The 55,825-nt window shown below is 74.1% G+C and carries 50 protein-coding genes and 2 pseudogenes (1 of these 52 only partly in view); 30 read left to right on the top strand and 22 right to left on the bottom strand.

Annotated features, from left to right (window positions below; translation table 11 throughout):
- A protein-coding gene (locus ACIBTV_RS12045) for a tetratricopeptide repeat protein (RefSeq protein WP_396704007.1) crosses the window boundary here: on the bottom strand, positions 1-1,748 show its 5' portion. The gene continues 97 nt to the left of window position 1, outside the view; 1,748 of the gene's 1,845 nt are visible here — the first part of the coding sequence; the start codon lies at positions 1,746-1,748; the stop codon falls past the left edge of the window.
- A 187-nt stretch (positions 1,749-1,935) separates the two neighbouring features.
- On the opposite strand from ACIBTV_RS12045, the gene ACIBTV_RS12040 reads away from it, so the two are divergent.
- Both ACIBTV_RS12040 and ACIBTV_RS12035 read left to right on the top strand, forming a co-directional pair.
- A complete protein-coding gene (locus ACIBTV_RS12040; protein ID WP_396704033.1) occupies positions 1,936-2,967 on the top strand; it encodes an SIS domain-containing protein in 1,032 nt (343 codons plus the stop codon).
- 25 nt (positions 2,968-2,992) lie between these two features.
- Positions 2,993-4,612: a histidine kinase N-terminal domain-containing protein gene (locus ACIBTV_RS12035; protein WP_396704006.1), complete on the top strand. Its 1,620-nt coding sequence runs from the start codon at positions 2,993-2,995 to the stop codon at positions 4,610-4,612.
- A 53-nt stretch (positions 4,613-4,665) separates the two neighbouring features.
- Here the strand turns inward: ACIBTV_RS12035 and ACIBTV_RS12030 are convergent, their stop codons facing one another.
- On the bottom strand, positions 4,666-6,084 hold the full coding sequence (locus ACIBTV_RS12030; protein WP_396704032.1) for a glycosyltransferase family 39 protein: 1,419 nt from the start codon (positions 6,082-6,084) through the stop codon (positions 4,666-4,668).
- A gap of 400 nt (positions 6,085-6,484) precedes the next feature.
- Here ACIBTV_RS12030 and ACIBTV_RS12025 point away from each other — a divergent pair, with 400 nt between their 5' ends.
- From ACIBTV_RS12025 to ACIBTV_RS12010, 4 genes are read left to right on the top strand one after another with little or no spacing between them, the layout of a single operon-like run.
- Positions 6,485-8,197, top strand: a complete 1,713-nt coding sequence (locus ACIBTV_RS12025; RefSeq protein ID WP_396704005.1) for a nitrite/sulfite reductase — start codon at positions 6,485-6,487, stop codon at positions 8,195-8,197.
- Complete coding sequence (locus ACIBTV_RS12020) at positions 8,194-8,355, top strand: hypothetical protein (protein ID WP_396704004.1); 162 nt, start codon at positions 8,194-8,196, stop codon at positions 8,353-8,355. The genes ACIBTV_RS12025 and ACIBTV_RS12020 overlap by 4 nt, the downstream gene beginning before the upstream one ends.
- A complete protein-coding gene (locus ACIBTV_RS12015) occupies positions 8,352-9,113 on the top strand; it encodes a phosphoadenylyl-sulfate reductase (RefSeq protein ID WP_396704003.1) in 762 nt (253 codons plus the stop codon). The genes ACIBTV_RS12020 and ACIBTV_RS12015 overlap by 4 nt, the downstream gene beginning before the upstream one ends.
- Positions 9,114-9,133: 20 nt before the next feature.
- Positions 9,134-9,964, top strand: a complete 831-nt coding sequence (locus ACIBTV_RS12010) for a sirohydrochlorin chelatase (protein WP_396704031.1) — start codon at positions 9,134-9,136, stop codon at positions 9,962-9,964.
- A 31-nt stretch (positions 9,965-9,995) separates the two neighbouring features.
- Here ACIBTV_RS12010 and ACIBTV_RS12005 read toward each other — a convergent pair whose 3' ends face one another.
- Together ACIBTV_RS12005 and ACIBTV_RS12000 are read right to left on the bottom strand one after the other, a co-directional pair.
- On the bottom strand, positions 9,996-10,253 hold the full coding sequence (locus ACIBTV_RS12005; RefSeq protein WP_007072794.1) for a WhiB family transcriptional regulator: 258 nt from the start codon (positions 10,251-10,253) through the stop codon (positions 9,996-9,998).
- Positions 10,254-10,698: 445 nt separating this feature from the next.
- The gene (locus tag ACIBTV_RS12000) at positions 10,699-11,649 is read right to left on the bottom strand and encodes a diacylglycerol/lipid kinase family protein (protein WP_396704002.1); all 951 of its coding nucleotides are present in this window, start codon (positions 11,647-11,649) and stop codon (positions 10,699-10,701) included.
- On the opposite strand from ACIBTV_RS12000, the gene ACIBTV_RS11995 reads away from it, so the two are divergent.
- The gene (locus ACIBTV_RS11995; RefSeq protein WP_396704001.1) at positions 11,648-12,085 is read left to right on the top strand and encodes a hypothetical protein; all 438 of its coding nucleotides are present in this window, start codon (positions 11,648-11,650) and stop codon (positions 12,083-12,085) included. The genes ACIBTV_RS12000 and ACIBTV_RS11995 overlap by 2 nt on opposite strands.
- Before the next feature lie 6 nt (positions 12,086-12,091).
- Here the strand turns inward: ACIBTV_RS11995 and ACIBTV_RS11990 are convergent, their stop codons facing one another.
- The 3 genes from ACIBTV_RS11990 to sodN all read right to left on the bottom strand — a co-directional run bounded on the left by ACIBTV_RS11990 (position 12,092) and on the right by sodN (position 13,463).
- The gene (locus ACIBTV_RS11990; RefSeq protein WP_396704000.1) at positions 12,092-12,505 is read right to left on the bottom strand and encodes an anti-sigma regulatory factor; all 414 of its coding nucleotides are present in this window, start codon (positions 12,503-12,505) and stop codon (positions 12,092-12,094) included.
- Between the two features lie 32 nt (positions 12,506-12,537).
- A complete protein-coding gene (locus ACIBTV_RS11985) occupies positions 12,538-12,993 on the bottom strand; it encodes a GNAT family N-acetyltransferase (protein ID WP_396704030.1) in 456 nt (151 codons plus the stop codon).
- Between the two features lie 65 nt (positions 12,994-13,058).
- Entirely contained in the window at positions 13,059-13,463 is a 405-nt protein-coding gene (gene sodN, locus ACIBTV_RS11980; protein ID WP_396703999.1) for a superoxide dismutase, Ni, read from the bottom strand.
- Between the two features lie 82 nt (positions 13,464-13,545).
- Between sodN and ACIBTV_RS11975 the strand changes: the two genes are divergently transcribed.
- The 3 genes from ACIBTV_RS11975 (at position 13,546) to ACIBTV_RS11965 (ending at position 16,252) form a co-directional block, all read left to right on the top strand.
- Complete coding sequence (locus ACIBTV_RS11975) at positions 13,546-13,896, top strand: S24/S26 family peptidase (protein ID WP_396703998.1); 351 nt, start codon at positions 13,546-13,548, stop codon at positions 13,894-13,896.
- A gap of 143 nt (positions 13,897-14,039) precedes the next feature.
- Entirely contained in the window at positions 14,040-15,218 is a 1,179-nt protein-coding gene (locus ACIBTV_RS11970) for an NADP-dependent malic enzyme (RefSeq protein WP_396703997.1), read from the top strand.
- An 80-nt stretch (positions 15,219-15,298) separates the two neighbouring features.
- Positions 15,299-16,252: a zinc-binding dehydrogenase gene (locus ACIBTV_RS11965; protein WP_396703996.1), complete on the top strand. Its 954-nt coding sequence runs from the start codon at positions 15,299-15,301 to the stop codon at positions 16,250-16,252.
- Positions 16,253-16,334: 82 nt separating this feature from the next.
- Here ACIBTV_RS11965 and ACIBTV_RS11960 read toward each other — a convergent pair whose 3' ends face one another.
- The 3 genes from ACIBTV_RS11960 to ACIBTV_RS11950 form a co-directional block, all read right to left on the bottom strand.
- Positions 16,335-17,297, bottom strand: coding sequence for an alpha/beta hydrolase family protein (locus tag ACIBTV_RS11960; RefSeq protein ID WP_396703995.1), 963 nt, complete (start codon positions 17,295-17,297; stop codon positions 16,335-16,337).
- A 199-nt stretch (positions 17,298-17,496) separates the two neighbouring features.
- Positions 17,497-18,123 (bottom strand): nucleotidyltransferase domain-containing protein, encoded by a 627-nt coding sequence (locus tag ACIBTV_RS11955; protein ID WP_396703994.1) that lies wholly within the window; start codon positions 18,121-18,123, stop codon positions 17,497-17,499.
- A 166-nt stretch (positions 18,124-18,289) separates the two neighbouring features.
- A complete protein-coding gene (locus ACIBTV_RS11950; RefSeq protein ID WP_396703993.1) occupies positions 18,290-19,183 on the bottom strand; it encodes an alpha/beta hydrolase family protein in 894 nt (297 codons plus the stop codon).
- A 156-nt stretch (positions 19,184-19,339) separates the two neighbouring features.
- On the opposite strand from ACIBTV_RS11950, the gene ACIBTV_RS11945 reads away from it, so the two are divergent.
- The gene (locus tag ACIBTV_RS11945) at positions 19,340-19,516 is read left to right on the top strand and encodes a hypothetical protein (protein ID WP_396703992.1); all 177 of its coding nucleotides are present in this window, start codon (positions 19,340-19,342) and stop codon (positions 19,514-19,516) included.
- The gene (locus tag ACIBTV_RS11940) at positions 19,509-20,099 is read left to right on the top strand and encodes a hypothetical protein (RefSeq protein WP_396703991.1); all 591 of its coding nucleotides are present in this window, start codon (positions 19,509-19,511) and stop codon (positions 20,097-20,099) included. The genes ACIBTV_RS11945 and ACIBTV_RS11940 overlap by 8 nt, the downstream gene beginning before the upstream one ends.
- Before the next feature lie 51 nt (positions 20,100-20,150).
- On the opposite strand, the gene ACIBTV_RS11935 is transcribed toward ACIBTV_RS11940, so the two are convergent.
- The 7 genes from ACIBTV_RS11935 to ACIBTV_RS11905 all read right to left on the bottom strand — a co-directional run bounded on the left by ACIBTV_RS11935 (position 20,151) and on the right by ACIBTV_RS11905 (position 30,375).
- Positions 20,151-21,269 carry an acetate/propionate family kinase gene (locus ACIBTV_RS11935; RefSeq protein WP_396703990.1) on the bottom strand — a complete coding sequence of 373 codons (1,119 nt, stop codon included), beginning with the start codon at positions 21,267-21,269 and terminating at the stop codon, positions 20,151-20,153.
- Positions 21,266-23,335: a phosphate acetyltransferase gene (pta, locus tag ACIBTV_RS11930; RefSeq protein ID WP_396703989.1), complete on the bottom strand. Its 2,070-nt coding sequence runs from the start codon at positions 23,333-23,335 to the stop codon at positions 21,266-21,268. The genes ACIBTV_RS11935 and pta overlap by 4 nt, the downstream gene beginning before the upstream one ends.
- A gap of 144 nt (positions 23,336-23,479) precedes the next feature.
- Positions 23,480-23,659, bottom strand: coding sequence for a DUF6104 family protein (locus ACIBTV_RS11925; protein ID WP_396703988.1), 180 nt, complete (start codon positions 23,657-23,659; stop codon positions 23,480-23,482).
- Positions 23,660-23,768: 109 nt separating this feature from the next.
- Positions 23,769-27,512 carry a multifunctional oxoglutarate decarboxylase/oxoglutarate dehydrogenase thiamine pyrophosphate-binding subunit/dihydrolipoyllysine-residue succinyltransferase subunit gene (locus tag ACIBTV_RS11920; RefSeq protein ID WP_396703987.1) on the bottom strand — a complete coding sequence of 1,248 codons (3,744 nt, stop codon included), beginning with the start codon at positions 27,510-27,512 and terminating at the stop codon, positions 23,769-23,771.
- 300 nt (positions 27,513-27,812) lie between these two features.
- The gene (locus tag ACIBTV_RS11915; RefSeq protein ID WP_396703986.1) at positions 27,813-28,637 is read right to left on the bottom strand and encodes an ABC transporter permease; all 825 of its coding nucleotides are present in this window, start codon (positions 28,635-28,637) and stop codon (positions 27,813-27,815) included.
- The gene (locus tag ACIBTV_RS11910; RefSeq protein WP_396703985.1) at positions 28,634-29,569 is read right to left on the bottom strand and encodes an ABC transporter ATP-binding protein; all 936 of its coding nucleotides are present in this window, start codon (positions 29,567-29,569) and stop codon (positions 28,634-28,636) included. The genes ACIBTV_RS11915 and ACIBTV_RS11910 overlap by 4 nt, the downstream gene beginning before the upstream one ends.
- 143 nt (positions 29,570-29,712) lie before the next feature.
- The gene (locus ACIBTV_RS11905) at positions 29,713-30,375 is read right to left on the bottom strand and encodes a hypothetical protein (protein ID WP_396703984.1); all 663 of its coding nucleotides are present in this window, start codon (positions 30,373-30,375) and stop codon (positions 29,713-29,715) included.
- 162 nt (positions 30,376-30,537) lie between these two features.
- Between ACIBTV_RS11905 and ACIBTV_RS11900 the strand changes: the two genes are divergently transcribed.
- The 10 genes and pseudogenes from ACIBTV_RS11900 (at position 30,538) to ACIBTV_RS11855 (ending at position 40,177) form a co-directional block, all read left to right on the top strand.
- Positions 30,538-31,314 (top strand): GNAT family N-acetyltransferase, encoded by a 777-nt coding sequence (locus tag ACIBTV_RS11900; RefSeq protein WP_396703983.1) that lies wholly within the window; start codon positions 30,538-30,540, stop codon positions 31,312-31,314.
- Entirely contained in the window at positions 31,311-32,312 is a 1,002-nt protein-coding gene (locus ACIBTV_RS11895; RefSeq protein WP_396703982.1) for a lysophospholipid acyltransferase family protein, read from the top strand. Before ACIBTV_RS11900 ends, ACIBTV_RS11895 begins: the two co-directional genes overlap by 4 nt.
- 93 nt (positions 32,313-32,405) lie before the next feature.
- Positions 32,406-33,230, top strand: a complete 825-nt coding sequence (locus ACIBTV_RS11890) for a DUF4097 family beta strand repeat-containing protein (RefSeq protein ID WP_396703981.1) — start codon at positions 32,406-32,408, stop codon at positions 33,228-33,230.
- A complete protein-coding gene (locus ACIBTV_RS11885) occupies positions 33,227-33,838 on the top strand; it encodes a PadR family transcriptional regulator (protein ID WP_396703980.1) in 612 nt (203 codons plus the stop codon). The genes ACIBTV_RS11890 and ACIBTV_RS11885 overlap by 4 nt, the downstream gene beginning before the upstream one ends.
- A 144-nt stretch (positions 33,839-33,982) precedes the next feature.
- Positions 33,983-34,684 (top strand): response regulator transcription factor, encoded by a 702-nt coding sequence (locus ACIBTV_RS11880; RefSeq protein ID WP_396703979.1) that lies wholly within the window; start codon positions 33,983-33,985, stop codon positions 34,682-34,684.
- A pseudogene (locus ACIBTV_RS11875) lies at positions 34,681-34,840 on the top strand (two-component sensor histidine kinase); the annotation flags it as partial. The gene ACIBTV_RS11880 and the pseudogene ACIBTV_RS11875, both read left to right, overlap by 4 nt.
- Before the next feature lie 158 nt (positions 34,841-34,998).
- A pseudogene (locus ACIBTV_RS11870) lies at positions 34,999-36,237 on the top strand (sensor histidine kinase); the annotation flags it as partial.
- 62 nt (positions 36,238-36,299) lie between these two features.
- Positions 36,300-37,970 carry a trypsin-like peptidase domain-containing protein gene (locus ACIBTV_RS11865; protein WP_396703978.1) on the top strand — a complete coding sequence of 557 codons (1,671 nt, stop codon included), beginning with the start codon at positions 36,300-36,302 and terminating at the stop codon, positions 37,968-37,970.
- Between the two features lie 308 nt (positions 37,971-38,278).
- Complete coding sequence (locus tag ACIBTV_RS11860; protein ID WP_396703977.1) at positions 38,279-38,950, top strand: BON domain-containing protein; 672 nt, start codon at positions 38,279-38,281, stop codon at positions 38,948-38,950.
- 165 nt (positions 38,951-39,115) lie between these two features.
- Positions 39,116-40,177 carry a glycosyltransferase family 4 protein gene (locus ACIBTV_RS11855; RefSeq protein WP_396704029.1) on the top strand — a complete coding sequence of 354 codons (1,062 nt, stop codon included), beginning with the start codon at positions 39,116-39,118 and terminating at the stop codon, positions 40,175-40,177.
- Positions 40,178-40,192: 15 nt separating this feature from the next.
- Here the strand turns inward: ACIBTV_RS11855 and ACIBTV_RS11850 are convergent, their stop codons facing one another.
- Entirely contained in the window at positions 40,193-41,716 is a 1,524-nt protein-coding gene (locus ACIBTV_RS11850; protein WP_396703976.1) for a protein kinase, read from the bottom strand.
- 212 nt (positions 41,717-41,928) lie between these two features.
- Here ACIBTV_RS11850 and ACIBTV_RS11845 point away from each other — a divergent pair, with 212 nt between their 5' ends.
- The 5 genes from ACIBTV_RS11845 to ACIBTV_RS11825 all read left to right on the top strand — a co-directional run bounded on the left by ACIBTV_RS11845 (position 41,929) and on the right by ACIBTV_RS11825 (position 48,810).
- Complete coding sequence (locus ACIBTV_RS11845; protein WP_396703975.1) at positions 41,929-42,759, top strand: patatin-like phospholipase family protein; 831 nt, start codon at positions 41,929-41,931, stop codon at positions 42,757-42,759.
- Positions 42,759-43,781: a 1-acyl-sn-glycerol-3-phosphate acyltransferase gene (locus tag ACIBTV_RS11840; RefSeq protein WP_396703974.1), complete on the top strand. Its 1,023-nt coding sequence runs from the start codon at positions 42,759-42,761 to the stop codon at positions 43,779-43,781. The genes ACIBTV_RS11845 and ACIBTV_RS11840 overlap by 1 nt, the downstream gene beginning before the upstream one ends.
- Positions 43,782-43,790: 9 nt before the next feature.
- Positions 43,791-44,111 (top strand): divalent-cation tolerance protein CutA, encoded by a 321-nt coding sequence (cutA, locus tag ACIBTV_RS11835; protein ID WP_396703973.1) that lies wholly within the window; start codon positions 43,791-43,793, stop codon positions 44,109-44,111.
- 47 nt (positions 44,112-44,158) lie between these two features.
- Entirely contained in the window at positions 44,159-47,632 is a 3,474-nt protein-coding gene (locus ACIBTV_RS11830; protein ID WP_396703972.1) for an SCO7613 C-terminal domain-containing membrane protein, read from the top strand.
- A 128-nt stretch (positions 47,633-47,760) separates the two neighbouring features.
- On the top strand, positions 47,761-48,810 hold the full coding sequence (locus ACIBTV_RS11825; RefSeq protein WP_396703971.1) for a fatty acid desaturase family protein: 1,050 nt from the start codon (positions 47,761-47,763) through the stop codon (positions 48,808-48,810).
- 57 nt (positions 48,811-48,867) lie between these two features.
- On the opposite strand, the gene ACIBTV_RS11820 is transcribed toward ACIBTV_RS11825, so the two are convergent.
- Positions 48,868-49,635: a hypothetical protein gene (locus tag ACIBTV_RS11820; protein WP_396703970.1), complete on the bottom strand. Its 768-nt coding sequence runs from the start codon at positions 49,633-49,635 to the stop codon at positions 48,868-48,870.
- Positions 49,636-49,791: 156 nt separating this feature from the next.
- On the opposite strand from ACIBTV_RS11820, the gene ACIBTV_RS11815 reads away from it, so the two are divergent.
- Positions 49,792-50,085 (top strand): 4a-hydroxytetrahydrobiopterin dehydratase, encoded by a 294-nt coding sequence (locus tag ACIBTV_RS11815; RefSeq protein WP_396703969.1) that lies wholly within the window; start codon positions 49,792-49,794, stop codon positions 50,083-50,085.
- Positions 50,082-51,233 (top strand): FHA domain-containing protein, encoded by a 1,152-nt coding sequence (locus tag ACIBTV_RS11810; RefSeq protein WP_396703968.1) that lies wholly within the window; start codon positions 50,082-50,084, stop codon positions 51,231-51,233. Before ACIBTV_RS11815 ends, ACIBTV_RS11810 begins: the two co-directional genes overlap by 4 nt.
- 23 nt (positions 51,234-51,256) lie before the next feature.
- Here ACIBTV_RS11810 and rocD read toward each other — a convergent pair whose 3' ends face one another.
- The 3 genes from rocD to ACIBTV_RS11795 form a co-directional block, all read right to left on the bottom strand.
- Positions 51,257-52,471 (bottom strand): ornithine--oxo-acid transaminase, encoded by a 1,215-nt coding sequence (rocD, locus tag ACIBTV_RS11805; RefSeq protein ID WP_396704028.1) that lies wholly within the window; start codon positions 52,469-52,471, stop codon positions 51,257-51,259.
- Entirely contained in the window at positions 52,471-53,286 is an 816-nt protein-coding gene (gene ddaH / locus ACIBTV_RS11800) for a dimethylargininase (protein ID WP_396704027.1), read from the bottom strand. Before ddaH ends, rocD begins: the two co-directional genes overlap by 1 nt.
- A gap of 385 nt (positions 53,287-53,671) precedes the next feature.
- A complete protein-coding gene (locus tag ACIBTV_RS11795) occupies positions 53,672-54,433 on the bottom strand; it encodes a thrombospondin (RefSeq protein ID WP_396703967.1) in 762 nt (253 codons plus the stop codon).
- A 223-nt stretch (positions 54,434-54,656) separates the two neighbouring features.
- On the opposite strand from ACIBTV_RS11795, the gene ACIBTV_RS11790 reads away from it, so the two are divergent.
- Positions 54,657-55,466, top strand: a complete 810-nt coding sequence (locus ACIBTV_RS11790; protein WP_396703966.1) for an Fpg/Nei family DNA glycosylase — start codon at positions 54,657-54,659, stop codon at positions 55,464-55,466.
- The last annotated feature ends 359 nt before the right edge of the window (positions 55,467-55,825 follow it).

Below are 55,825 nucleotides of genomic sequence, written 5' to 3'. Positions count from 1 at the left end.
GTGGGGCCGCCGATGAGGTCCCTGGCCAACGTCGCCGTCCGGTGATCCAGATCCGGGGTGGCCAGGGCCAGGTGGGCCAGCGAGGCGGCGATCGGCACCGGCCGGTCCCGCGCCGTCGTCCCGGCGTCCGCGAGCCGCTCGGCCACCACGGCGGCCACATCGGGGCGTACGGCCGGGTCGACCCACGCGGCGGTGACCAGCGCGAAGAGCGCGGCCTCGGTGATCCAGTCCTCCACGCCCCAGACCAGGTCCAGCAGGACCGTGCGCCGGGTCGAGGTGTCCCACGGCTCGTCGGTGCGGTGGTGCAGCAGGCCGAGGCAGGCCCAGACCTGCACGCAGCGCACCCAGAGGGTCGGGTCGTGACCGCCGAGCACCCGGCCGACCGCGGTGGCCGGCGGTTCGGGCGGGTGCACGAGCAGGCCGAGCAGGTCGGCCAGGTCGAGGGTGGCCAGCCCGACCGCCGCGTCGTAGGCGGCCGGCGGGTGGGGCCAAGCCGGGTGCGCGAGCTGGCGAACCCGGTCGGCGGCCGCCGGTGACGGCGCCGGGACCGCCGGTGCCACGCTCGCGCCCTCGTAGTGCCAGAGCGCGCTGGCTCCGGTCCGTCGCGGCTCGCGGGGATCCGGTCCGACGAGCTCCGCCACCTCGAACCGCAGACCCGGTGCGGCGGCCGCGACCACCCGCAGGGCGCTCGGTGGCGTCGGCGTCGTCAGGCGTACGGCTGCGCCGGGCCCCTCGGTGACCGCCCGGCGCAACGCGTCGACGATCGGCCCGGTGGCGGGTGTGACCTGCCCGAGCCAGGGTCGGCCCCGGCAGCTCTCGGCGAGGTCGCCGTGTTCGTGCGAGTCGTCCGGGTGGTCGCGGACGAAGTCGGCGAGCGCGACCAGGTGGGCGGCGTCGCCGTCGCGCTGGTAGCGCAGCCGGTGCCCGGTGTGCACGGCGCAGTCGAAGGTCGGGTCCCGGGCCAGCGCGCGGTCGATCCAGTCCAGCGCCTCGTCGAGCCGGCCGGTGTCGGCCAGGGTGCCGGCGATGTCGGCGTACACGGCGAGGTCGTCGGGGTCGTGCCCGACAGCACGACCGAGGGCCGCGAGCGCCTCCCGGGTCCGGCCGGCGCTGCGGTACGCGTACCCGAGCCAGACCTCGCCCATCTTCGACGGTTCGGCGCGTACGCCCCGAGCGGCCCAGCGGACGGCGAGCGTGACCTCGCCGACGCGTCGGGCCAGCGCGGACGCCGCGCCCAGCAGCAGGCCGTGCTCGGGGTGGACGGTGATCGTGTTGCGGGCGAGGGTGAGGTACGCGGCCAGCGCCGGCCGGCCGGCGCGCGGCACCGGGTCGGGCACCGCCGCGCAGACCTGCATGAGCAGGCGCGCGGCGTGCTCCGGGGTGAGCCGTTCGGCCAGTTCGGGTGCGGTGACCCAGGGCACCCCGGCCCAGTCGGTCTGCGGCGCGTGACCGGTCGCCGCGACGAGCAGGTCCAGGCCTTCGGCCGGGCGGCCGGCGGCGGCGAGCAGGTGGGCGCGGGCGACCACGGCACCGACGAAGGCGTGGTGGTGCAGCGGGAACAGGTCGACGCCGCCTCCGCCGGCCGCGGCGAGGCGGGCCAGCGTCTCGTGCACCTCGGGCAGGGTGGGTGCCTGGGCCAGCGCGCCCGCGACGTGACCGGCGGCGTGGTCCAGGTCGCCCTCGTCGAGCGCCAGCCGGGCCAGGGCCAGCTGCTCCGCCGCGGAGAGCGCGCGATCGTCCTCGGGCACGTCGTCCTCTCGGGTCCGGTGGCGGGTCGAGCGGGGCCAGACTAGGGGATGGAGGGCCGCTATGGTGATCAACTGCGCACTACTGTTCGTTCGATTGCTCTAGACAGATCAAAAGTGCAAGACTGAGCAGCAAACGCGCGGCAATCGCGCAGTGGGAGGAGCTTCCGTGACGCGTGCAGGGGCGGGGATGGCCGCTGACATCGACGAGCAGCCGGCCGGCTACGAGCGGTTGCTCTCCACCGAGCACGCCGACGCGATCGCCCGGGTGGCGGCCGCCATCGCCGAGCGTCGGCCCCGCCACGTCGTTTTCACGGCCCGGGGCACCTCGGACCACGCGGCGCTCTACGGGGCGTACCTCACCGAGATCCGGCTCGGGCTGCCCGCCGGGCTCGCCTCACCGAGCGTGGTCACCCTCTACGACGCCCGGCCTGACCTCTCCGACGCGCTGGTCGTGGGGGTCAGCCAGAGCGGCGGCTCGCCCGACCTCACGGAGGTCCTGAAGAGCGCTCGGGCCTCCGGCGCGCTGACCGTCGCGGTCACCAACGCGCCGGACTCGCCGCTGACCGGCGTGGCCGAGCTGAGCGTCGACATCGCCGCCGGCCACGAGCGGGCCGTCGCGGCCACCAAGACGTACACGGCGGAGCTGCTGGCGCTGCTCATGCTCGTCGAGGGCGTACGGGCCGGCGACGGGGTGCTGCCGGCCGAGGAGCGCGCGGCGCTCGCCGCGCTGCCCGAGTTGGCCGCGCAGACCCTCGCCGACCCCACCCCGGCCCAGCTCGCGCCGCGCTACCGCTTCGCCGCCCAACTGGTCACCACCGGCCGGGGGTACGCCTACCCGACCGCCCGGGAGGCCGCGCTGAAGCTCATGGAGACCTCCTACCTGCCGGCGCTCGCCTTCTCCGGCGCGGACCTGCTGCACGGTCCGCTCGCCATGACCGACCCGGACGTGCCGGTGCTCGCGGTCGTCGGCTCCGGGCCGGGTGGCCGCTCGATGGGTGAGGTGCTGCCCCGGCTCGGTGAGCGCCGCGCCGACGTGGTGGTGGTCGGCTCGGCCGACGTCGAGGGGGCGACCCGGATCGCGGTCCCCGAGGTCGACGAGCGGTACGCCCCGCTGCTGGACATCCTTCCGCTCCAGCGGCTCGCGCTGGCGCTGGCGCTGGCCCGGGGCGAGGACCCGGACGCCCCGCGCGGGCTCAAGAAGGTCACCGCGACGAGGTGAGGCGCGGCGTGGCACGCTGGTCAGCGTGTCCACGCTGCGCGACCTCGCCGAGGAGCACACCCATCTCCGTCCGGGCGACATCGATCACCTGCACCGGATCGCCGGAGACTGGCAGTTGCTCTCCGATCTGTCCTTCGCCGACCTGCTGCTGTGGGTGCCGGTCGACGCTGAGGGCACGTTCCTCTGCGTGGCCCAGGTGCGCCCCACGACCGCCCCGACCGCCTACCAGGACGACCAGGTGGGTCGGATCGTCGGCGGGCCGGAGGTGGCGCACCTGGAGGTGGCGTACCGGCAGGGACGGATCTGGCGGGAGGGCGACCCCGTCTGGTACGGCGACGTGCCCGCCCGGCACGAGGCGATCCCGGTGCGGCTGCGCACCGCCGACGGGGAGGCCGGTGAGGTGGTGGCCGTGGTCGGCCGCGACACCAACCTCTCCACCGCCCGTACGCCCAGCCAGCTCGAACTCAACTATCTGACCACGGCCGACGACCTGGCCCAGATGATCGCCGACGGCACCTTCCCGCCGCCTCGGCACCCGGGCGAGACGACCACCGCGCCCCGGGTCGGTGACGGTCTGGTCCGGCTGGACGCCAACGGCAAGGTCACCTACGCCAGCCCGAACGCGCAGTCGGCGTACCGGCGGCTGGGCTACGCCTCCCACCTGGTGGGCGAGGATCTGGCGGCCCTGCACCGCCGGCTCGCCGGCGACCCACTGGAGGGCACCGACGCGGCGAACGCGATCCTGGCCGCGCTGCGCGGCGACGCGCCACCGCGCCGCGAGATCGACGCCCGCGGAGCGACCATGCTCACCCGCGCGTTGCCGCTGATGCCCGCCGGGGTGCCGATCGGCGCGCTGGTCCTGGTCCGCGACGTCACCGAGGTGCGCCGCCGCGACCGCGCCCTGATCACCAAGGACGCGACCATCCGGGAGATCCACCACCGGGTGAAGAACAACCTCCAGACCGTCGCCGCCCTGCTGCGGTTGCAGGCCCGTCGGGTCTCGATGCCGGAGGCCCGGGTCGCCTTGGAGGAGTCGGTACGCCGCGTCGCCTCGATCGCACTGGTCCACGAGACGCTCTCGATGTCCAGCGACGAGGCGGTTGAGTTCGACGGGATCGTCGACCGGGTGGCCAGTGCGGCGACCGAGGTGGCCGCGACCGAGGTGAGCGTCGGCATGCGTCGGACGGGCAGCTTCGGCGTGCTGCCGGCGGAGATCGCCACCTCGCTGGTGATGGTCCTCAACGAGTTGCTGCTCAACGCCGTCGAGCACGGCTTCCCTCCGGCCGACGCCGACGACGGCGGTCCCGGCGCCACGACGGTCGCGGTGGGCTCGGCGGACACGGCTGGCTCGGGCGCTTCGGCGGGCGGGCCGGGCGGCGGCCCGGCGACGCTGGTGGCCGCGCCGGAGGTGGTCGTCTCGGCGCACCGGTTCCGCAAGCAGTTGCACGTCACGGTCACCGACAACGGCCGCGGGCTGCCCCCGGACTTCGACGCCGAGCGGGGCGGCAATCTGGGGCTCCAGATCGTCCGGGCACTGGTCACCGGGGAGTTGCGCGGCACGATCGATCTGCGTCACGGCACCGGCGGCGGCACCGAGGCCGTGCTGGTCGTGCCCCTGAACCGGGGCGGCCCCGAGGGCCGCTGACCGGGCGGCGGTCGGTCGGGTCAGCACACCCGTGGTGCGGGAGCGGCAGTCGTTCAGCGGCTGAGCAGCGCGACGGTCAGGCCGGGCCGCTGCCACACCCGCTGGACCGTGAAGCCGTCGCGCAGCGCCGCGCCCTTGGCGCCGGGCACCGCGGCCACCGGGTCGACGTGCCGGCCGGTGACGACGAGCCAGACCCGGGGTACGCCGGCGAGGCACTCGGCGGGCCGGTCGCACTCGGCGGCCCAGAGGTCGCCGCGCCGGGCCTGGCCCTCGACCTCCAGCGCGTCCCGGGGGCGCTCGCCGCGCAGGTGGTATTCGAGGCCCAGGTCGAGGAAGAGCCAGCTGTGTCGGGGTGAGTACACGACCGCGTCGCCGGGTTGCTGCCCGGCCGCGACGATCCGCGCCACGCCCTGGTAGTCGATCGGTGCGCTGCGCGGCCACTCGTGGGTGCGCCGCAGCGCCGCCTGGTCGGGCAGGCCGAGCAGGCCGGCGACCGCCACCAGGGCCAGTGCGCCCGGCAGCGGCGCCGTCGCCAGTGCCGCGCCGGCCAGCAGGCAGGCGAACGGCACCACGAAGAGCAGGTAACGCGGCACCCAGAGCGGCACGACCGCGCCGGCGGCGAAGAGCAGCAGCACCGGCAGCAGCACCGCGCCACCGGGCAGCAGGGCGCGCCAGCCGAGCCGGGCGGCCCCCAACAGGGCCACCCCGACCAGCACCCCGCCCACCACGCTGCTCTGGGTCAGCCCGCCGGGCAACGCGGTCAGGTCGTCCGGGCGGACGAGGTGCACCCAGTTCAGCTGCCGGCCCCGCTGGCTCCGGCCGATCACCACGAGCGGCGCCACCAGGATCAGCGCCGGCAGCACGGCCGGCACCCACCGCCAGCGCCGCCGGTCCGGGCCGTCCGTCGTCGGGGTGAGGCCGAGGCGGTGGGCGGCGAGCACCGCCAGCGCGTGCGGGGCCAGCAGGGTCAACGCGATGAGGTGGGTCAGGCCGAGCGCGGCGAGGACGGCGGCGTACCACGCCCAACGGCCCCAGCCGGGCCGGCGCAGCGCCTCGGCCAGCAGCAGCGTGGCGAGCACGGCCAGCAGCGTGGCCAGCGCGTACGGGCGGGCCTCCTGGGCGTACCGGGAGGTGCCGGGGAGCACGGCGAAGAGCAGGCCGGCGAGCAGGCCGGCCCGGGCGTCGACGAGCCGCCGTGCGAGCACCGCGGTCAGCGCCGCCGCCCCCGTCATGGCCAGCACCGACGGCAGCCGCAGCGCGATCACCGAGTCGCCGGCCAGCGCCAGCCAGCCGTGCATGAGCAGGTAGTACGGCCCGGTGGCCGCGTCGATCGTGCCGGCCAGCCGCACCAGGTCGCCCACCGAGCGGGTGGACGCGCTCCACGTGGCCAACTCGTCCCGCCAGGGCTGGGCCCGGTCCAGCCCGACCGTCGTGATGACGAGGGTCAGCAGCGCCGGCGCCACCCAGGTCACGGCCGAGGCGAGGGCCCGTCCGGCCCGTGCGTCGGCCCGTCCGGCCCGTGCGCCGGCGGGCCCGGAGGCGGGAGAAACCGTCACATATCGCAGCGTCACACAGCGGAACCCCGCCCGGCCCGTCATGTGGGATCCGGCACGCTCTGGTTGGCCGGTCGGTACGGGCTGTGGCAGCATGACGACATGACCGCCGCCGTCGTGCGCCGCTTCGTGGCCCGCCGCCACGTCGATTACGGCCGCGTGCGCAGCGCCATCTGTCCGGCCTCCTGACGACGCCCGACCACTCTGCCTCGGGCGCGTTCCGCGCCGGCCCTCCTGACACCGTTGTCCTGCCCGCCTCGACGGGCAGCCGCCGCGTACGCGCTCTCCACCGGCTCACCAGACAACGGAGGACGCCGCGATGGCGCTTACCAGCACCCCGGCCCGTTCCGACGATTCCACGGCCCGCCCCGCCCGGGCGCCGCGTCGCCCCCGTGGCGAGGGGCAGTGGGCGCTCGGCCACCGTGAGCCGCTCAACCCGAACGAGCGGACCAAGAAGGACGACAACCCGCTGAACGTGCGGGCCCGGATCGAGAACATCTACGCCCATCAGGGCTTCGCCTCCATCGACCCGGCCGACCTGCGCGGCCGGTTCCGCTGGTGGGGCCTCTACACCCAGCGCAAGGCGGGCATCGACGGCGGGCGTACGGCCGTGCTGGAGCCGCACGAGCTGGAGGACGAGTACTTCATGCTGCGGGTCCGGGTGGACGGCGGCCAGCTCTCCCTGGCCCAGCTGCGGACCATCGCCGACATCTCCCGCGAGTTCGCCCGGGACAGCGCCGACATCACCGACCGGCAGAACATCCAGCTCCACTGGGTCCGCGTCGAGGACGTGCCGGAGATCTGGCGTCGGCTGGAGGCGGTGGGGCTGCAGACCACCGAGGCGTGCGGTGACTGCCCCCGGATCGTGCTGGGCAGCCCGGTCGCCGGGGTGGCCGAGGCGGAGGTGATCGACCCGACGCCGGCGATCGACGAGATCGTCCGCCGGTACGTGGGCGACCCCGAGTACGCGAACCTGCCGCGCAAGTTCAAGTCGTCGATCTCCTGGTTGGTCGACACCCCGTACGAGGCGAACGACATCGCCTTCCTCGGCGTCGACCACCCCGAGCACGGTCCCGGCTTCGACGTCTGGGTCGGCGGTGGACTGTCCACCAACCCGATGCTGGCGCAGCGGCTGGGCGTCTGGGTGCCGCTGGCCGAGGTGCCGGACGTCTGGGCGGGCGTCGTCGGTGTCTTCCGCGACTACGGCTACCGCCGGCTGCGCCACCGCGCCCGGCTGAAGTTCCTCGTCGCCGACTGGGGCGTGGAGCGTTTCCGCGAGGTGCTGGAGAAGGAGTACCTGGGTCGGACCCTGCTCGACGGTCCCGCCCCGGAGCTGCCCGACAAGGCGATCGACCACATCGGCGTGCACCGGCAGCGCGACGGGCGACACTACGTGGGCGCCGCCCCGGTCGTCGGCCGGATCTCCGGTGGGCAACTCGCCCAGCTGGCCGACGTGGTCGAGGCGCACGGCAGCGAGCGGGTGCGGCTCACCCCGTACCAGAAGCTGCTGGTGCTGGACGTGGCGCCGGAGCGGACCGAGTCGCTGGTCGGCGCGCTGCGCGAGATCGGGCTGGAGGCCCGGCCGTCGGCCTGGCGGCGCGGCACGATGGCCTGCACCGGCATCGAGTTCTGCAAGCTCGCCATCGTCGAGACGAAGGCCCGCGGTGAGGAGCTGGTGGCCCGGCTGGAGCAGCGGCTGCGCGACTTCGACGCGGACATCTCCATCCACATCAACGGCTGCCCGAACGCGTGCGCCCGCACGCAGGTCGCCGACATCGGCCTCAAGGGCCAGCTGGTGGTGGGCCCGGACGGCCGCCAGGTGGAGGGCTTCCAGGTGCACCTCGGCGGCGGCCTGGGCATGGCCGCCGGGCAGACCGCCGGGTTCGGCCGCAAGCTGCGTGGTCTGAAGACCACCGCGGAGGAGCTTCCGGCGTACGTGGAACGGCTGGCCCGTCGCTACCTGGCCGGCCGGCACGAGGGCGAGGCGTTCGCCCAGTGGGTGATCAGAGTCGACGAGGAGGAACTGCGATGAGCAGCGAGAACCGTGCGGCACCTCTGTACTGCCCGTACTGCGGTGAGGAGGACCTGCGGCCGAGCGAGGCGGGCCACGGCGCCTGGGAATGCCACGCCTGCGCCCGTGTCTTCACGGTGAAGTTCACCGGGCTGCTGAGTCGGGCGGTCACCCGATGAGCCTGATCTCGGCGGCAGACCTGGGCCTGGTCGGAGTGGGCGGGCCGCGACCGGCGGACGCGTCGGGTCGGAGCCCGCAGGAGCTGCGCGCGCTGGCCGAGGAGGCCGGCCGTGAGCTGGAGGGCGCACCGGCGTTGGAGATCGCCCGTTGGGCGGCGGAGACCTTCGGTGACCGGTTCTGCGTGACCAGTTCGATGGCGGACGCCGTCCTGGCCCACCTGGTGTCCCGGGTGGCGCCCGGCGTGGACGTGGTCTTCCTCGACACCGGCCTGCACTTCCCCGAGACGTTGCGGGTCCGCGACGAGGTGGCCCGGACACTGCCGGTGAACGTGCGGTCGATCCGGCCCCGGCTGACCGTCGGCCAGCAGGACGGCCAGTACGGGCCGCGGCTGTTCAACAGGTCCCCGGACGAGTGCTGCCAGCTGCGCAAGGTGGAGCCGCTGGAGCGGGCCCTCGCCGGGTACGACGCGTGGGCCGCCGGGCTGCGTCGGGACGAGTCGCCGACCCGGGCGAACACGCCGGTGGTGGGGTTCGACCCGCGGCGCGGAAAGGTCAAGGTCAACCCGATCGCGGCGTGGAGCCAGGCCGACGTGGACGCGTACGTGGCCCGGTGGGACGTGCCGGTGAACGCGCTGTTCGCGCAGGGCTACGGCTCGATTGGGTGCTGGCCGTGCACCCGGCGGACCACGGCGGGGGAGGACCCGCGGGCGGGCCGGTGGGCGATGTTCGAGAAGACCGAGTGCGGGCTCCACACCTGACCCGGCCGGTCCGGTGGCCGCTGCCCGGCCCGGTGCCGGGCGGGCGGTCCGCCGAGCCCGTCGTCCTGGTCGCCCACGGCAGCCGTGATCCGCGGGCCGCCGCGGCCACCCGCGCGCTGGTCCGAGCCGTCTCGGCGGCTCGGCCGGGCCTGCCGGTCTCGGCGAGTTGGCTCGATCACACCGAGCCCGGTCCGGCCGAGGCGCTGCGGGCGCTCGGGGTCGCCGGGCACCGGAGTGCGGTGCTGGTGCCGCTGCTGCTCACCGCCGCGTATCACCGGCGGGTGGACATACCGGCGGCCGTCGCCGAGGTGCGCTCGGCGGTACCCACGCTGGCGGTGCGGGTCGCCGACGTGCTCGGGCCGGTGGCGGAGGAGGTGGACCCGGCGCTGCTGGCCGGGCTGCGGCGACGGCTGACCGAAGCGGCGCCGGGGCGGTTCGACGCGCTGGTGCTGGCGGCGGCGGGCACGCGAGACGCGCGGGCGCGGAGTTCGGTGGGTCGGGTCGCCGCGGCACTCGGCAGCCGGCTGGGTGTGCCGGTGCGGGTGGCGTACGCCTCGGCGTCTCCGCCGACGGTGGACGCCGCGGTGGCCCGGCTGCGCGCGGAGGGCGCCCGCCGGGTGGCGGTGTCGGCGTACTTCCTCGCCCCCGGTCTCTTCCACGACGCGGTGGCGGTGGCCGCGCGGGACGCCGGGGCGGTGGCCGTCTCGGCGCCGCTCACCGACGCGCCGGAAGTCGCGGACCTGGTGTTGCGGCGGGTGGACGCCGCGCCGGCCGACCAGCGGGTGCCGTCGGCCGACGGGCGCGCACCGGCCGGACACGTACCGGGACAGCAGAACGCCCCGTCGGGTTGAACCCGGCGGGGCGTTTCGCTGTGTCGGTGGGTCAGGCGGAGTGAGCGCGCAGCACCCGGAGGCCGCCGCGACGCTTCACGGCGCGCCGCTCCTCCTCGCTCATCCCGCCCCAGACGCCCGCGTCCTGACCCGACTCGAGCGCCCACTGCAGGCACTGGTCGGTCACGGAGCAGCGCCGGCAGACGGCCTTGGCCTGCTCGACCTGCAGGAGAGCCGGTCCGGACGTCCCGATCGGGAAGAACAGCTCCGGGTCCTCGTCGCGGCAGACAGCATGGTGACGCCAGTCCATGGCGGCAACACTCCTCATTCTGGATGGGTGGCAGATCGTGCTTTGGTGCTTTTCCTATATGCATCCGCACGCCGGTCGTAACGGTTCGCGTTCGACTATTCGGCGTTGCGTGAGCAGGCTGTTGGCCCCGGGGACCTGCTGGAACAGCTCAACTTGCCGAGCATATCCAGGCAATGTCCCGGTAACTCAAGTTCGCTTGTGAATACTTTCACGAACTCACGCGATGTCAAGAGTGGCGCTCGGAAAAAATCCTTACGGTGAGCAAGCCCACAACCCTTTTGTCCCGGTTCCAGAGCGCTCTGGTTACCCGGCGTACCACAGTCGAGGATCAATATAGTACAGTCCGCGTGACATTGCTGACATTTCCGGCACCTGCCCTCGGTGTGGCGACCCGCGTCGGTGGGGGTTGCGAGGGGTCGCGTCGACCTAGGGCAGTACCCGAGACCTAGCAGATTACTCTCAGTGCGGCGGGAACGGAGGTGAATCTGACTTTCTCCCGCTCGCCGAGATAGTCGCCGTCCAGTTGGAACGCCTGCGGACGGGCGGAGAGCAGTGTGAACTCCGCAACGTCATGAAGTCGCAACACCTGGCGACCCTGCGGATCGGGCCGCCGAGACAGGAACTGGGTTACCGTCCGTGTCGTGCTGGGCACCCGGAGCTGACGGAAGGCGAGCACGTCGAGCCCCAGGTCGAACGAGGCCATCGGGTTCGGGTTGACCTCGCGGTCGCCGACGTACGTCCACGGCGCGGTGTTCTGGATGATGGCCGTCGCCAGCTCGGCCTCCACCGGCTCGCCGGGGCGCTCCAGGCTGATCGCCGGGTGCCGCCGGTCCGAGGCGAAGAAGTACTGACCCAGGATCGCGCGCAGGTAGAGCCCGGGAGTGGAGACCCGCCCCTTGCGGCGGGCCTGCTCCACCCGGTGGATCACCGCGGCGTCCAGACCGAAGCCGGCGCAGAAAGTGAAGTAGCGGTCGTCCGCACGGCCCAACCCGATCGTGCGGTAGCGACCCAGGCGCAGAGCCTCCAGGATCATGCTGGTGCCGTCGGGCCACTCGCGGGGTAGGCCCAGCGCCCGCGCGAAGACGTTCGTCGACCCCCCGGGAACGGTGGCCAGCGCGGGCAGCCGCTCGGCCGGGGTCAGCGCGCCGGGCACCGTCGGCGGCTGGGCGGTCATGAGGCCGTTCACGACCTCGTTCACCGTGCCGTCGCCACCCAGGGTGACGACGACGTCGACGCCCTCCTCGGCCGCCTCCCGGGCCAGCGCGGTCGCGTGCCCACGACGGCGGGTATACCGCACGGAGAGGTCGACTTCGCTGCGCAGCGCCCGGACCAGCACGTCCCGGCTGCGCTCGCTCGTGGTGGTGGCCTTCGGATTGACCACCAGGACGGCCCGCATGGGCGGCACTGTACCTCCCGGCAGCCCGGGTATCGTGGCGCGCGTGACCATCGACTCCGACCCGACCCCCGTCACGCTCCGCTGGGCGGTCCGACTGCTGCGCGGCGAGGCGGTCGCCGTCGGGCTCGTCGCGCTCTGGCTGATCTGGGCCGACCTGACCGCCGACACCACCACCGGGCTCACCTCGGCGTTGCTGGTGACCGCGTTCGCGGTCGGGGCGGCCGTCGCGCTGTGGGCGCTCGGCTCGACGCTGGCTCGGCGCCGGGCCGGCGGACGCGCCCCCGCGATCGTGCTTCAGTTGATGTTGCTGCCGATCGGCTGGTACATGATCCAGGGCGGCCTCGGCTGGCTGGGCGCCCCCCTGATGGCGCTCGGGGTCGGCGTCGGCGCCCTGCTGGTCAGCCCACAGACCACTCGGGCGCTGGGCTTCTCCTGAGCCGGCTCAGTAACCGGCGGAGCGGCGGGTCAGCAGGGAGATCGACGCCCGGCCGTCGGCGGCGCTCGCCACCGCCGACGTGGTCAGCGCGGTGAGCACCTTCCAGGCGAACGACGACTCGGCGGGAAGCTTCGCCCCGGGAACCGTCGGGACCGTGACCTCGACGGTCAGGGCGTCCTCGGTCACCGAGAACCGGCACTGCAGCTCGGCGGCCGGGGTGGCGATGGCGAGCAGCATCGCGCAGGCCTCGTCGACCGCGATGCGCAGATCCTCGATCTCGTCGAGCGCGAACTGCAACCGCGCCGCCAGACCGGCGGTGGCGGTGCGGAGCACGCTCAGGTAACCGCCGTCGGCGGGCACGGTGAGGTGCACGATGTCGTCGATGTCGTCGTCGGCCGGCCGGCCGGTCAGTTGAGTCACCACTCATCCCCCCGGTCGCGGACTCTACCCGCTCAGCCCGCCGGACGGGTGCGGGCGGGCTCGGCCTGGCGGGCCAGCTCCGCCAGCGCCGCCCCGCTGAGCCGGTAGGGAACCCACTCGTCGAGCTTCCGCGCGCCGATCGCGGCGTAGAAACCGGCCGCCGGATTCCAGTCGATCATCCACCACTCCAGCCGGCGGTAGCCCCGCTCGACGCAGATCGCGGCGAGGGTGGCCAGCAGCAACCGACCGGCGCCCGTGCCCCGGGCCGCCGGCCGGACGTAGAGGTCCTCCAGGTAGATGCCGTGCACACCGGCCCAGGTGGAGAAGTTGAGGAACCAGAGCGCGAAGCCGACCGGCTCGTCGTCGGCGTCCACCGCCACGTGTCCGTACAGGGCGGGAGACGGGCCGAACAGGGCGCCGGTCAGCTGCGCCTCGGTGAGGTGACACTCGTCGGGTGCGCGTTCGTACGCCGCGAGCTCGTGAACCATCGCGACGACGGCCGGCACGTCCTCGGGACGTACCGGCCGGATCGTCGGTGCCTGCGACCTCAGGGTCACGCCTTCTTGGTCTCCCAGAAGATCTTGGCGATCTCGTCGATCTTCTGCAGCAGCTGGTCGGCGGTCGCCGGGTCGAGGCTGCCCTTCACGCCGCCGGCGCCGGCGAGCTTGGTGGCCTCGTTGAAGAGCTGGTGCAGCTGCGGGTACTTCTCGAAGTGGGCGGCCTTGAAGTAATCCGTCCACAGCACCCACAGGTGGTGCTTGACCAGCTCGGCGCGCTGCTCCTTGATGATGATCGCGCGCGTGCGGAACTCCGGGTCGGTGTTCGCCTGGTACTTCTCGCAGATCATTTTGACCGACTCGGCCTCGATCCGGGCCTGCGCCGGGTCGTACACACCGCACGGCAGGTCGCAGTGGGCGCTGGCCGTGACACGGGGCGTAAAGATGCGCGGAAGTCGCATCGGGATCCTCCATGGGAAGTTTGCGATGATCCAAGACGACATTACTCCTGGGCCGGCTCCCCAGCCGGGTGGAGGTGAAACCATGGTCGGCAGTCACCCGGCGGGGGCGGCCCGGCTGCGGCGGCCCCTGACCGCCGTCCTGGTGACCGGTCCATCCATGGCACCCACGCTGCGGCACGGCGACGCGGTGCTGGTGCGGCGGGGCGGGCGGCCGGTGCGGTCCGGCGACGTGGTGGTGGCTGTCTTCCGCACCCGCCCCGACCTGCTCGTCGTCAAACGGGCGGTACGACCGCAGGACGGCGGTTGGTGGCTGCGCGGGGACAACGACCTGGTGACCGACGACTCGCGGGCGTACGGCGTGGCCGACGTGCGGGGCCGGGTGGTGCTGCGTTACTGGCCGCGGCCCGGACGGGTGCGCTCCAGGGCTTTATGACCCTGCTCACATCGGGGACCCCCCGCCGACACTATGCTCGGGGGTGCCCGGGTGACCCCCCGCATCACGCGCCACCGCTCGCCGCCCACCTCGCGTTTCGAGCCGGTCGCCCCGTCTTGCTCGACAGATCCTGGAGTCACCACATGTCTTCGTCCACCGTGGACCCCGCCGATCCCGTCTTCCGGCTGCACCGCGGCGGCAAGATGGCCGTCGCCTCGACCGTGCCGCTCACCAGTCGCGACGACCTCTCCCTCGCGTACACCCCCGGGGTTGCCCGGGTGTGCGAGGCCATCGCCGCCGAGCCGGCTCTGGTGGCCGACTACACCTGGGTGTCACACACCGTCGCGGTCGTGACCGACGGCTCGGCGGTGCTCGGGCTCGGCAACATCGGCCCGCGCGCGGCGATGCCGGTGATGGAGGGCAAGGCGGTCCTGTTCAAGCAGTTCGGCGGCGTGGACGCCGTACCGGTGTGCCTGGACACGCAGGACGTGGACGAGATCGTCGCGACGGTGCGAGCGCTGGCCCCGTCGTTCGGCGGGATCAACCTGGAGGACATCAGCGCGCCGCGCTGCTTCGAGGTGGAGCGCCGGCTCGACGAGGCGCTGGACATCCCGGTCTTCCACGACGACCAGCACGGCACCGCGATCGTGGTCCTCGCCGCGCTGCGCAACGCGGCGACCCTGCTCAACCGCAAGCTCGGCGACCTGCGGGTGGCCGTGAGCGGCGCGGGCGCGGCCGGCGTCGCGGTCACCAAGATGCTCGTCGCCGGCGGGGTGAACCCCGACCAGGTGGCGGTCTGCGACTCCAAGGGCATCCTCGGCCGGCACCGCACCGACCTGACCGGCACGAAGGCCGAGCTGGCCGAGCTGACCAACGCCGACGGTCGCACCGGGGACATCACCGAGGCGCTGCGCGGCGCGGACGTGCTCGTCGGCGTCTCCGGCGGGCAGATCCCCGAGGACGCGGTCGCCGGGATGGCGCCGGGCGGGATCGTCTTCGCGCTGGCCAACCCGACCCCCGAGGTCCACCCCGAGGTGGCGGCCCGGCACGTCGCGGTCGTCGCCACCGGCCGCAGCGACTACCCCAACCAGATCAACAACGTGCTCGCCTTCCCCGGCGTGTTCCGGGGTGCGCTCGACGCCCGGGCCACCCGGATCACCGATCTGATGAAGGTGGCCGCCGCGGACGCCATCGCCGGGGTGGTCGCCGAGTCGCTGACCGCCGAGGCGATCGTCCCGTCGCCGCTGGACCCGCGGGTCGCGCCCGCGGTGGCGGAGGCCGTCGCCGAGGCGGCCCGCCGCGACGGCGTCGCCCGAGCCTGACTCCGGGAAGGCCCCTCCCTGTCGCCTTCCGCACAGGAAGGGGCCTTCTTAACGGACGCTCAGCTTGTTACGGTCCGACCATGCGTGCCGCCTTCGCCTCCCGCCTCGACAACGCCGACCCTCTCGCCGCGCTCGGCGTCGGGGAACGGCCCGAGCCGGTCCACCCCCATGACGACTGGGTGACCGTGGAGGTCCGGGCGAGCTCGCTCAACCACCACGACCTGTGGTCGCTGCGCGGCGTCGGGCTCACCGAGGCGCAGCTGCCGATGATCCTGGGCTGCGACGCCGCCGGCCTCGACCCGGACGGCAACGAGGTGGTCGTCTACCCGGTCGTCCCCACCGCGGGCGACCCGCGCGGCGTCTCCATCCTCTCCGAGCACTTCCCCGGCACGCTGGCCGAGCGGGTCGCCGTACCGCGGGCCAACCTGCTGCCGCTGCCCGACGGGCTGTCGCTGACCGACGCCGCCTGCCTGCCCACCGCCTGGCTGACGGCCTGGCGGATGCTCACCACCAAGGGCCGCGTCGAGGACGCCGACGCCGTGCTGGTGCAGGGCGCCGGCGGCGGTGTGGCGACGGCGGCCGTCGCGCTCGCCGTGGCCATGGGCAAGCGGGTGTACGCGACCAGTCGCGACGCCGCCAAGCGGGACCGGATCGCCGCCCTGGGCGCGACGGCCGTCGAGCCGGGCGCCCGACTGCCGGAGCGGGTGGACGTGGTGGTCGAGACGGTCGGGGCGGCCACCTTCGACCACTCACTGAAGTCGGCCGCGCCGATGGCCCGGATCGTCGTCTCCGGCGCGACCGCCGGTCACCAGCCGACGATCAACCTGCGCCGCGTCTTCGCCATGCAGTTGGAGATCCTCGGCACCTCGATGGGCACCCCCGGCGAGCTCTACGACCTGCTCGCGTTCTGCGCCGACCGGCAGGTGCGCCCGGTGGTGGACAGCGTGGTGCCGTTCAGCAAGGTCGAGGAGGCGTTCGCCCGCCTGCACGGCGGGGAGATCTTCGGCAAGATCGTGGTGGACCACACGGCCTGAGCGCTGAGCCGCCCGTGGGTCGGCGGTGCCCGGTGCCGGCCGGCCGCCGGCGCGGTCTTGGCCGCCTCGGCCGTCCGCCCGCTCAGAGGTGGTTGTCGAGCGTGGCCAGCCCGTCGCGGGCCGCGTCGGTGGGGATGCGGCCCTTGGCGGCCGCGTCCCCGTAGAGCGACCAGCGCAGGAACTCCACCGTCGTGTCGGAGACCAGCCGCAGGGCAGCGCCGTCGCTCAGCAGCGCCCGGCCGTGGTCGCCCTTCGTCAGGCTGAGCATCGCCTTCGGCCAGGGCACCGCGTCGTACGCCGCCTTGCCCGCCGCGTACTCCACCACCTCGTCGAGCTCGCCGTGCACGAACAGTTGCGGGGCCGCCGCGCCCGCGAAGGCGGTGCCCACGCCCAAGGCCGTGCCGGCGAACACCACGCCCGCGTCCAGCCGCTCGTCCCGGCCCGCCGTGAACAGGCCGATGGTGGTCACCCCGCCGGCCGAGTGCCCGGCGGCGGCCACCCGGTCGACGGCCAGGTGGCCGCGCAACGGGTCACCGGCCTTCCCGTCGAGCGCGAGCACCTGGGTCAACGCGTACGACACGTCGGCCGGCTGGTTGAGCACGTCCAGCACGTTGACCTTCACACCCCGGGAGGTGTGCGGGAACGTCGGCGCGGCCACCACGAAACCGGCCGCCGCCCAGCGGGTGAGCAGCCTCGCGTAGTCGTCCGGCCGGCCGCCCAGGCCGTGGCTGAACATCACCACCGGGAACCGACCCTCCGCCGCGTCCGCCGAACGCTTCGCCGCGCCGCCGGCCGACCCGGTCGCCGGGTACCAGACGGTCACCGGCAGCGGGCGGTCGCCGTCGCGGTTCAGCTTCAGCTGTCGTACGCCGACCGCGAAGCTCTCCGCCGGCGCCGTGCCGGCGGGCACCTGCGGAGTCGGTGTGGCGCTCGCCGTGGGGGACGGGGCGTTCCGCGGCTCGGCCAGCGGGGCGGGGGCCGAGCAGCCCACCAGGCCGGCCGTGAGCGCGGCGGCGAACAGGGCGCGGGTGCGGCGACGGGACATGAATCCGATTGTGCCCGTCCTCGCCCCCGCGTCGGACGCCGAACCGACCGGTACCCCGCCCGGACCGGGCCGTGCCCCGCCCCGGCCGACTCCGGCGCCCCCGCGCCGGCCGCGTCCCGCCCTGGCCGATGGAACAACAGCCCCGGAGTTGTTCCCTCCACCCGTCCGGGATACGACAACTTCCCGGAAGTTGTGTGGATCAAGGCGGGTCGGTGGCGGAAGGGGCCGGGGTGGCGAGGGACGTGCGTAGCCGCGCGAGGTCGTCCGCGTCCTTCTGACGGCGGGGGCGGTCCGGCATCCAGACCGGGTACATCTCCTTGAACTCGATCTGCGCGCCGACCGTGATCATCGGCGCGACGAGTGCGCCGATCCGGCCAGCCGGGCCGTCCAGCAGGCCCACCGGCAGCGGCGTCCCCTCCCACGCGCCGCCGCCGACCGTCACCCGGCCGGCCGCGTCTCGACCGAGGTAGGCGAAGCTCATCTCGACGTCGTCGCGGAGCACGTCGAGTTGGGTCTCCACCGGCATCCGCGGGTCTGGCCGCCAACCCCGGTCGGCGAGCAGGGCGGCGAGGCGTGCCGCGTCGGCCCGCCAGCAGTACCAGTCGACGTCGACGTGCCGCCGGGTCACCTCGCCGAGGTGGAAGTCCATCGCCCAGCCGCCGCGCAGCCAGACAGGTATGCCGGCCGCGGCGGCGACAGCGACCACCTCGCCGATACCCGCCACCTGCCGCCCCGCCAACCCCCTCAACCCCAGCCCCAGCCCCAACCCCAACCCCTCATTCGCCCTCCCGCGCAGCCCCCACTCGCCCTCCCGCACAGCCCCCACTCGCCCTCCCGCCCCGTGCCCCGAGATCACCCACCTCGTCGATCATGCACTTGTGGTGCCGGCATTGCCCTCTCCTGCCCGCTTCGCGAGGCACCACAACTGCATGATCGACGGGGGCGGGGCGGGGCGGGGCGGGGCGGGGCGGGGGTGGGTGGGTGGGTGGGGTTCAGGGGGATTGGCGGGCGGTGTAGTGGGTGAGGCCGGGGGTGGGGGAGGTCGCGTCGGTCGGCAGGCGGCGGGCGGCGTCCGGGTCGCCGTAGAGGGTCCAGCGGAGGAAGTCCAGGGTGGTGGCGAGGACCTGGGCGAAGCCGGGCCGCCCCGGGGTCAGGTACTCGCCGTGCCCCTGGCCGAGCAGGCTGAGGAACGCGGCCGGACCGGGCGTGCGGGCGTACGCGGCGCGGCCGACGGTCACCGGCACGATCGGGTCGGCGGTGCCGTGGACGAAGAGCAGCGGGGCGGCCGGCCCGGCGAAGCTGCCGGCGAGCCCGCCACCGGCGATGATCACACCGGCGCGCAGCCGTGGCGAGTGCCCGGAGGTGAACATCCCGGCGGTGGTGAAGCCGCCCGCCGAGTGTCCGGCGGCGCCGAACCGGGTCACGTCGAGGTGTCCGCTGAGCGGGTCGCCGGGGCGCGTGTCCAACCCGACCAGGTGCCGGATGAGCCGCCAACCGTCGGCCGGCTGGTGGCGTACGTCCGCCCGGGTGAACCGGGCCGCCCCGCGGCGGGTGTGCGGATAGGCCGGCGCGGCCACGACGAAGCCCGCGGCCGCCCACCGGGTGGTCAACCCGGCGTGCAGCTCCGGAAGGCTGTCCAGCCCGTGACTGTAGATCACCACCGGGAACCGGCCGGGGGCCACCGCACCGTCCCGCGTCGGATACCACACGGTCACCGGGAGTGGCCGCGCCGAGGTCGGGTCCAGGGTGAACGTACGCACGCCGACGGCGTACGTTCCCTCAGGCGCGTGGCGCGGCGGAGCCTGCCCCCCGGTGGCCGCCGTGGCCGGGGCACAGCCGGCGAGCAGCGCCGTCACCAGCACGGCCACCAGCCGCTTCGCCCCCATCGTTCCACGGTAGGTGACCATCCGCCGGCGCCGGCCCCACCGTCCGGTTCGGGTAGTTCACCGTCCCGGCCGGAACGCGTCCGTCGGCCGGTCCGACCCGTGGATCGTCGTCACACCGTCCGCCCCGGCTGGACAGGTTTCGCTAGGGTCACCGGCATGTCTGAGAACTACACCGACCCGAGCGGCAACACCGAGGCGTTCCGTGCGTTCGTCCACACACCCGAGGCGGCGGAGGCGCCCGCCGGCACAGCCGGGCGGTTGCCGATGCTCGTCGGCGCCGCTGTCGCCGCCGCGGTGCTCCTCGCGCTGGCCGTGTGGCTCGCGGTTGGCTGATGTCGACCCGACACCGGGGGCGCTGCGCTCCCGGTTGCGGGGCGTCCGCTGGGGCCCGACCGCGCTCGGTCTGGTCGTGCTGCTCGCCGGCCTGTCGTACGCGACCGCCATCGCCGGCTACAAGTGGCACCTGCACAGCAAGGCGGAGCGGCTGCGGGCGGAGGGGGTGCGCGTCCAGGCGGTCGTGGGCCGGCGGGAGGACACCGTCGGCCGCGGCGGCGGCACCGACACCGTCCGGGTCTGGTACGACCACGCCGGCGTGGCGTACTCGAAGCGGATCCTGTGCGGCTCTGCCGGCGGCTGCACCGAGGAGCCGCCGCCCACGATGACCCTGTGGGTCGACCCGGAGCGACCCGACGAGTTCGTGGCCGAGAACGGGAACACCGACGACTCGGTCTTCGTCCTCAACGCCTGGGGCGGGATTCCCTTCGGGCTCGGGTTCGCGGTGATCGGTGGGTTCATCGTGCTGACCGGCGTCATGCCGGAACGGTCGCGCGTCCGGCGGCTGCCGCCGCGCGGGCCGGGCTCACCCCGGATCCGCCGCACCGGCAGGGCCCGGCGGACCCGGGCCCGCCGGCGCTGAGCGCCGTCGCTCGGCCGGGGACCGCCTCGCGGGCACCCACCACCGACCCGGTCAGCCCTGCTCGGCGGCCACCTGTCGGGCGGCACGGGCGATCTCGCGCTCCTCGTCGGTGGCGATCACGCAGACCGTGACCTCGGCGCCCTCCGGCGAGATCACCCGGTCACCCTGGCCCTCGTTGCGCGCCGGGTCGACGGCGATGCCGAGCCGGTCGAGCCCGGCCAGCGCGGCGGCCCGCACCGGCGCGGCGTGCTCGCCGACCCCGGCGGTGAAGGTCACCGCGTCGACGCGGCCGAGCAGGGCGTAGTACGCCCCGACGTAGCCGGTGAGGCGACGGCAGTAGACGTCGAAGGCGAGCGCCGCCGCCGGGTCACCGGCCGCCCGCCGGGCCAGCACCTCCCGCATGTCGTTGACCCCGGCCAGCCCGAGCAGACCGCTTCGATGGTTGAGCAGGTCGTCGATGTCGTCCACGGACAGCCCGCCCTCGCGGCGCAGGTGGAAGATGATGGTCGGGTCGAGGTCGCCGCTGCGGGTGCCCATGACCAGACCCTCCAGCGGGGACATCCCCATCGAGGTGGCCACGCTGCGGCCGCCGGCCACCGCGCACGCGCTCGCGCCGTTGCCCAGGTGCAGGGTGATGGTGTTCAGCCGGTCGTACGGCCGGTCGAGCAGCTCAGCGGTGCGCCGCGACACGTACGCGTGGGAGGTGCCGTGGAAGCCGTACCGGCGGACGCCGTACCGCTCGGCGATGTCGCGATCGATCGCGTACGTCGCAGCGGCCTCGGGCAGCGTCCGGTGAAACGCCGTGTCGAAGACCGCGACCTGGGGCACCCCGGGGAGTGCTTCCCGGGCGACCTCGATGCCGGCCAGGTTGGGCGGGTTGTGCAGCGGCGCCAGCGGGACGAGGTCGTGGATCGCGTCGAGCACCTGGTCGTCGATCAGCACCGGCTCACCGAACCGCTCGCCGCCGTGCACGACCCGGTGCCCCACGGCGGACAGCCCGGACAGGTCCAGCGTGCCGAGGATCTGGCGGACCGCCGTCTCGTGGTCGACCGGACCGCCGCCCGGCTCGCCGATCCGCTCGACGGTGCCCTTGTCGCGGACCTCGTCGCCGTCGTAGAGCCGGTACTTCACCGACGACGACCCGCAGTTGAGCACCAGCACCCGGCTCATGACGACTCCTCCGCGGCGGCCTGGATCGCGGTGATCGCCACCGTGTTGACGATGTCCGGCACGGTGGCGCCCCGGGACAGGTCGTTGACCGGCCGCCGCAGGCCCTGCATGACCGGGCCGACCGCGACCGCCCCGGCGGAGCGCTGCACCGCCTTGTACGTGTTGTTGCCGGTGTTGAGGTCCGGGAAGATGAACACCGTCGCGCGGCCGGCGACGGGGCTGCCGGGCAGCTTCGTGGCGGCGACGGCCGGGTCGATCGCGGCGTCGTACTGGATCGGCCCCTCGACCAGCAGGTCGGGCCGGCGCTCCCGGACCAGCGCGGTGGCCGCCGCGACCTTCTCCACGTCCTCCCCGGCGCCGGAGCTGCCGGTCGAGTACGACAGCATCGCCACCCGCGGCTCGATGCCGAACCGGGCGGCGGTGTCGGCCGACGAGATCGCGATGTCGGCGAGCTGGGCGGCGTCCGGGTCGCGGTTGACCGCGCAGTCGCCGTAGACCAGGACCCGGTCGGCGAGCAGCATGAAGAAGACGCTGGAGGCGACGGAGACCCCGGGCACCGTACGGATGATCTCGAAGGCCGGGCGGATGGTGGCCGCGGTGGTGTGCGTCGCCCCGGAGACCATGCCGTCGGCGTGCCCCGTGCTGACCATCATCGTGCCGAAGTAGTTGGGCTGCGCGACGATGTCGTGTGCCAGCTCGGCGGTGATCCCACGATGGGCGCGCAGCCGCGCGTACTCGGCGGCGAAATCGTCCCGCCACTCGCTGGTGAGCGGGTCCACCACCCGTGCGTCGTCGACGTCGACGCCCAGCTCGCGGGCCCGCCGGGCGATGTCGTCCGGCCGGCCGAGCAGGGTCAGCTCGGCGACGCCGCGGCGCAGCAGCACCTCCGCCGCGCGCAGGACGCGCTCCTCTCCGCCCTCCGGCAGCACGAGGTGCCGGGGCCGCGTCCGGGCTCGGTCGATCAGCTCGTTCTCGAACATCAGCGGCGTGACCCGGGTGGCCCGGCTGACCTGCAGCCGGCGGGCCAGGTCGTCGGTGTCGACGTGACGTTCGAAGGTGCCGAGCGCGGCCTCGACCTTGCGTGGGTTCCCGGGGCTGGGGCGGCCCTCGATCCGGCTGGACGCGGCCACCGTGTCGTAGCTGTCGGTTTCGACGGAGAGCACCGCGAGGCCGGTGTTCAGCTCCTCGACCAGCCGCATCACCCGTGGGTCGGGCTGTTCGCCGAGGGTGAGCACGAGCCCGGCCAGGGAGACCTGCCCGGCCACGTGCGCGGCGCTCGCCGCCACCAGCAGGTCGGCCCGGTCGCCCGGGGTGATCATCAGGGCGCCCGGGGTGAGATGGTCGAGCAGGATCGGCACGTGGGCCGCCCCCACGACGTAGGCGAGGACGTCCCGGCTGAGCGCGCTCTCGTCGCCGGCGAGCAGGGTCGCGTCCAGCGCCGTCGCCACCTCGGCCACCGTCGGGGCCGACACGGAGGGCACCTCCGGGATGGCGTACGCCGGGACGGGCAGGTCGGGCAGCGTCATCGGCCCGGGGACCCGGTTGGCGATCACCGCGAGCACGGTGGCGCCGAGATCGGCCAGGTCGTGGTACGCGCCGCGGGACGCCGCCGCGATGGCGGACGGTTCCTGCCCGAAGCCGTCGACCACGGGCACCACGACGCTGCCGAACTCGGTGGCGAGCCGGGCGTTGAACGCCAGTTCGCGGGGGCGGGCCGGGTCACCGGTGTCGTCGAAGTCGCTGCCCACGACGACCACCGCCGGGCACTGCCGCTCGACCGCCCGGTACCGCTCCACGATGCGGGAGATCAGCTCCTCCCGGCGGCCGTCGGCGACCAGGGCGGTTGCTTCGGCGTACGTGGCTCCGGCGAGGTCGGCCGGCGGAAGGTCGATCCGGTAGCGGTCGCGGAGCAGGGCGAGGATCGGGTCCGGGCCGGTGCCGGCGATCAGCGGGCGGAACACGCCGATCCGGCCGACCTGGCGGGACAGCAGCTCGGCGAGCCCGAGCGCGATGGTCGACTTGCCCCCGCCCGACCCGACGCTGGTCAGGTACACACTCCGCGCCACGTCCCCACCCTAGAAGATCGCGACGCCCCCCGCGCCCACCCACCCGGCCCCGGTGACCGCCTCCGCTTCGTTGATCATGAAGTTGTTGCCGCGCCACGCCGATCCGCCGCGCGACGACCTCATGATCAACGCGAACGGCGGGGGTTAGTCGTCGTCCTCGTCGTCGAGGCGGGCCAGGTAGGTGGCCAGGCGCTCGATCGGGGTCTCGAACTCCGGGTTCAGGTCGACGAAGTCGCGCAGGCGCTCGGCGAGCCACTCGATGGTGATCTGCTCGTCGCCCCGGCGCTCGACCAGTTCCTCGATGCCGCGGTCGGTGAAGTACATCCGTACGTCCTCGTGTCGGGCCCGGTATGCGGCCGGGCCGGTCCTCGACGCCAGCCGGGGCAGGACCGTCGCAACGGCCCTGCCCCGGCTCTCGGCGCGTGTGGTCAGGTCACGGGCGGGGGAGAGCCGCCTCGATCAGCGCGTTCTGCTCGACCTCGTGCATCTTCGCCGAACCGACCGCCGGGGCGGCCGCCGCCGGGCGGGAGATGCGCCGCAGCCGGACGTCCGACAGGTGCTCCAGCAGGTTGAGCGCCACGAACGACCAGGCGCCCTGGTTGGCCGGCTCCTCCTGCACCCAGGCGAAGTCCTCGGCGTTCGGGTACTGCGCGAGCGCCGCCCGGATCTCCTCGATCGGCATCGGGTAGAGCTGCTCGATGCGGACGATCGCGGTGTCGGTGATGCCGCGCTCCTGCCGGGCCTGGTACAGGTCGTAGTAGACCTTGCCGGAGCAGAGCAGCACCCGCTTCACCGACTCCGGCGCCGGGGCGGCCAGGTCGGCCAGCACCGGCTGGAACGTGCCGGTGGTGAAGTCCTCGACCGACGAGATGCAGAGCCGGTGCCGCAGCAGCGACTTCGGCGTGAACACCACCAGCGGCTTGCGCTTCGGCGACAGGGCCTGGCGGCGCAGCAGGTGGAAGTAGTTCGCCGGCGTGGTCGGGATGGCGACCCGCATGTTGTCCTCGGCGCAGAGCTGGAGGAACCGCTCCGGACGGCCGGAGGTGTGGTCCGGGCCCTGGCCCTCGTGACCGTGCGGCAGCAGCAGGGTCACCGCGGAGCGCTGCCCCCACTTGACCTCGCCGGAGGAGACGAACTCGTCGATCACCGACTGGGCGCCGTTGACGAAGTCGCCGAACTGGGCCTCCCAGGCGACCAGCGCGTTGATGTTCTCCACCGAGTAGCCGTACTCGAAGCCCATCGCCGCGTACTCGCTGAGCAGCGAGTCGTGCACGAAGAACCGGGACCGCTCGCCGTCGGCGGTGAGCGACTTCAGCGGCAGGTAGTCGTCGCCGGTGCGCGAGTCGACGATCGAGGCGTGCCGCTGCACGAACGTGCCGCGGCGCGAATCCTGCCCGGCGAGCCGGACGGTCACGCCGTCGTGCAGCAGCGACCCGAACGCGATGATCTCGCCGAAGCCCCAGTCGATGTTGCCCTCGACGGACATCTTGGCCCGCCGCTCGAGCAGCTGCTGGATCCGCTTGTGCGGGGTGAAGCCCTCCGGCAGGTTGACGTGCGCCTCACCGATCGCCCGGACGACCGAGGCGTCGGTGGCGGTGTCGACCTGCGGCTCCGGCTCATCCTCGCGGCGCGGCCGGCTGAGCTGCCGGGGCGCCGTGGCGGCGTCGCGGGTGGCTTTGAAGACCCGCTCCAGCTGCGCCTGGTAGTCGCGCAGCAGCTCCTCCGCGTCCTCCACGGTGATGTCGCCGCGACCGATCAGCTCCTCGGTGTACAGCTTCCGCACCGACCGCTTCGAGTCAATGATCTTGTACATCTGCGGGTTGGACATCGACGGGTCGTCGCCCTCGTTGTGCCCACGCCGCCGGTAGCAGACCATGTCGATCACGACGTCCTTGTTGAACGCCTGGCGGTACTCGAACGCCAGCCGGGCGACCCGTACGACCGCCTCGGGGTCGTCGCCGTTGACGTGGAAGATCGGGGCCTGGATCATCCGGGCCACGTCGGTGCTGTAGAGGCTGGACCGCGAGTATTCCGGGGCGGTGGTGAAGCCGACCTGGTTGTTGACCACCACGTGCACGGTGCCGCCGGTGCGGTAGCCGCGCAGCTGGGAGAGGTTGAGCGTCTCGGCGACGACACCCTGGCCGGCGAACGCGGCGTCACCGTGCACCGCCAGCGGCAGGACGGTGTAGCCCTCCAGCTTGAGGTCGATCCGGTCCTGCTTGGCCCGGACGATGCCCTCCAGCACCGGGTCGACGGCCTCCAGGTGGGACGGGTTGGCCACCAGCGAGACCTTGACCGAGTGCTCGCCGTCCGGCGTCGTGAACTTGCCGTTCTGGCCGAGGTGGTACTTCACGTCGCCGGAGCCCTGCGTCGACCGCGGGTCGAGGTGCCCCTCGAACTCCGAGAAGATCTTCTCGTACGGCTTGCCGACGATGTTGGCCAGCACGTTGAGCCGACCCCGGTGCGCCATGCCGATGACAACCTCGTCGAGACCGCCCTCGGCGGACGCCTCCAGCACCTCACCGAGCAGCGGGATCAGCGACTCGCCGCCCTCCAGCGAGAACCGCTTCTGCCCGACGTACTTCGTCTGGAGGAAGGTCTCGAACGCCTCGGCGGCGTTCAGCCGGTTGAGCACGTGCTTCTGCTCGTCGGCGGCGGGCTTCTCGTACTTGCGCTCGATCCGCTCCTGGAGCCAGCGCCGCTCCTCCGGGTCCTGGATGTGCATGTACTCGATGCCGACCCGGCGGCAGTAGGAGTCGCGCAGCACGCCGAGGATCTCGCGCAGCTTCATCCGCTGCTTGCCGGCGAAGCCGTTGACCGGGAAGGTCCGGTCCAGGTCCCACAGGGTCAGCCCGTGCTGGAGCACGTCCAGGTCGGGGTGCTTGCGGATCTTGAACTCGAGCGGGTCGGTGTCGGCCATCAGGTGACCGCGGACCCGGTACGCGTGGATCAGCTCGTGCACCCGCGCGGTCTTGTTGATCTGGCCCTCGCTGTCGACCGCGACGTCGCGGACCCAGCGCACCGGCTCGTAGGGGATGCGCAGCGAGGTGAAGAGCTGGTCGTAGAAGCCGTGCTCGCCGAGGATCAGCTCGTGCATGACCTTGAGGAACTCGCCGGACTGCGCGCCCTGGATGATCCGGTGGTCGTACGTGCTGGTCAGCGTGATGACCTTGCTGACCGCGAGCTCCGCGAGGGTGGCCTCGGACATGCCCTGGTAGGGCGCCGGGTACTCCATCGCGCCGACCCCGATGATCGCGCTCTGCCCCTGCATGAGCCGCGGCATCGAGTGGACGGTGCCGATGCCGCCGGGGTTGGTCAGCGAGATGGTGGTGCCGGAGTAGTCGTCCATGGTCAGTTCGTTACGGCGGGCGCGCCGGACCACGTCCTCGTACGCCTGCCAGAACTGCCGGAAGTCCATCTGCTCGCAGGCCTTGATGGAGGGGACCACCAGGTTGCGGCTGCCGTCGGGCTTGGTCAGGTCGATCGCGATGCCCAGGTTGACGTGCTCGGGCCGGACCAGCGTCGGCTTGCCGTCGACCTCGGCGTACGAGTTGTTCATCTCCGGGTGCTGCACCAGCGCCCGGACCATCGCGTAGCCGATGAGGTGGGTGAAGCTGACCTTGCCGCCGCGCCCACGGGCGAGGTGGTTGTTGATCACGATCCGGTTGTCGACCAGGAGCTTGGCCGGGACCGCGCGCACGCTGGTCGCGGTCGGCACGCTCAGCGAGGCGTCCATGTTCTGGACGATCTTCGCGGCGACACCGCGCAGCGGGGTGGTCTGTGGGCCGGTGGCGGTCGGGGCGGCGGCCTTGGCCGGGGTCGCCTTGGCGGCCGGCGCGGGCGCCTTCGCCGGGGCGGCGGGCTTGGCGGGCGCCGCGGTCTTCGCGGCCGCCGGCCGGGCCGGGGCGGCGGCCGGGGCCGCCGCGGCGGGCTGGGTGACGGCGGCCACGGCCTCCTGCTGCTCGGCGGGCTCCGGAGCCGCGGCGGGGACCGGCTTGGCGTCAGGACGCGGGGTGCCGGCGCCGGGCGCGGGGCGGTAGTCGGCGAAGAAGTCGTGCCAGGCCGAATCGACGCTCTTGGGGTCGGCGAGGTACCGCTGGTACATCTCCTCGACGATCCACTCGTTCGGGCCGAAACCCGCCAGTGGGTTCTCCTGCGAAGTCTGCTGGGTCGACACGGCCGGTAATCGCCTCTTTCACGCGGGTTTGTGTGTCACGCGGCGTCTCGCACGCCCACGTGCGGACGCAATCGAGACGGCTCCAAGGCTACGCCGTACGGATGCGGCAGGCATTTCCGCCTCGGTTGCGTGGTCGGATTCACAGAAGATGCCAGAAGTTCCGCAAGCGCTGCGTGTCCCTTTGCTGACTGGTAAGGGACCGACTATCCGTACCGATGCCCGACCGGGGAGGATCGGCGCCGGTCGGACCCGCCGGTTCCGGGGTGGTGACCGTGCCGTCACCGCCCCGGAACCGCCCGGTCAGGAGATGTCCCGCTGGCGCAGGGTGAGGGTGCCGATCGCCCCGGCGACGACCGCGTACCCGATGAGCACGACGGCGCCCGCCCAGCGCGGCGGGTTGCCCGGGATCTCGGCGCCGGTGACCATCAGCGACGAGGCCAGCGACGGCACCAGCAGCTGGAGGTCGTTGATCCAATCGCCGAACCGGCTCGCGAGGACACTGATCGCGATCGCCGCGCCGATGGTGCCGCCCAGGTAGAGCAGGATGCCGGTGACGGTGGCGCCGATCTGGCTGCGGATCAGCACGCCGAGGCCCACGCCGAGGACCCCCCAGAGCAGGTACGCGAGCCCGTTGAGCCCGATCGCCTCCCAGGCGGCGGCGTTGCCGAGCTGGCTGCCGACACCGATGGCCTTCAGGACCGCCGACCCGGCGATCAGGTTGATCGCGGTGGTGACCACCCAGAAGAGCAGCGCGAGGAGCGCCGCCGCGACCAGCTTGGCGGCCATCACGGCGCTGCGGTGCGGCGACGTGAGGAACGTGGTGGTCACCGTCTGATGGAAGAACTCGCTGGTCACCACGATGATGCCGAGCAGCATCACGATGAGCAGACCGAAGAACTGCCCGGTGGTGAAGAGGTTCGCCGAGAGGGCGTCCGGGTGGGCCGCCGCCGAGAGCTGGGCGGCCTGCTCCGGCGACATCTCGCCGAGGTTCCCGCTGGTGAGGGCGTCGGACTGCAGCCAGTTGATCAGCAGGGTGAGCGCCCAGAGCGGCAGCGAGATCAGCGCGAAGACCCACCAGGTGTTGGTACTGCGGATCTTGAGCAGTTCGGCTCGGACGAGGTTCATCGGATGCCCGCCTTTCCGGCCGTCAGCTCCAGGAAGACGCCTTCCAGGTCGGGGCGTTCCGTGGTCAGTTCGTGCAGCTCGATGCCGGCGGCCAGGGCGGTCCGGCCGACCGTCGGGGCGTCCACCCCGGCGACCAGCAGGGTGCCGTGCTCGTCGGTGTCGACGACGGCGGACTGACCCTTGAGCGCGGTGGCCAGCGCGTCGGCCTGCGGGGTGCGGACCCGGACCCGCGTGCTCTGCGCCATGGAGCCGATCACCTGGTCGACCGGTCCCTGCCGAACCAGCTGACCGGCCGCGATGATCACCACGTCGTCGGCGAGCAGCTGCATCTCCGACAGCAGGTGGCTGGAGACCAGGACGGTGCGCCCCTCCTGGGCCAGGTTCTTGAGGAACCCGCGCATCCACCGGATGCCCTCCGGGTCCAGCCCGTTGGCCGGCTCGTCGAGGATCAGCACCCGGGGGGCGCCGAGCATCGCGGCCGCGATGCCGAGCCGCTGCTTCATGCCGAGCGAGTAGCCCTTGAACTTGCGCTTCGCCGCCGGGGAGAGCCCGACCAGCGCCAGCGCCTCCTCGGCCCGCTGCTTCGGCAGCCCGGCCGCCGCGCAGATCACCCGCAGGTGGTTGATCCCGGTGCGGCCCTTGTGCGCGCTGGAGGCCTCCAGCACCGCGCCGACGTGCCGCAGCGGCTCGGCGAGGTCAGCGTACCGGGCGCCGCTGATGGTGGCCGTGCCGCCGGTCGGCGTGACCAGGTTCAACAGCATGCGCAGGGTGGTGGTCTTCCCGGCGCCGTTCGGGCCGAGGAAGCCGGTCACCCGACCCGGCTCGACCGTGAAGGACAGGTTGTTGACCGCCCGGACGTTCTTGTACTGCTTCGTCAGGCCGGTCACCACGATCTGACCGTCGGTGGTGGGGCTTCGCTGCCCGTCAGACATCGTTCTCCTCCCGTGCGGGTGGCGTCGAGGTACGCCGTTGCACAGCGTGACGGGCCCGCGCAACAAGGTCAATCAGGCGCGGTCCCTACCTTGGTCTCCACCTCCAGCAGGAGCCGGGTCATCCTGAGGGACTACCGGGCCGCTCAGGTCGCCGAGCCGGGCAGCGCGATCCAGGTCGCCCGGGCGGTGGCCAGCAGCGCGCCGGTCGGGCCGTAGAGGCTGGTGCCGACCCGCGCCTTGCGCCCCTCGACCCCGATCGTCACGCCGGTCACCACGCACTCGTCGCCCGGTTCCGGAAGCGCGTCGACCAGCGCGGCGATCCGCCCCAGGACGTACGGGCGGCCCGGGGCGATCACCGCCCACCCGCCGGGGCAGTCCAGCGCCGCCCACACCGTCGCCGTCGTGACCTCGGCGGGCGCGCGGAACGGGGCGGCCGTGCGCCCGTCCGGCAGCCGGCCGGGGAAGATCCGCAGCCCGTCCGCCCGACGTGGACCGCAGACGTAGCAGTCGGGGAAGGGGTGGTCGACGAACCCGGGGTACGCGGCCGAGACGCGGACCGCGTCCGCCCGGTCCACCGGCGGTACGACCGCGTCGACGTCGTCCGTCGGGCGTACCTCGGCGACGACGCGTCCGGCCGGGTCGTGGACCTCGCCGTCGACCACGGAGAGCGGTGTGTCCAGCGGCGGCGGTCGGCGCAGCGTCACCTCGACCGGCCCGGGGAGCCCGGTGGCGGTGGCGAAGGTGCCGGCGCTCCATCCGCCGTTGCCCGAGCCGGGCGGCCCGTTGTAGCGGGATTCGACACGCATCGGCGACCTCCGGGTGGACGTGGCCCGGCGTCGTCGCCGGGTCCCGCCCGGCAGCCTCGCACGCTGGGCCGGGTCGGGCGCACACGGGCCGCCGACCGCCGTTCACCGGATCGACACTCCTCGCCACCCGGGCCGGCAACCCACGGCACCTACACAGATCCCATGGCCGTTCTGCACGCCGCTGGGACCCCCCTCTCCACCAGCGGTTACACCCTGTCGATCGCCGACGACCCGACACAGGTCGCGGCCGCGCAACGCCTGCGCCACGAGGTGTTCGCCACCGAACTCGGCGCCACCCTGCACCCCGGGGGCGAAGGGCTGGACGTGGACCCCTTCGACCCGTACTGCGACCACCTGATCGTCCGGCAGGAGAGCACCGGGCAGGTGGTCGGGACGTACCGGCTGCTGCCCCCCGGGCGGGCCGACCGCCGGTATGCGGAGACGGAGTTCGACCTTGGCCCGCACGCCCCGCTGCGGGACGACCTCGTCGAGGCGGGCCGCTCCTGCGTTCACCCGGACCACCGCACCGGCGCGGTGATCAACCTGATGTGGGCCGGCATCTCCCGGTACCTGCACCTGCGCGGCTCCCGGTGGCTGGGCGGGTGCGCGTCGGTGCCGGTGTCCGACGGCGGGCAGGCCGCGGCGGAGGTGTGGGCGCAGGCCCAGGCCCGGCACCTCGCGCCGCCGCCGCTGCGGGTCCGCCCGCTGCGGCCCTGGTTCGCCGAGGTGCCGGTCGACGCGTACCCGCCCCTCGGCGGCGCGGCCGGCCGTGCCCTGGTGCCGCCGCTGCTCCGCGGCTACCTGCGGCTGGGTGCCTGGATCTGCGGCGAGCCGTCGTACGACCCGGACTTCCAGGTGGCGGACTTCTACGTGCTCTTCTCGATGGATCGGATGAACCCGCGCTACCTGCGGCACTTCCTGGGCGGGGCGGAGGGGTGAGCACCATGGCGTACGACCTGTGGCGCCCCTCGTCCGGCTGCGGCGAACAGTGCCTGCCGGCGGCGGGCGAGGTGCCGTCCGTGCCGGTGGCGCGGCGGGTGGGTCGTCTGCTCGCCGGGGCCGGCATGCTCCTGGCCGGTGTCGGGCTGGTCGCGGTGCTGCCGCTGCTGCCCGCGCGGGACGGGCAGGCCGCGTTGCGCGCCTGGGCCCGGGGGACGGCGCGGGCCCTCAGCATCCGACTGGTGGTGCGTGGCCGGCTGCCCCGGCGTCGCTCGCTGCTGGTCGCCAACCACGTGTCGTGGCTGGACATCCTGGTGATCCTCGCGGTGGGACCGGCCCGGATGGTGGCCAAGCGGGAGGTCCGCTCCTGGCCGCTGGTCGGGTTGCTGGCCGCCGCCGCGGGCACGATCTTCGTGGACCGGGCGCGGCCCCGGGACCTGCCGGCCACGGTGGCCCGGGCCGCCGACGCCCTGCGTGCGGGCCACCCGGTGGCGGTCTTTCCCGAGGGTACGACCTGGTGCGCGGGGGAGGGCGCGGTCGACTGCCGCCCGGTGGGCGGCTTCCGGCCGGCCCTGTTCCAGGCGGCGGTCGACGCCGGCGCGCCGGTGGTGCCGCTGCGGCTGAGTTACCGCTCCGCGGCGACGAACTCCGCCACCACCGCAGCCGCCTTCCTCGGCGAGGAGACCCTGCTGCGCTCGGTGCGCCGGGTGGTGGCTGCCCGGAACCTGGAGGTGCGGGTGACGGTCGCCGCCGCGCTGCACCCGGCGGGCGACGCGGACCGGCGGGTGCTCGCCCGGGCCGCCGAGTCCGCGGTGCACCTGGTGCCCGCCCCGGTGGCGCCCGCCGCGCGCCGGGACGCGGTGCCGGTGGGCGCGGACGTGCCGGTCATGGTGCCGGTGGGTGCGGACGTCCCGGTGGCGCTCGTTCCCTCCGGTGGCGGCGAGCTGGCCGCCGGGCGGCCGGTCGAGGCGGTCCGGGGGCTCGACCTGGCCGCGTAGCGACGTCGCGACACGTCTTGTGTTATCGCGATGTATCGCGTTACTGTTCGTCCCGTCGGACGCGCCGTCGGCGTGTCGTGAGGGGAGGACGACATGACCGGGTGGACCGTCGACGGCCCGCAGCGGCTCACCCTGGACGGGCCGGTCACCCGGCTGAACGTCCGGCTGTTCAGCGGTCGACTCAACGTGGTGGCCACGGACGGGCCGGCCCGGGTGGACGTGACCCGGGTGGGCCGGCGGCCCGTCCTGGTCGAGCTCCGCGACGGGCGGCTCGACGTCCGGCAGGAGCGCGGCCGGCGCTGGTCGGACCTGTGGTGGTGGGGGCCGTGGGGGTGGTCCCGCGTGGACGTCTCCCTCGCGGTCCCCGCCGACGTGGCCGCCGACCTGCGGCTGGTCGACGGTCCGCTGGTCGTCTCCGGCCTGCGCCGGCAGACGAAGGCCGACGTCACGTCCGGGCAGATCACGCTGATGGGGCTGCGCGGCACGACCAACGCGAAGATCGTCTCCGGTCCGGTCGAGGCGCTCGGAGTCGCCGGTGACCTCGGCATCGAGACCGTCTCCGGCGAGGTGATCCTCGCCGACAGCGCGGCCGGGCAGGTCCGGGCGCAGACGGTGTCCGGTGCGATCACCTGCGACCTGGACAACCCGCGCCGCAGCGAGATCCGGCTGCACACCATCTCCGGCAGCATCACCGTCCGGGTCCGGGAGGACAGCGACCTGGCCGTCCGGCTGCACACCACCGCCGGCCGCATCACCAGCGGCTTCCCCCAGGTGCGCACGGAGTCGACCATCGGCTCGGTGAGCAACAGCGAGGGAGTGCTCGGCGCGGGCGACGGTAAGCTCTGGGCGTCCGCCACCTCCGGCAGCATCGCGCTGCTCGCCCGGCGGGTGGACGACGAGGAGGGGGAGCTGCCGTGACGGGCGTCTTCAGTCACGGGCGGCTCCGGCTCTACCTGCTCAAGCTCCTCGACGACGGGCCGAAGCACGGCTACGAGCTGATCCGGCTGTTGGAGGACCGCTTCCTCGGCCTGTACGCCCCGAGCGCCGGCACCATCTATCCCCGCCTTCAACGCCTGGAGGCGGAGGGGCTGGTCAGCCACACCGCCGCCGGTGGCCGCAAGACGTACGACATCACCGCCGCCGGCCGCGACGAGCTGCGCCGGCGCGCGGGTGAGCTGGCCACCCTGGAGTCGGACATCGCCGCGTCGGTGGAGGACCTCTCCGCCCTCGCCGGCGAGATCCAGACCGAGGTGCGCGGTTCGGTCCGCGACCTGAAGCGGGAGCTGCGGGAGGCCGCCCGGCAGACCCGCCGGAGCCGGTGGGAGGCGCCGCCGTTCGTGCCGGGACCGCCGCCGCGTCCCGAGCCGGCGCCCGGCCTGCTCACCGAGTTCGACGAGCGGCTCGCCGCCTTCACCGGCGAGGTGGGCCGCCTGGTCCGCGCCCGCCGGTTCAGCGACGCCCAGCTCACCACCGCGATCCGGCTGCTCGACGGCGCCCTGGACGGGCTGCGCCGGCTGCTCCGCTGACGGTGCGGCGGGACGGCGCGGGATCTCGACTTTCCGGCGCCGCCAACGCATGATCGACCAAGGGCAGCTGGCGCATCGCGTGCTCACAGGTTTTTTCCAGGAACCGTCCAGCGCGGGCGCAGCGAGGGCGCGGATGATGGGGCCATGCCCGCTACCCAGACCGAGGCGCGACTGCTCGTCGTCGAGGACGACCCCAACATCCTCGAGTTGCTCTCCGCGAGCCTGCGCTTCGCGGGCTTCGACGTGGCTACCGCGACCAGCGGCAGCGCGGCGCTGGTCGCCGCCAAGGACCACCGACCCGACCTGGTGGTGCTGGACGTCATGCTGCCCGACCTGGACGGTTTCGAGGTCATCCGGATGCTGCGCGAGGGCGGCACCCGTACGCCGGTGGTCTTCCTGACCGCGCGGGACGCGACCGACGACAAGATCCGCGGGCTGACCCTCGGCGGCGACGACTACGTCACCAAGCCGTTCAGCCTGGAGGAGCTCACCGCGCGGATCCGGGCCGTGCTGCGCCGCACGAGCAGCGGCGAGCCGGCGCCGTCCCGGCTGACCTTCGCCGACCTGGAGCTGGACGAGGAGACCCACGAGGTCTACCGCGCCGGTCAGCGGGTGCAGCTGTCGCCCACCGAGTTCAAGCTGCTGCGCTACCTGATGCTCAACGCCAACCGAGTGCTGTCCAAGGCGCAGATCCTCGACCACGTGTGGAACTACGACTTCCGCGGCGACGACAACATCGTCGAGTCCTACATCTCCTACCTGCGGCGCAAGGTCGACACCACCCAGCCCCGGCTCATCCACACTCTGCGGGGCGTCGGTTACGTGCTGCGCAAGCCGGCGGCGTGAACGCGGTCCAACAGGCGAAGGGACGGCTGCGCAGCGTACCGCTGCGGTTGAAGCTGGTCACCGCCGTCCTCACGCTGGTCGCGCTCGCCCTCCTGGTGATCAGTTCGCTGACCACCTTCTTCCTCCGCAGCTACCTGGTGGGCCAGGTCGACAGCCAGATCCTGTCCGCGTCGCAGGGCCTCGGCCAGTTCCTTCCCCAGCTGCGCACCGGCGAGGTGAAGGCCACCCTGCCCAGCGACTACGTCGTCTCCCTGGCCGACCCGCAGGCGGTCTACCAACCGAGGTACGACGACTTCAGCCTGGACCCGCAACAGCTGCCGAAGTTCCCCACCGACCTGCGGGGCTTCGTCTCGCTGGAGGGCGAGCCGATCACCGTGCGCTCCCAGGACCACCAGATCCGCTGGCGGGTGTACTACGCGGCGCAGCCGGACGGTTCGGTGCTGGCCGTCGGTCAGCCCCTCACCGACGTCGACCGGGCGGTGACGCGGCTGGTCTGGATCGACCTGCTGGTCGGCGGCTCGGTGCTGATCCTGCTCGCCTCGCTCGGCGCGGCGATCGTGCGGACCAGCCTGAAGCCGCTGGTGGAGATCGAACGCACGGCCGCCGCGATCGCCGGCGGTGACCTGACCCGCCGGGTGCCCGACCCGGAGGAGGGTCAGGACTACCCGACCTCGGAGTTGGGGCGGCTGTCGCGCGCGCTGAACGCCATGCTCACCCAGATCGAGGCGGCGTTCACCGCCCGGGCGGCCTCCGAGACGGCCGCCCGCTCGGCCGAGGTGGCCGCCCGCGACGCCGCCGCCTCCGCGCAGGCGTCGGAGGCGCGCGCCCGGCGCTCCGAGGAGCGGATGCGGCAGTTCGTCGCGGACGCCTCGCACGAGCTGCGCACGCCGCTGACCACCATCCGCGGCTTCGCCGAGCTGTACCGGCAGGGGGCGGCCCGGGAGCCGGAGCAGACGGCCGGGCTGCTGCGCCGGATCGAGGACGAGGCGGCCCGGATGGGGCTGCTGGTGGAGGATCTGCTGCTGCTCGCCCGGCTGGACCGGGAGCGGCCGATCTCGCTGGCCCCGGTGGAGCTGCCGGTGCTCGCCGGCGACGCGGTCCAGGCGGCCCGCGCGGTCGCGCCGGACCGGCGCATCCAGCTGGAGATCGAGCCCGGGTCGGGCCCGCTGGTGGTGCTCGGCGACGACGCGCGGCTCCGGCAGGTGATCGGCAATCTGATGACCAACGCGCTGACCCATACGCCACCGGACGCCTCGGTGACCCTGCGGCTGCGCGCCGAGCCCGGCAACCTGGCCGTGGTCGAGGTGGCCGACACCGGCCCCGGCCTCTCGCCGGAGCAGGCCGAACGGGTCTTCGAGCGGTTCTACCGGGCCGACGCGGCGCGGACCCGACGGGCCGGCGGGAACACCGGCACCGGCCTGGGGCTGGCCATCGTGGCGGCGCTGGTGAGCGCCCACCACGGCACGGTCGAGGTGGGGGAGACGCCCGGTGGTGGGGCGACGTTCCGCGTACGCCTGCCGCTGGTTCCGGAGAGCGCCGAGGGCGCCGAGTGACTTTCAGCCAACTTCCAGGCCGATTTCAGCCTGGTCGCAGTGGCGAGGGAGAAGGTGGTTCCATGACCGAGTACGAGTCCGACCCGCAGCACCGGCCGGCCCCCACCGACGCCGAGCCGTCGTACCCCAGCGCCGAGCTGCCGCGCGTGGAGCGCGCGCAGTCCGACTCCCCGACCACCGACGACCCGGCCGTGGCCGGGACGGTTGCCCGGGACAACGACACCACCGCTCCCATCGCCGCCACGCCCGCCTCGGGAGCCCCGGCCACCGGCTACGAGCCGACCGCCGCCGCCCCGACCCAGCCCGCCAGCGGTCAGCCGGTCACCGGGCCGCAGGGCCAGGCGGTCGCGGGGCCGCACGGCGAGCCCGTCGCCGGACCGCACGCCCAGCCCGGCCAGCCGCTCCCGGCCCAGCCCGGCCAGCACGGGCAGCCGCTCCCGGCCCAGCCCGGCCAGCCGGTCCCCGGCCAGCACGCTTATCCGCAGGCGACCGCCGGCGGTTACCCGGGTGGCCACTGGTATCCGAACCAGCACTCCGGCTGGGCCGGCGGGGGCCAGCCGGGTGCGTACGGGCAGCAGACGCAGACGGGCCACCCGGGCGCGTACGGGACGCAGCCGCAGCACCCGACCGGCCAGTCCGCGCCCCCGTGGGCCGTGCCGGCGGGCCAGCACACCGGGCCACGCCCCAGCCGGATCGCCAAGTTCGCCGGCGCCGGCGTCGCGGTGGTCGCCCTGATGCTCGGCTCCGGTGTGGCCGGCGGCGCGCTCGCGCTCGCCCTCGACGGCGACGGTGGCGGCATCACCCGCACCTACTCCGCCGCCCCGGTGATCAACAGCGCGGACCTGCCGCGGATCGCCGCCTCGGTGCAGGACAGCGTCGTCTCCATCGCCACCGACAACGGCGAGGGCTCCGGCGTGATCCTCACGACCGACGGCTACGTGCTCACCAACAACCACGTCGTCGCCTCGGCCGACGGTGACACCGTCCGGGTGGTCTTCGCCGACGGCAAGACCGCCGAGGCGGAGATCAAGGGCACCGACCCGAAGACCGACCTCGCGGTCGTGAAGGCCAACGGGGTCAGCGGCCTCAAGGCGGCCACGTTCGGCGACAGCGACGCCATGCAGGTCGGCGACCAGGTGCTCGCCCTGGGCAGCCCGCTCGGCCTCCAGGGCTCGGTCACCGCGGGCATCCTCAGCGCCCGGGACCGCACCATTCAGGCGGGCGAGGGGGGCCAGCAGCAGGACCCGCGCCAGGCCGCCAGCTCGATCGCCGGCCTGCTGCAGACCGACGCGCCGATCAACCCGGGTAACTCCGGCGGTGCGCTGGTCAACACCCGGGGCGAGGTCATCGGCATCAACACCGCGATCGCCACCTCCGGGCAGAGCACCGGCAACATCGGCGTCGGCTTCGCCATCCCCAGCAACAAGGCCAAGGACGTCGCCGGCAAGCTCCAGCGCGGCGAGAAGGTCAGCCACCCGTCCCTCGGGGTCAGCGTGAACATGGCCGAGGGCGGCGGCGCGCTGATCGCGGCGGTCACCCAGGGCAGCCCGGCCGAGAAGGCCGGCCTCCAGCGCGGTGACGTCGTCACCCGCTTCGGCGACAAGGTGATCAACGACTCGGACGATCTGGTCGGCGCGGTGCAGGCCGGCAAGGTGGGTGACCGGGTCGAGGTGCACTACAAGCGGAACGGCGCGGAGGCGACGACAACCGTGACGCTCGCCGAGACGTCGTAACCCATCCGAACCTGCCTCCTCCCTCCGGCGGGGGGGGGGGGGGGGGGGGGGGGGGGGGGGGGGGGGGGGGCCCCCCCCCCCCGCGCCCCGCCCCCCCGGCCCCCCCCCCGGCGGGGGCCCCCCCCCCCCCCCCCCCCCCCCCCCCCCCCCCCCCCCCCCGCGGCGGGGGGGGGGGGGGGGGGGGGGGGGGGCGCCCCCCCCCCCCCCCCCCGCCACCTCTTTGCGCCGACGGCGGTTCACCCGGCCCGGGTGAACCGCCGTCACCCCCTTCGCGGGCAGTCTCGTCGGGACCGGCGAGGGGAGACGGGATGAGCACGGCAGCCGTTGCCCGCGAGGACCAGCGGATCCAGCAGGACGTCCTGGCCGAGCTGGCCTGGGACGCCGAGGTGCAGCCGAACGAGATCGCGGTCAGCGTCGAGCGCGCCGTCGTCACGCTGGGCGGATGGGTGGACAGCTCCGCCCGCCGGTGGGCCGCCACCCGCTGTGCCCACCGCGTACGTGGGGTGCGGGCGGTAGTCGACGACATCGAGGTACGCCTGCCCGGCAGCCCCGGCGCCACCGACTCGGACATCGCCGTCGCCGCGGCCCGGGCGCTGGAGTGGGACAGTTTCGTCCCCGCCGAGCGGCTGGACGTGACGGTCTCCGACGGCTGGGTGATGCTCCGCGGCGAGGTCGAGTTCGGTTGGCAGCGGCGCACCGCCGAACGCGAGCTGTACCGGCTCCGGGGTGTACGCGGCGTCACCAACCTGGTCGAGGTCAACCCTCCGGCGCCCACCGACGACGACCGCATGCTCCGGGACGTACGCCGGGCGCTGGGACGCGCCGTCGGCACCGAGCGGGTGTCGGTGGCGGTGGACGGCGACACCCTTGTCCTCAGCGGTGTGGTGCGCTCCTGGTGGGAGCGGGACCAGGCGCAACGGGTGGCGTGGTCGGCGCCGGGCGTACGGGCGGTGGAGGATCAGCTGCTCGTCGGCGAGTGACCTGACGCCCGGCATGTCCGGGTTATCGCCCCCGGTCTGCGGGAAAGCGCCGGGCCACGCGAACCGGCGCCAGCGGACCGCGCACGCGGGGGACCAACGGGAGGACACGTGGCCGTGAACCACCGGTCGAGCGGCCGTCCAGCGGGCCGACCGCTGCGGATCGCGATGGTGGTCCCGCCCTGGCTGAGCGTGCCACCGCCGGGTTACGGCGGGCTGGAGCAGGTGGTCGCCGGACTGGTCGACGCCCTCGACGAGCTGGGGCACGACGTGACCCTGTTCGGGGCCGGTGAGGAGCACGGCACGGCCGCCCGCAGCTTCGTCTCCACCGAACCGACCCTGCAGTTCGAGCGGCTCGGCGAGGCGTTGCCGGAGCTGGCGCACCTGGCCCGGGTGGACCACCTGATCGGCCCCGGGGACTTCGACGTCATCCACGACCACACCACCATCGGGCCGCTGATCGCGGGGCGACGTGCGGTGCCCACGGTCGCCACGATCCACGGCAACCCGGTGGGCGAGTACGGCGCGGTGCTCTCGGAGACGGACGAGGGCGTCGGCCTGGTGGCCATCTCGCACGCCCAGCGCCGACTGAACACCGGGCTGCCCTGGGTCGGCACCGTCCACAACGGACTGGACATCCGGGCCATCCCTCGCAAGAGCGCACCCGGGCCGGGGCCGGTGCTGTGGTTGGCGCGGTTCAGCCCGGACAAGGGCCCCGAGGTGGCCATCCGGGCGTGCCGGGAGGCCGGCGTGCCGCTGCTGCTCGCCGGCAAGTGCAACGAGCCGGCCGAACGCCGCTACTACGACGAGGTGATCAGGCCGCTGCTCGCCGACGACGTCGAGGTGGTGCTCAACGCCGACCGGGAGGCCACCCTGCGGATGCTGGTGAACGCGCGCTGCCTCATCATGCCGATCCAGTGGGAGGAGCCGTTCGGCATGGTGATGGTGGAGGCGATGGCGACCGGCACCCCCGTGGTCGCGCTCGACCGGGGATCGGTGCCGGAGCTGATCCAGGACGGGGTGACCGGCCTGATCTGCGGCGGCGCCGACGAGTTGCCCGCCGCGCTGCTGGCGGTGGGGCGGCTCGACCCGGCGGACTGCGTGGCGCACTCCGCGGACGCGTTCTCCACGCTGCGGATGGCGGAGGGCTACGTGGCGGTCTACCGGCAGGTCGCGGCCGGTGCCGTCGGCTACGACGTACGCGAGCCGGCGCGGGTCGTCGCCCGCTGAGACCGGCCGGGGGAGTCAGGCCCGGGCGGTGCCCAGCTCGGCGATCGCCGCGTCGAGCCGGAGGGCGTACGACCGGCTGATCGCGCCCTCACGGAGCCGGACGGCGACCTTCTCGCGCAGCCGGGCCACCGGCGGACCGAGGTCGACGCCCCCGCCGCCCACCGACATGCTCAAGTTGCGCAGCTCGTTGCGCAGGTCCAGGCCCACGTCGGAGCGGATCTCGCCGGCCCTCAGCCCGGAACCAATCAGGCTCTCCACCCGGTGGGCCGCCTCGACCAGCGGACCCGACAGCCCGGCCACCGGGTCGGGCGTGGACGGTGCCGGCGCGTCCGGTGAGCGCGTCGCCGCCTCCGGCAGGGGTGCCTTCGTCGCCGGTGTGGCCGGAGCGGCGGGCGGCGCCGCCGGCGGTGGGGGTGCGCCCGGGAGCAGCGCGCCGAGAGCGAGCACCGCCGCGATCGCGAGCCCGGCCGGTGCCCAGCGCGACGCCCGTGACAGCCGGCGCCGGGCCGCGCGGGCCGGAACGCCCGGGCCGGCCCGGCCGGGACCACCGGGCTGTTCCGGCCGGGCCGCCGGGGGTTCCGTGCCGTGTCCCGACGGTTGTCCGTCGGCCGTGGACGGTGTCGTGCCAGGTGCCGTCGGCACCGCGTCGGCCGTCGGCGGCTCCGGATCGTGTGCCGGTCCCGCGCCCCTCGTCGGCGGGGGCGTGGGCGCCAGGTGGTCCCGCAGGACCGTGGCCACCTGGCGGGCGCTGGGCCGGGCGGCCGGGTCGCGGGCCAGGCACCGCAGCGCGGTCGCGGCCACCGCCGTCGGCAGGCCGGGCACCCCGGTCAGCGCGGGCGGCCGGTCGGTGGCCAGTGCCGCGCTGAGCTGTTCCCAGGTGTCCGCCGGGTAGGGCACCCGGCCGGTCAGCGTCTCGTAGAGCAGCACGCCCAGCGAGTAGACGTCGGTGGCCGGCTGGGCTGACGCGCCGTCGAGCCGTTCCGGGGCGACGTACGCGGGGGTGCCGAAGGTGCCGCCGTCCTCGTCCTCGTCCGGGGCGCCGATGCGGGTGGCGATGCCGAAGTCGAGCACCTTCGCGCCGACGGGCGTCATCATCACGTTCGACGGGGTGATGTCCCGGTGCACGACACCCAACCGGTGGGCCACGGCGAGCGCGTCGGCGACCTGCGCGCCGACCTCGACCGCCTCGGACCAGGGCAGCGGTCCCTCGGTCAGCCGCAGCTCCAACTCCTCACCGGTGAGCAGCTCCATCACCACGAACGAGGTGATCGCGCCGTCCGGCGCGACGGTCTCGCCGTAGTCGTGGACCGCCGTGACGTGCGGGTGCACCAGCCGGGCGGCGGCGCGGGCCTCGTCGCGCACCATCCCCCGGAAGCGGGCGTCGGCGGCCAGCGACGGGGCGAGCACCTTGAGCGCGACCACCCGGTCGAGCACCTCGTCGTGGGCCCGCCAGATCACCGACATGCCGCCGGCGCCGATCTGGTCGAGGAGCCGGTAGCGGCGGGCCAGCAACCGGCCGGGATGCAGTGCTGCCGTCACGGGTGCGCACCTGCCTCGGGGTGGGAGCCGTATCAGGTTGCGTGAATGTTTCCTGGCTTGTCAACGTCCGCGCCGGAGTCGGACGCGGCACGTCCGGGATCGATCAGGCTGCGCGCGCGGCGGGTACGCGCCGCTGGTCGCCGCCGGTCCCGGCGGCGACCGGGCGACCCGGGCCGGGGGCGGGGCGGCGCCGTCGTGCCAGGATGAACGATATGGCGGGGGGACCGGTGGCGTTCGTGCTCGGCGGCGGCGGTGTGCTGGGTGCGGTCGAGGTGGGCATGCTGCGTGCCCTCTTCCGCGCCGACATCCGACCCGACCTCGTGCTCGGCACGTCCATCGGCGCGGTCAACGGGGCCCTGGTCGCCGCCGACCCGTCCGAAGCGGTCACCGACCGGCTGGTCCGGCTCTGGGCGTCCCCCGAGGCCAGCGAGGTGTACGGCGACTCGGTGGCCCGCCAGCTGCGCCGGTTCGCCGCCCGCACCCACCTGCACTCGCCCCTCCCGCTGCGCCGGCTGCTCGAATCCGAACTGGGCGTGGACACCACCTTCGCCGACCTGCGAGTGCCGTTCCGCTGCTGCGCCGCGCACATCGAGCGGGCTGCCGAGCACTGGTTCGACAGCGGGCCGGTCGTCCCCGCCGTCCTGGCGTCCGCGTCGGTGCCCGGGTTGCTGCCGCCGACGCAGATCGACGGCGCGCACTACATCGACGGCGGGATCGTCAACTCGATCCCCATCGGGGAGGCGGTGGCCGCCGGGGCCACCCGGATCTTCGTCCTCCAGGTCGGCCGGATCGAACGGGAGCTGTCGCCGCCGCGCCGGCCCTGGGAGATCGCCCAGGTCGCCTTCGAGATCGCCCGGCGGCACCGGTTCTTCCGGGAGATGGCGGCCCTCCCCGACGACGTCGAGGTGCACGTCCTGCCGACCGGTGGGCTGAACCCGCGCGACGACACGCCCTGGGCCTACCGGGACATGGCGGCGGTGGGGCGGCGGATCAGCCGCGCGTACACCGCGTCCCGGCGGTACCTGGCCAACCTGGGCCACTGATGCCGCTGCCGCCGCGGTGGGTACGTCGGGTGCTGCTGGCACCCGGCGTGGTGCTGTTGGCCGTCGTGGTGATCACCACCCTGCCGGTCTGGGCGCTGCTCGCCGCGGCCCTGTCGCCGCTGGTCCCGGGACGGCTGCGCCCGCTGCGCCTGCTCTGGATCGGCTGCGTCTACCTGGTCTGGGACGCCGCGGCCCTACTCGCCCTGTTCGGGCTCTGGGTCGCCGCCGGCTTCGGCCGACGGCAGCGGTCGCCGGCCTTCCAGCGGGCCCACTACCTGCTCGCCGGCTGGTTCCTGCGGGCGCTGTTCTGGCAGGCCCGGTGGACGCTGCGGCTGCGGATCGACGTGGTCGGCACCGACCCGGACACCGCGCTGCCCGGCCGGCCGGAGCTGGTGCTCTGCCGGCACGCCGGGCCCGGCGACTCGTTCATCCTGATCCACGGGCTGGTGAACTGGTTCCGCCGTGAGCCGCGGATCGTGCTGAAGGAGAGCCTTCAGTGGGACCCCGCCATCGACGTGCTGCTCAACCGGCTGCCGAGCCGGTTCATCGCGCCGCCCCGCGACGGCGACCAGGGTGCGGAGCTGCTGCGGCAGATCGGGCACCTGGCCACCGCGCTGGATGATGACGACGCCTTCGTGATCTTCCCGGAGGGCGGCAACTTCACCCCGCGCCGCCGTCTGCGGGCCATCGCGCGGCTCCGCTCGGCGGGCCTGGAGCGGATGGCACGGCGCGCCGAGGGGATGCGGCATGTCCTCGCGCCCCGGCCGGGTGGGGTGCTCGCCGCGCTGGAGGCGGCACCGGAGGCCGGGGTCATCTTCGTCGCGCACACCGGTCTGGACCGGATGCTCACCGTCACGGACGTGTGGCGGGAGCTGCCGATGGACAAGCGGATCGTGATGCGGTTCTGGTCGGTGCCCCCGGAGGAGGTGCCGACCGGTCGACAGGAGCGCATCGACTGGCTCTTTGACTGGTGGGCGCAGATCGACGACTGGATCGCGGCCAACCGTGACAACGCCACGTAGGGTGCGGTCGTGGACCAGATCAGCGTGGTGACGACGGTGGTGGACGCGCGGTCGGTCGCCGACGTGCTGGCGGCCGCCGCGGTCGCCGGGCGGCTCGCCGCCTGCGCGCAGGTCGGTGGACAGGTGGACAGCACCTACTGGTGGCGCTCCGGTGTGGAGACGAGCACCGAGTGGTCGGTGCAGTTCAAGACGGCACCGGACCGGGTGGTCGCGCTGGTCGACCAGATCCGGGTCAGCCATCCGTACGAGGTGCCGGAGATCCTGGTGTCCCGGGTGGACAGCGGCGACCCGGCGTACGCCGCCTGGGTGTACGAGCACACCCGTCCCTGAGTACGCGCACTCTGGTCCGCGGGCCCGGGGTTGTCGAGGATGACCGCGTGGAGAACGACTACCCCTGCCCCGCGTGCGGCGCACCGGCCGACCTGACCGGCGGCTGCGCCGGTTGCCGTCGGCCACCCGACCCGGAGGCCGCCGAGGTGATCCGGCTCGACCGGGACCTCGTCGCGCTCGGTGTCGAGGTGGAGCGGGCGCGGCTCGCGTACGCCGAGTTGGCCGAGCGGTTCCAGCGCGGCCGACAGCGCCGCGCGGAGCTGGCGGCCCGGGTGCGTGCGCGGGTGGCCGCGCCCGTCGTGGCGCTGCCGCCGGTGCGGCCGATGCCGTCGCCGTCGCCGGCCGTGGCCCGCCCCGGGCGCCCGGAGACGTCGGCGCGCACCGTGCAGGGTCTGCTGTTCGTCCTGGGTGGACTGCTGCTCGGCACGGCCGCGGTGGTCTTCACGGCGGTGGCGTGGGCGTCGGTCGGGATCGTGGGGCGGGCGTTGATCCTGGCCGCGGTCACCGCGCTCGCGCTGGCCGTGCCGCTGGTGGCGGTGCGACGCGGGCTCCGGGGGACCGCGGAGACGGTCGCCGCGGTGGGGCTGCTGCTGGTGGTGCTCGACGGGTACGCCGCCTGGTCGGTGGACCTGTTCGGGGTGACCGGCTGGCCGGGCACCCGCTACGCCGCGCTGGTCGGGGGGGCCGGCACGGCGGTCGCGGCGGGGTACGCCCGGCTCAGCCGGCTCACCGGCCCGTGGTTCGCGGCGTTGGTGGCCGTCCAGCCGGTGCTGCCGCTGGTGGTGGCGGAGACCCGGCCGGGGACCGACGGCTGGGCGCTGACGCTGGTCGGGGTGGCCGTGCTGGACCTCGCGTTGCTGTTCGTGCTGCGCCGCGCGTCGGCCCGCCCGGCGGTGGTCGCCGGACGGGTGGTCACCTGGACGGCGTTCGGCGCCGCGGTGGTCGCCGCCGCCGGTCCCGCACTGGTGTCGCTGGCCGTGGGCGAGGCGGCGGGCACCCCACTGCTGGCCGGTCTGCCGCTGCTCGTGGTGGCGGCCACGCTGGCCGGCGCGGCGCTGCTCACCGGTGACCGGACCGCCCGGTGGGTGGGCGCCGGGCTGCTGGTGCCCGTGCTCGCCGCCGCGCTCCTGCGCCCGGTGGCCGAGCTGCGTCCGTCCCTGCTGCTGCTGGCCGGCGCGCTGATCGCGGCGGCGCTGGCCGGCGCGATCGTGCTGCTCCCGGCGGGCTGGCGCACCGGCCCCCGGGTCGCCGGGCTGGTCGTCGCGTCCGGCGCGACGGCACCGGCCGCCCTGCTCACCGTCGGGTTCGCGCTCACCGCCGTCGGCCGGTCCCTGCCGCCGTGGCGCGGCGCGGCGCTCGGGCCGGACGTCGACTGGGGCTGGCAACTGCCGGTCGCCGTGGTGCTCGGCGTCGCGGCGGCGACGCTGCTCGCGCCGCGCGCCGTCCGGCCGGTCGCCGGGCCGGTCACCCTGGCGCTGGCTGTGCTGGCGGTGCCCGCCGGCTGGCCGTCCGCCTGGTCGGTCGCGGTCGCCCTCGACCTCGCCGGCGCGGCGGCGCTGCTGCTCGTCGCGGTGGCCCGGCCAACCCGCGGAACCACCCGGGCGACCGTCGCCGGGGTTGCGGCGGCCGTCCTGGCCGGGCACGGGACGCTGGTGGCGTTGGCCGCGCCGGTCGGGGCGCTGGCCGCGCTCGGGTCGGTCGCGCTGCTCGGTGTGGCGGGGGCGGCGCTGGGCCGGCGGGGCGAGCCGGTCGCGTCCCGGACGGTCACCGGCCCGGCCCTCGCCGCGGCGCTGCTCGCGGTGCCCGCCGCGGTCCCGGTCGCGCTGCTCGCCGCGGGCGCGCCCGCCTGGTGGCAGTCGCGGGCCGCGCTGGCCGCCGCCGGGCTGCTGGTCGCGGCGCTGTTCTCGGTCCGCCGCCACTGGCCCGACCTCAGCGGGTACGCCTCGACGGCGGTGGCCGTCGCGCTCATGCTGACCGGTGTCGCGCCGGTGCTCGTGCCGGCCGACGAGTCGCTGGCGCTGTACGCCGCACTGGCGGCCCTGCCGCTGGCGGTCGGTCTGTTGCCGGGTGCCGGATCCCCGATCGGTCGACCTGCCGCATCGCCGGGTGCCGAGACCACGCCGTCGGGTGCCGAGGCGGCGCCGCCGCGCCCGGGCCGGGACGCGCTCCCGGCGGACGTGGTGCTGCGGGTGGCCGGATCGTTGCTGCTGCTGGTGAGCGGGTTGGCGGCACTGCCCGCGCTGCTGGCGGCGCTGGTCACCCCGTACGGCCGGGCGCTTCCGGTCTGGTCCGGCGTGCCGGCGGCGGACCCGGTGCCGGCAGCCCTCCCGGCCGGCCTGGCCCTCGTCGTGTCGGCGGTTGCCGTCGCGGTGGCCGTCCGGTCGACCCGGGCAGCGACGCTGTTGGCCGCGCTGCCGTTCGCCGCCGCCGCGCCCCCGGTGCTGCTCGTCGCGGGCGGCGCGCCCTGGCCGGTGACGCCGGCGGCCACCCTGCTCACCGGGGTGGCGGCCCTGCTCGCCGCGGCCCTGCTCGCGCCGCGCCCGCTGCTCGTCCCGGTCAGCGTGCCGGTCGGGCTGCCGCTGGTGGCCGCCGGGTTGGCCGGGCTCGTCGCCACCCGCGCGGGCACCCTCGCCGGGCTGGGCCTGCTGCTGGTCGCCGCCACCGTGGCCGGCACGGTCGGCCGGCATTCCGCCGCGCGGATCGCCGGCTGCCTCACGGCCGTGGCGGCGGGCGTCGCCCTCGCGATCACCGCGCCGCTGGCCGGCGGGCTGCCCCTGCGGGACGCGGCGTTCGCCGTGCTCGCCGTCGCGGCGCTGACCCTGGCCGCCGCCTCGTCGCCACTGGCTGGCGAGCGGGCCGTGGTCAGGCCCGTGCTCGACGCCGCCGCCCAGGCGGTGGCGCTGGTCGCGTTGCTGCTCACCCTCGGCGCGCCGCGGCACGCGGCAGTGGTCTCCGCCCTGTGGGGCGCCGCGGTCGGTCTGCGGATCCTGCGGCGGGGCGAACCCGTCCGCCGGCGGTGGGTCCTCGCCGGCATCGCGGGCGCCGGTGAGCTGCTCGGCGTCTGGTTGCTGCTGGTCGACCGCGGGGTGGTGCTGCTGGAGGCGTACACCCTGCCGGCCGCCGCGCTCGCGCTCGCCGCCGGACTGGTGGCGCTGCGGACCCGGCCGGGGCTGACCAGTTGGCTCGCGCTGGCCCCGGGGCTCGGCGCGGCCCTGCTGCCCAGCCTGGCGTCGGTCCTGGCCGCGCCGGAACCGCAGCCCTGGCGGCGCCTGCTGGTCGGCGTCGCCGCGCTCGCGGCGGTGTGGGGCGGCGCTGCCCGCCGCTGGCAGGCGCCGGTGCTGCTCGGCGGAGTCACCCTGACTCTGCTCGCCGTGCACGAGCTGGCCCGCGGCTGGGACCTGCTGCCCCGGTGGATTTTCCTGGCCGCCGGTGGTCTCGCGCTCATCGGGTTGGCCGCCACCTATGAGCGTCGGCGGCGGGACCTGCACCGACTCCGGGCAGCGGTCGGCCGGATGGGCTGACGGTAGGGCAACCCCTACCCCGGATCCGGGGGTTCACAGGGTTACTCAGCGCAACCGTTCTCCGGAGACTCGACGGTGGGGGTCGAGTCGTACGACGGCCGGCCGGACGTCGAGGAACGGGAGTCGCGATGGTGCTCGCAGCGGTGGCGGATCCGCCGGTACGACGAGGGAGTGACTACGCACAGTTGTCCCGACGGATCAGCCGGGCGGGGCTGCTGGAGCGGCGCCCCGGCTGGTACGCGGTCCGGATCGCGCTCACCCTGGGCGCCTTCGTGGCCGGCTGGGTGGCCGTGATCCTGGTGGGCGACTCCTGGTGGCAGTTGCTCCTCGCGGTCGGGCTGGCCGTGGCGACCACCCAGGTGGCGTTCCTCGGCCACGACGCCGGGCACCGGCAGATGTTCCGCCGCCGGGGCCCGAGTGAGGCCGTCGGCCTGCTCGCCGGCAACCTCGCGGTCGGCCTCAGCTACGGCTGGTGGGTCGACAAGCACAACCGGCACCACGCCAACCCCAACCACGAGGACGAGGACCCCGACGTGGGGGCCGGCGCGCTGGTCTGGACGCACGAGCAGGCGCTGCAGACCCGGGGCTTCGGCCGCCGGCTGGCCCGGCGGCAGGCGTACCTGTTCTTCCCCATGCTGCTGCTGGAGGGCCTCAACCTGCACGTGGCCAGCATCAAGGCGGTCGTCGGGCGGGAGCCGGGCGGGGCGCACCGGACGCCGATGCGGCACCGGGGGGTCGAGGCGCTGCTGCTCGCCGTGCACACCGCCGGCTACCTCGCCGTCCTGCTGCTGGTCATGTCTCCGGTGCAGGCGCTGGCCTTCGCCGCCGTCCACCAGGGACTGTGGGGGCTCTACATGGGGTGCGCGTTCGCGCCCAACCACAAGGGCATGCCGATGCCGACCGCCGAGGACGACTTCGACTTCCTGCGCAAGCAGGTGTTGACCTCCCGCAACGTGCGGGGCGGCCGGTTCGTCGACGTGGCGCTCGGCGCGCTGAACTACCAGATCGAACACCACCTGTTCCCGAACATGCCGCGCGCCAACCTGCGCCGCGCGCAGCCGCTCGTGAAGGCCTACTGCGCCGAGCAGGGCATCCCGTACGCGGAGACCGGGCTGGTCGAGTCGTACCGTCAGGCGCTCGCCCACCTGCACGAGGTGGGTCGGCCGCTGCGGGGCTGACCATGACGACGGGGCGGCGCCGACCGGCGCCGCCCCGTCGTGTGCACGGCGTACGGATCAGGCGCCGCCGAACGCCTTGATCAGCTCCTGCGGGGCCTCCTGGGTGTCGGCCGCCGGCGGCTTGTTGACCTTGACTTCGGTGCCGAAGTCCGAGTAACTGGTGGTCATGGTGCCGAGCGACTCGTGCAGCACGCTCGTGTCGACGGCGATCTTGGTGAGCCGGCCCTCGGCGTCCACCGTGGCGGTGAAGGGCACCTCCTTCGCCTTGGCACCGAGCGCGGCGATGTCCTTGTCGTCGGGGTTGCTCCGGGTGTAGTCCATGGTCCCGGTGAAGGTGCCGGGGCCGGTCTCCTCGACCTTCACGACGCTCTTGACGAGCTTGTTGACACCGCCCGGGTCGCCTTCCGGCATCAGGTTGAGCTGGCCGCTCGCGCCGAGCTTGGTGGTGTCCATGTGCAGCCACTTCTCGGGCAGACCGGTCATCCCGGTCACCTTCATGTAGGCGTCGTCGCCGAGCATCAGCATCCGGAAGGTGCCCTGCGGCCCGAGGTTCATGGTCATGTCCCCGGTCTTGTTGGCCGGGTCCATCAGACCGCTGCCGTTCAGCACCGACGACTCGATCTTCATGCGCATGCTCTGCTGGTTGAGCTTCTGAGCGGCGGCGGAGAGTTTGCCGAGCGCGTCCGCCGGGGCACTGCTGGCCGGCGCCGCGCCCGTGCCGCCGCTGGCGGCCGGACTGTCGGTCTGCGTGCCGCAGCCGGTCAGACCGAGCCCGAGCACTGCGACGAGTGCGACCCCCGTGGTCGCCAGCCGTCGAGTTTTCATCGTGGACAACTCCTCGTGAAGGTGAGGCCGGAGACGACATGCGTCGATCCCGGCCGGGCCGCTGGCCAGCCTAGTCAGAGCGGTCCACCGGCGCGCGTCGATACCCCCGCCCGGCGCGGCGCGGGCCCGACCCACCCGCACCGGTAGGGTCTGGGCATGGCAGACGTGCTCACCGCGGAGGCGGTGGAAAACGAGCTGAGCGGGTTGGCGGGCTGGTCGGGAGATCCCAGCGGGATCAGCCGCACGGTGGAGCTGGCCACGTTCCCGGACGCCATCGCCGTGGTGGACCGGGTCGCCGTCACGGCCGAGGAGCTCGACCACCACCCCGACATCGACATCCGGTGGCGAACGCTGACCTTCCACTGCGTCACCCATTCGGCGGGCGGCGTCACGCATCGTGACGTGACGCTGGCCCGGCGGATCGACGAGATCATCCGGAGTGCCCGATGAGATTCGAGATCAGCAAGGTTCTGGACGCCATCGAGGGCCGGGTCTGCATCGACCCGTCCCTCGCCCGCGCCGTCGTCGACCTCGCCGAGGTGATCCGCTTCCAGGACCTCGACGGCGGTCGCCCGGCCAGCCTGCTCCGGCTCGGCATGGTGATCGACGCCCTCTCCCGCGAGTTGGAGGAGGACAGCGTCCAGGTCTACGCCGTGGTGCACCGGGCCATGCTCTCCGACGCCGACCTGACCTCCAACGAGCGGATGGTGGTGCGGCGGTGGGCCGACGACGGGCTGGTCGAGGTGCTCGACAACCCCGGTGACCGGATGCTGGAGGTCGCCGACCTGCTCGGGCTGCCGGTGATCAGCCGGATGCGCTTCGACGGGCTGCGCGGCCGCTACCCGTGGCTGGTCGAGCAGCCGGGCCGGGTGGTCGCCCCGGTGCCAGGTCCCGGCGGGCCGGTGTTCATCGCGCACGTCGGCGGCGGTGACGAACCGGTGGCGGGCAGCCGGTCGGGGGTCGGGGTCAAGCTCCTGGCCCGCCAGTGGCGGTGCCCGGAGCCGGGCTGCACGCTCTTCGGCGGCGGTGGGGGCGGCGGAGCCTTCGCCGACCTCGCCCGGGTGCAGAGCAGCCCGGCCGGGCAGGCGCCGCCCACCCTGCGCGGCGGCGTACCGACCTGTCCCCGCCACGGCGCCCGGCTGAGCGACGCCGGCCCGCGTCCCCGGACGGAGGTGCTCGCGGTGCGGATCGGCGGCCTGGTGCGGCGCCGGTTCGTGTTGACCGACGAGCAGCCGGTGCTGGTGGGCCGGGCGCCCGACCGGGACGGCGGGATCGTGCTCGGGCAGTGGCTCAACGACGAGGCGCGGCGCTGGATCAGCCGCAGCCACATCCAGCTCGAACTGCGCGTCGGCGAGATCATCGTGACCGACCTGAGCACCAACGGCTCGGGCATCCGGCCCGGCGGCTCGATGACCGAGTCGGACCGGATCCCGCTCGCCCCGCAGCAGTCGCGCGTGCTGGCCGAGAACGACATGGTGGAGCTCTACCCGGGGGTGCAGGTGGGCCGGGCCGAGGAGTTGCCGACCGGCGCCTCCTACACACCGACCTCGGTCATGGCCGAGGCCCCGACGATGGCCATGCGCCTGCCCCGCCCCTGACCGGGGCGGGGCAGGCCGGGCTGTCAGGCGGCCAGGATCGCGGCCAGCTGGGCCACCGCGTGGTCGATCTCCTCCTCCGTCACCAACAGGGGCGGGGCGAGGCGGATGGTCGAGCCGTGCGTGTCCTTGGCCAGGACGCCGCGCTCCGCGAGCCGCTCGCACGCCTCACGGCCGGTCATCAGGGCCGGGTCGATGTCCAGGCCCGCCCAGAGGCCGCGGCCGCGCACCGCGACGAGCCCCTTGCCGACCAGGGCGGTCAGCCCCTCGTGCAGCCGGGCGCCCAGCTCGGCCGAGCGGCGCTGGAACTCACCGGTCGCCAACAGCCGGACGACCTCGACCGCGACCGCGCAGGCCAGCGGGTTGCCGCCGAACGTCGAGCCGTGCTGGCCGGGCTTGAGCACGCCGAGGACGTCGGCGTTCGCGGCCACCGCCGAGACCGGGACGATGCCGCCGCCGAGCGCCTTGCCCAGCAGGTACATGTCCGGGACGACACCCTCGTGTTCGCAGGCGAACGTCGCGCCGGTCCGGCCCAGCCCGGACTGGATCTCGTCGGCGATGAAGAGCACGTTGCGGTCGGTGCAGACCTGGCGTACGCCCGGCAGGTAGCCCTCCGGCGGCACCACGACGCCCTGCTCGCCCTGGATCGGTTCGAGCAGCACGGCCACCGTGTTCTCGTCGATCGCCGCGGTCAGCGCGTCCAGATCGCCGTACGGCACCACGGTGAACCCGGGCGTGTACGGCCCGAAGTCGGCGCGCGCGTCCTCGTCGGTCGAGAAGCTCACGATCGTGGTCGTACGCCCGTGGAAGTTGCCCTCCGCGACCACGATGTTGGCCTGGCCGGCGGGCACCCCCTTGACCTGGTAGCCCCACTTGCGGGCCACCTTGATCCCGGTCTCCACCGCTTCCGCGCCGGTGTTCATCGGCAGGACCAGGTCCTTGCCGCACAGCTCGGCCAGCTCCCGGCAGAAGTCGGCGAACTGGTCGTGGATGAACGCCCGGCTGGTCAGCGTCAGCCGGTCGAGCTGGGCGTGGGCCGCGGCGATCAGCTGCGGGTGCCGGTGCCCGAAGTTCAGGGCCGAGTAGCCGGCCAGGAAGTCGAGGTAGCGCCGACCGTCGACATCGGTCAGCCAGGCGCCCTCGGCCGAGGAGATGACCACCGGTAGCGGGTGGTAGTTGTGCGCCGTCCAGCGCTCGGCGTCCCGGACCGCGTCCGGAGTCCGCAGCATGTCGTCGACGATCACTTGCCTGCCTTTCCCTGTCGGAGTCGCAACGTGCAGCACTTCGGTCCGCCGCCGGCCTTACGCAGCTCGGACAGGTCGACACCGATGGTCTCGTAGCCCCGGTCGCGCAGCTTGGCGGCCAGGTCGGTGGCCTGCGCCGGCAGCACCACGTGCCGGCCGTCGCTGACCGCGTTCAGGCCGAGCACCTCGGCGTCGGCCATCGTGGCGTGGACGGCGTCCGGGAAGAGCCGGCGCAGCACGGCCTGGCTGCCCGGCGAGAACGCCTCCGGCAGGTAGGCCACCGTCCGCTCGTCGAGGACGGTCAGCGCGGTGTCCAGGTGGTAGAAGCGTGGGTCGACGAGCTGCATGGTGATCACCGGGTAGCCGAAGACCTCCTGCAGCTGCGCGTGCGAGGCGTGCGCGGTGCGGAAGCCCGTGCCGGCGAGCAGCACGTCGCCGACGAGCAGCACGTCGCCCTCACCCTCGTTGACGTGCTTCGGGTCGTACAGCTCGAAACCGGCCGACTCGAACCAGGCCCGGTAGGCGGGCGCCTCGTCGGCGCGCTGCGGGTCGCGGAACTGCACCGCCATCGCCCGGTCGTCGATCACCGTGCCGCCGTTGGCGGCGAAGACCATGTCCGGCAGACCGGGCACCGGAGTGATCTCCTCAACGGTGTGGCCCAGGTCGCGGTAGATCTGCCGCAGCCCCTCCCACTGCCGGATCGCCAGGTCGGCGTCGACGGGCGCGGTCGGGTCCATCCAGGGGTTGATCGCGTAGTCCACGGCGAAGTACGTCGGCCGGCACATCAGAAAGCGCTGGCGGGTGGCGTCCATCGTCATCGTCCTGCTCCCACGGGGTCGGGCGCGCCCGGCCACCGTCGGCCCACGGGCTGGCGCCGATGCTCAACGTTATGCGGGGTCAGGGGGCAGGATCCACCGCTGAGACTTGCACAGGGCGGCTGTTCGTTGCGTCTGGACGGCAAGCATCACCGAATCGTTGCGTCTGAGCGCAACCACACGTCCGGCGGTCGGTGCTCCGCCCGACGGGCCCCACCGGTGCGGGCGGATCGGCGTCGACCCCGGACAGACTTCAGGGGCGGCGAACCGCCGCCCCTGAATGGGTGCTGCCCGGCTGGTGAACCACCAGGCTGGTCGGGCTGCCCCGGTGAACCACCGGCGCTGGTCGCCGGCGCACCGCCGGCGAGCGGGACAGTGCCCGCTAGAAACGATCGGCAAACTGTGAGTCAAGCCACTCGCGGAAGCGCTGCACCCAGTCGCCGTCGGTGGTCGGCCAGTCGAACTGCCCGGTCATCGCGAGCACGCCGACGACGACCGCGCCGACCCCGAACGCGATGCCGAAGAGCGCGTCGGTCTTCCCGGCGATGTGCCGCCGACGGGTGGCGACCAGGCCCAGCACGGCGAGCACCGCGCCGACCGCACCCAGCCCGATGCCGTACCCGGCGAGGGTGCCGGTCAGCACGAACAGGGCGCCGGCGACGCTGACCACCAGGCCCAGGGTGGCGAGCAGGCTGGCCCGGGGCTTCGGCCCGCGTACCACCGGCTGCGCCGGCGCGACCGGCTCCGCGTCCGTGCTGACCGGGCGGTCCCGGTCGGGGCGTACGGTCCGGTCCCGGTCGCCGCTCACCTCGGTGGCGTCCCGGTCGGCGCGGACGCCGGCCTCGGTCGGGCGGGTGGTCGCCGCGCGGGCGACCGCGGCCCGCTCCGCCGCCCGCCGCTCCGTGTCGGTGGCCGGCTCCGGGTCGGTCACCGTGCCGCCGCGGTACGTCGTCCGCTCGGCGTCCCGGCCGGTCGGCACCCGGCCGGGGCTGGTCGGTGCCGTCGAGTCCACGTCGGCCGGTGCGGCCGGGCCGGTGGTGGCCGGCCGCGTCCCGTCCCGGCCGCCGGCGGTCGGATTGTCGCGCTCGTTCTCGTCCCGCGTCGACGACGGCTCGGAGCGCCGCGACAGCGAAGGAATCTTCACCACAACACACCTCCTGAGGACTGCGGGGTGGCCGTGGAACGGGTGGCACCCACGCGTTACGTCCCCCGAATACCCCGCTGGTCGTTTTCCGACACCCGATGCCGGCTCGGGTGGTCACCGCGTCCGCGATTCCTGATCGTCGACGGCCGAGCGCCGGCCCGGCGCTCGCGTCAGGCGCCGGTGAACGGGGGGACCCCGCCCGCCCGCGCTAGGCTTGCCGGTCGTGCCAGAGGGACACACCATTCACCGCCTGGCGGCCCGCCACGCCGCGCTCTTCGCCGGCGACAAGGTGCACACCAGCAGCCCGCAGGGCCGGTTCGCCGAGGGCGCGGCCCGGCTCAGCGGCACGGTGCTGGAGTCCACCGAGGCGTACGGCAAACACCTGCTGCACCACCACGCCGACGAGCTGACCCTGCACGTCCACCTCGGGCTCTACGGGAAGATCACCGACGGTGAGGGCGAGCCACCCGAACCCGTCGGTCAGATTCGGCTGCGGTTGACCAGCGACCGCCACTGGCTCGACCTGCGCGGCCCCACCGCCTGCGAGGTGCTCACCCCGCCCGAGGTCGCGGCGTTGCGCGCCCGGCTCGGCCCCGACCCGCTGCGCGCCGACGCCGATCCCGAGCGGGCGTACGCCCGGATCTCGCGCAGCCCGACGCCGCTGGCCGCGCTGCTGCTGGACCAGTCGGTGGTGGCCGGCACCGGCCTGATCTTCGTGACCGAGGCGCTGTTCCGCGCCGGCCTGCCGCCGACCCTGCCCGGCAGGCGGCTCGGCCGCGACGGTTGGCAGCGGCTCTGGGCCGACCTGATGGCGCTGATGTCCCAGGCGGTGGAGCGGGGCCGGATCGACACCGTCCGCGACGAGCACCTGCCGGAGGCGATGGGTCGGGCGCCCCGCGTCGACCGGCACGGCGGCGAGGTGTACGTCTACCGCCGCCCCGGCGACCCCTGCCACGTGTGCGGGGCGCCGGTGCGCCGCGGCGAGCTGGCCGGACGCAACCTCTACTGGTGCGCCACCTGCCAACCGGCCTGAGCGCGGCCCGCCCGTACAACCGATTCCGCCCGGCGTCCGTCTATAGGGAGGACCGACGGAGGTAACCGGATGCCGGACGCATCGGAACAGGAGTACGTCGAGTACCTCAGCGCGCGACTGGGCGGTCGGCTCCGCCGGGCACCTCGACGCCGGCCTGCTCACCGACGCGGGTCTCCTCCGGCTGCCGGACCCCAACCGGGGGCACGGGCCGGTACCGGGCGGCCGCGGTGAGCGTCAGCGAGGACGGCCGGGTGATCGGGGGACAGCTCGACGTCGAACCGGGCGGCGACGACGTGGCGATGCGGGCGGTCCGCTGGCGCTGCCACTGAGCGGGGCGCACGGGGCGCGCGGCGCGGGCG

The sequence above is a fragment of the Micromonospora sp. NPDC049366 genome (assembly GCF_044466625.1).
Lineage (GTDB): Bacteria > Actinomycetota > Actinomycetes > Mycobacteriales > Micromonosporaceae > Micromonospora.
Note: the sequence above shows the minus strand (reverse complement) of the source record. Positions and strands in the feature narration are given on the sequence as shown.

Coding starts and splice junctions, on each gene's coding strand:
- ACIBTV_RS12040 (WP_396704033.1), top strand. CDS start 1,936: ATGGCCGCTGACATCGACGAGCAGCCGGCCGGCTACGAGCGGTTGCTC.
- ACIBTV_RS12025 (WP_396704005.1), top strand. CDS start 6,485: ATGGCGCTTACCAGCACCCCGGCCCGTTCCGACGATTCCACGGCCCGC.
- ACIBTV_RS12020 (WP_396704004.1), top strand. CDS start 8,194: ATGAGCAGCGAGAACCGTGCGGCACCTCTGTACTGCCCGTACTGCGGT.
- ACIBTV_RS12015 (WP_396704003.1), top strand. CDS start 8,352: ATGAGCCTGATCTCGGCGGCAGACCTGGGCCTGGTCGGAGTGGGCGGG.
- ACIBTV_RS12005 (WP_007072794.1), bottom strand. CDS start 10,253: ATGGACTGGCGTCACCATGCTGTCTGCCGCGACGAGGACCCGGAGCTG.
- ACIBTV_RS11995 (WP_396704001.1), top strand. CDS start 11,648: ATGGGCGGCACTGTACCTCCCGGCAGCCCGGGTATCGTGGCGCGCGTG.
- ACIBTV_RS12000 (WP_396704002.1), bottom strand. CDS start 11,649: ATGCGGGCCGTCCTGGTGGTCAATCCGAAGGCCACCACCACGAGCGAG.
- ACIBTV_RS11985 (WP_396704030.1), bottom strand. CDS start 12,993: ATGGTTCACGAGCTCGCGGCGTACGAACGCGCACCCGACGAGTGTCAC.
- sodN (WP_396703999.1), bottom strand. CDS start 13,463: ATGCGACTTCCGCGCATCTTTACGCCCCGTGTCACGGCCAGCGCCCAC.
- ACIBTV_RS11975 (WP_396703998.1), top strand. CDS start 13,546: ATGGTCGGCAGTCACCCGGCGGGGGCGGCCCGGCTGCGGCGGCCCCTG.
- ACIBTV_RS11970 (WP_396703997.1), top strand. CDS start 14,040: ATGTCTTCGTCCACCGTGGACCCCGCCGATCCCGTCTTCCGGCTGCAC.
- ACIBTV_RS11965 (WP_396703996.1), top strand. CDS start 15,299: ATGCGTGCCGCCTTCGCCTCCCGCCTCGACAACGCCGACCCTCTCGCC.
- ACIBTV_RS11960 (WP_396703995.1), bottom strand. CDS start 17,297: ATGTCCCGTCGCCGCACCCGCGCCCTGTTCGCCGCCGCGCTCACGGCC.
- ACIBTV_RS11950 (WP_396703993.1), bottom strand. CDS start 19,183: ATGGGGGCGAAGCGGCTGGTGGCCGTGCTGGTGACGGCGCTGCTCGCC.
- ACIBTV_RS11945 (WP_396703992.1), top strand. CDS start 19,340: ATGTCTGAGAACTACACCGACCCGAGCGGCAACACCGAGGCGTTCCGT.
- ACIBTV_RS11935 (WP_396703990.1), bottom strand. CDS start 21,269: ATGAGCCGGGTGCTGGTGCTCAACTGCGGGTCGTCGTCGGTGAAGTAC.
- ACIBTV_RS11925 (WP_396703988.1), bottom strand. CDS start 23,659: ATGTACTTCACCGACCGCGGCATCGAGGAACTGGTCGAGCGCCGGGGC.
- ACIBTV_RS11915 (WP_396703986.1), bottom strand. CDS start 28,637: ATGAACCTCGTCCGAGCCGAACTGCTCAAGATCCGCAGTACCAACACC.
- ACIBTV_RS11910 (WP_396703985.1), bottom strand. CDS start 29,569: ATGTCTGACGGGCAGCGAAGCCCCACCACCGACGGTCAGATCGTGGTG.
- ACIBTV_RS11905 (WP_396703984.1), bottom strand. CDS start 30,375: ATGCGTGTCGAATCCCGCTACAACGGGCCGCCCGGCTCGGGCAACGGC.
- ACIBTV_RS11900 (WP_396703983.1), top strand. CDS start 30,538: ATGGCCGTTCTGCACGCCGCTGGGACCCCCCTCTCCACCAGCGGTTAC.
- ACIBTV_RS11890 (WP_396703981.1), top strand. CDS start 32,406: ATGACCGGGTGGACCGTCGACGGCCCGCAGCGGCTCACCCTGGACGGG.
- ACIBTV_RS11880 (WP_396703979.1), top strand. CDS start 33,983: ATGCCCGCTACCCAGACCGAGGCGCGACTGCTCGTCGTCGAGGACGAC.
- ACIBTV_RS11865 (WP_396703978.1), top strand. CDS start 36,300: ATGACCGAGTACGAGTCCGACCCGCAGCACCGGCCGGCCCCCACCGAC.
- ACIBTV_RS11860 (WP_396703977.1), top strand. CDS start 38,279: ATGAGCACGGCAGCCGTTGCCCGCGAGGACCAGCGGATCCAGCAGGAC.
- ACIBTV_RS11855 (WP_396704029.1), top strand. CDS start 39,116: ATGGTGGTCCCGCCCTGGCTGAGCGTGCCACCGCCGGGTTACGGCGGG.
- ACIBTV_RS11845 (WP_396703975.1), top strand. CDS start 41,929: ATGGCGGGGGGACCGGTGGCGTTCGTGCTCGGCGGCGGCGGTGTGCTG.
- ACIBTV_RS11840 (WP_396703974.1), top strand. CDS start 42,759: ATGCCGCTGCCGCCGCGGTGGGTACGTCGGGTGCTGCTGGCACCCGGC.
- ACIBTV_RS11825 (WP_396703971.1), top strand. CDS start 47,761: ATGGTGCTCGCAGCGGTGGCGGATCCGCCGGTACGACGAGGGAGTGAC.
- ACIBTV_RS11820 (WP_396703970.1), bottom strand. CDS start 49,635: ATGAAAACTCGACGGCTGGCGACCACGGGGGTCGCACTCGTCGCAGTG.
- ACIBTV_RS11815 (WP_396703969.1), top strand. CDS start 49,792: ATGGCAGACGTGCTCACCGCGGAGGCGGTGGAAAACGAGCTGAGCGGG.
- ACIBTV_RS11810 (WP_396703968.1), top strand. CDS start 50,082: ATGAGATTCGAGATCAGCAAGGTTCTGGACGCCATCGAGGGCCGGGTC.
- ddaH (WP_396704027.1), bottom strand. CDS start 53,286: ATGGACGCCACCCGCCAGCGCTTTCTGATGTGCCGGCCGACGTACTTC.